The sequence below is a fragment of the Streptomyces sp. AV19 genome (assembly GCF_015999245.1).
GTDB lineage: Bacteria > Actinomycetota > Actinomycetes > Streptomycetales > Streptomycetaceae > Streptomyces.
In genome coordinates this window covers 297,883-355,553 of sequence record NZ_JAEAMR010000007.1, presented here as the reverse complement: position 1 = coordinate 355,553, position 57,671 = coordinate 297,883, and the positions used below count along the sequence as shown (strand labels likewise).

The 57,671-nt window shown below is 73.9% G+C and carries 44 protein-coding genes, 2 tRNA genes and 1 other RNA gene (1 of these 47 running past the window's edge); 30 read left to right on the top strand and 17 right to left on the bottom strand.

The genetic code is table 11. The annotated features are described in order from the left end of the window. Both I5Q34_RS11180 and ffs read right to left on the bottom strand, forming a co-directional pair. On the bottom strand, positions 1–1,982 hold the 5' portion of the coding sequence (locus I5Q34_RS11180; protein ID WP_199892044.1) for a DNA polymerase III subunit gamma and tau. 259 nt of this gene lie to the left of the window's left edge; only the first 1,982 of its 2,241 coding nucleotides appear in the window; its start codon is at positions 1,980–1,982; the stop codon falls past the left edge of the window. Between the two features lie 87 nt (positions 1,983–2,069). Further along, an RNA gene (gene ffs, locus I5Q34_RS11175) (signal recognition particle sRNA small type) lies at positions 2,070–2,164 on the bottom strand. 99 nt (positions 2,165–2,263) lie between these two features. Here ffs and I5Q34_RS11170 point away from each other — a divergent pair. Next, positions 2,264–2,351: transfer RNA gene (locus I5Q34_RS11170), tRNA-Ser, on the top strand. 202 nt (positions 2,352–2,553) lie between these two features. On the opposite strand, the gene I5Q34_RS11165 is transcribed toward I5Q34_RS11170, so the two are convergent. Further along, the gene (locus I5Q34_RS11165) at positions 2,554–3,855 is read right to left on the bottom strand and encodes a DUF2254 domain-containing protein (RefSeq protein ID WP_199892043.1); all 1,302 of its coding nucleotides are present in this window, start codon (positions 3,853–3,855) and stop codon (positions 2,554–2,556) included. Positions 3,856–4,029: 174 nt separating this feature from the next. On the opposite strand from I5Q34_RS11165, the gene I5Q34_RS11160 reads away from it, so the two are divergent. The 3 genes from I5Q34_RS11160 (at position 4,030) to I5Q34_RS11150 (ending at position 7,645) form a co-directional block, all read left to right on the top strand. Beyond that, complete coding sequence (locus I5Q34_RS11160; RefSeq protein WP_374192999.1) at positions 4,030–5,130, top strand: PP2C family protein-serine/threonine phosphatase; 1,101 nt, start codon at positions 4,030–4,032, stop codon at positions 5,128–5,130. A gap of 828 nt (positions 5,131–5,958) precedes the next feature. Then, a complete protein-coding gene (locus I5Q34_RS11155) occupies positions 5,959–6,585 on the top strand; it encodes a response regulator transcription factor (protein ID WP_199892042.1) in 627 nt (208 codons plus the stop codon). After that, on the top strand, positions 6,578–7,645 hold the full coding sequence (locus tag I5Q34_RS11150) for a sensor histidine kinase (RefSeq protein WP_199892041.1): 1,068 nt from the start codon (positions 6,578–6,580) through the stop codon (positions 7,643–7,645). The genes I5Q34_RS11155 and I5Q34_RS11150 overlap by 8 nt, the downstream gene beginning before the upstream one ends. A gap of 474 nt (positions 7,646–8,119) precedes the next feature. Here the strand turns inward: I5Q34_RS11150 and I5Q34_RS11145 are convergent, their stop codons facing one another. The 4 genes from I5Q34_RS11145 to I5Q34_RS11130 all read right to left on the bottom strand — a co-directional run bounded on the left by I5Q34_RS11145 (position 8,120) and on the right by I5Q34_RS11130 (position 12,081). After that, the gene (locus tag I5Q34_RS11145; protein WP_199892040.1) at positions 8,120–9,361 is read right to left on the bottom strand and encodes an MFS transporter; all 1,242 of its coding nucleotides are present in this window, start codon (positions 9,359–9,361) and stop codon (positions 8,120–8,122) included. Then, positions 9,358–10,491, bottom strand: a complete 1,134-nt coding sequence (locus I5Q34_RS11140) for a PLP-dependent cysteine synthase family protein (protein WP_199892900.1) — start codon at positions 10,489–10,491, stop codon at positions 9,358–9,360. Before I5Q34_RS11140 ends, I5Q34_RS11145 begins: the two co-directional genes overlap by 4 nt. 179 nt (positions 10,492–10,670) lie before the next feature. After that, the gene (locus I5Q34_RS11135; protein WP_199892039.1) at positions 10,671–11,066 is read right to left on the bottom strand and encodes a hypothetical protein; all 396 of its coding nucleotides are present in this window, start codon (positions 11,064–11,066) and stop codon (positions 10,671–10,673) included. Positions 11,067–11,115: 49 nt separating this feature from the next. Beyond that, on the bottom strand, positions 11,116–12,081 hold the full coding sequence (locus I5Q34_RS11130; protein WP_199892038.1) for a LysR family transcriptional regulator: 966 nt from the start codon (positions 12,079–12,081) through the stop codon (positions 11,116–11,118). A 385-nt stretch (positions 12,082–12,466) separates the two neighbouring features. Between I5Q34_RS11130 and I5Q34_RS11125 the strand changes: the two genes are divergently transcribed. From I5Q34_RS11125 to I5Q34_RS11075, 10 genes are all read left to right on the top strand, one after another. After that, the gene (locus I5Q34_RS11125; RefSeq protein ID WP_199892037.1) at positions 12,467–14,026 is read left to right on the top strand and encodes an asparagine synthetase B; all 1,560 of its coding nucleotides are present in this window, start codon (positions 12,467–12,469) and stop codon (positions 14,024–14,026) included. Positions 14,027–14,253: 227 nt separating this feature from the next. Then, positions 14,254–16,026, top strand: coding sequence for an acyl-CoA dehydrogenase family protein (locus I5Q34_RS11120; RefSeq protein WP_199892036.1), 1,773 nt, complete (start codon positions 14,254–14,256; stop codon positions 16,024–16,026). Continuing rightward, positions 16,023–25,685 carry a non-ribosomal peptide synthetase gene (locus I5Q34_RS34615; RefSeq protein ID WP_234428717.1) on the top strand — a complete coding sequence of 3,221 codons (9,663 nt, stop codon included), beginning with the start codon at positions 16,023–16,025 and terminating at the stop codon, positions 25,683–25,685. Before I5Q34_RS11120 ends, I5Q34_RS34615 begins: the two co-directional genes overlap by 4 nt. 1 nt (position 25,686) lies before the next feature. Then, complete coding sequence (locus tag I5Q34_RS11105) at positions 25,687–26,925, top strand: MFS transporter (RefSeq protein ID WP_199892035.1); 1,239 nt, start codon at positions 25,687–25,689, stop codon at positions 26,923–26,925. 46 nt (positions 26,926–26,971) lie between these two features. Then, positions 26,972–29,953, top strand: a complete 2,982-nt coding sequence (locus I5Q34_RS11100; RefSeq protein ID WP_199892034.1) for a type I polyketide synthase — start codon at positions 26,972–26,974, stop codon at positions 29,951–29,953. After that, positions 29,950–30,690: a thioesterase II family protein gene (locus tag I5Q34_RS11095; RefSeq protein WP_199892033.1), complete on the top strand. Its 741-nt coding sequence runs from the start codon at positions 29,950–29,952 to the stop codon at positions 30,688–30,690. Before I5Q34_RS11100 ends, I5Q34_RS11095 begins: the two co-directional genes overlap by 4 nt. 156 nt (positions 30,691–30,846) lie before the next feature. Beyond that, positions 30,847–31,074, top strand: a complete 228-nt coding sequence (locus I5Q34_RS11090; RefSeq protein ID WP_199892032.1) for a heavy-metal-associated domain-containing protein — start codon at positions 30,847–30,849, stop codon at positions 31,072–31,074. Positions 31,075–31,158: 84 nt separating this feature from the next. Next, positions 31,159–33,417: a cation-translocating P-type ATPase gene (locus I5Q34_RS11085; protein ID WP_199892031.1), complete on the top strand. Its 2,259-nt coding sequence runs from the start codon at positions 31,159–31,161 to the stop codon at positions 33,415–33,417. A 107-nt stretch (positions 33,418–33,524) separates the two neighbouring features. After that, the gene (locus tag I5Q34_RS11080) at positions 33,525–33,854 is read left to right on the top strand and encodes a hypothetical protein (protein ID WP_199892030.1); all 330 of its coding nucleotides are present in this window, start codon (positions 33,525–33,527) and stop codon (positions 33,852–33,854) included. Between the two features lie 166 nt (positions 33,855–34,020). Then, on the top strand, positions 34,021–34,503 hold the full coding sequence (locus I5Q34_RS11075; protein ID WP_199892029.1) for a hypothetical protein: 483 nt from the start codon (positions 34,021–34,023) through the stop codon (positions 34,501–34,503). A gap of 66 nt (positions 34,504–34,569) precedes the next feature. On the opposite strand, the gene I5Q34_RS11070 is transcribed toward I5Q34_RS11075, so the two are convergent. After that, the gene (locus I5Q34_RS11070; protein WP_199892028.1) at positions 34,570–36,603 is read right to left on the bottom strand and encodes a M6 family metalloprotease domain-containing protein; all 2,034 of its coding nucleotides are present in this window, start codon (positions 36,601–36,603) and stop codon (positions 34,570–34,572) included. 253 nt (positions 36,604–36,856) lie between these two features. On the opposite strand from I5Q34_RS11070, the gene I5Q34_RS11065 reads away from it, so the two are divergent. Further along, positions 36,857–37,555 (top strand): hypothetical protein, encoded by a 699-nt coding sequence (locus I5Q34_RS11065; RefSeq protein ID WP_199892991.1) that lies wholly within the window; start codon positions 36,857–36,859, stop codon positions 37,553–37,555. 96 nt (positions 37,556–37,651) lie between these two features. Here the strand turns inward: I5Q34_RS11065 and I5Q34_RS11060 are convergent, their stop codons facing one another. Beyond that, complete coding sequence (locus I5Q34_RS11060) at positions 37,652–38,233, bottom strand: hypothetical protein (protein ID WP_199892027.1); 582 nt, start codon at positions 38,231–38,233, stop codon at positions 37,652–37,654. Positions 38,234–38,537: 304 nt separating this feature from the next. Here I5Q34_RS11060 and I5Q34_RS11055 point away from each other — a divergent pair, with 304 nt between their 5' ends. Then, the gene (locus I5Q34_RS11055; RefSeq protein ID WP_199892026.1) at positions 38,538–40,763 is read left to right on the top strand and encodes an ATP-binding domain-containing protein; all 2,226 of its coding nucleotides are present in this window, start codon (positions 38,538–38,540) and stop codon (positions 40,761–40,763) included. Between the two features lie 89 nt (positions 40,764–40,852). Here the strand turns inward: I5Q34_RS11055 and I5Q34_RS11050 are convergent, their stop codons facing one another. After that, on the bottom strand, positions 40,853–41,725 hold the full coding sequence (locus I5Q34_RS11050; RefSeq protein WP_199892025.1) for an alpha/beta fold hydrolase: 873 nt from the start codon (positions 41,723–41,725) through the stop codon (positions 40,853–40,855). A gap of 169 nt (positions 41,726–41,894) precedes the next feature. Between I5Q34_RS11050 and I5Q34_RS11045 the strand changes: the two genes are divergently transcribed. From I5Q34_RS11045 to I5Q34_RS11030, 4 genes are all read left to right on the top strand, one after another. Next, complete coding sequence (locus I5Q34_RS11045) at positions 41,895–42,647, top strand: SDR family oxidoreductase (RefSeq protein WP_199892024.1); 753 nt, start codon at positions 41,895–41,897, stop codon at positions 42,645–42,647. A gap of 37 nt (positions 42,648–42,684) precedes the next feature. Continuing rightward, positions 42,685–43,278, top strand: coding sequence for an HhH-GPD-type base excision DNA repair protein (locus I5Q34_RS11040; protein ID WP_199892023.1), 594 nt, complete (start codon positions 42,685–42,687; stop codon positions 43,276–43,278). A gap of 137 nt (positions 43,279–43,415) precedes the next feature. After that, entirely contained in the window at positions 43,416–43,712 is a 297-nt protein-coding gene (locus I5Q34_RS11035; RefSeq protein ID WP_004943146.1) for a type II toxin-antitoxin system VapB family antitoxin, read from the top strand. 136 nt (positions 43,713–43,848) lie between these two features. Beyond that, positions 43,849–44,514 carry a LytR C-terminal domain-containing protein gene (locus I5Q34_RS11030; RefSeq protein WP_199892022.1) on the top strand — a complete coding sequence of 222 codons (666 nt, stop codon included), beginning with the start codon at positions 43,849–43,851 and terminating at the stop codon, positions 44,512–44,514. A gap of 4 nt (positions 44,515–44,518) precedes the next feature. Here the strand turns inward: I5Q34_RS11030 and upp are convergent, their stop codons facing one another. After that, positions 44,519–45,154 (bottom strand): uracil phosphoribosyltransferase, encoded by a 636-nt coding sequence (gene upp, locus I5Q34_RS11025; RefSeq protein WP_199892021.1) that lies wholly within the window; start codon positions 45,152–45,154, stop codon positions 44,519–44,521. Between the two features lie 138 nt (positions 45,155–45,292). Here upp and I5Q34_RS11020 point away from each other — a divergent pair, with 138 nt between their 5' ends. From I5Q34_RS11020 to I5Q34_RS11005, 4 genes are all read left to right on the top strand, one after another. Then, positions 45,293–45,505 carry a hypothetical protein gene (locus tag I5Q34_RS11020; protein ID WP_199892020.1) on the top strand — a complete coding sequence of 71 codons (213 nt, stop codon included), beginning with the start codon at positions 45,293–45,295 and terminating at the stop codon, positions 45,503–45,505. Positions 45,506–45,692: 187 nt separating this feature from the next. Continuing rightward, on the top strand, positions 45,693–46,217 hold the full coding sequence (locus tag I5Q34_RS11015) for a hypothetical protein (protein ID WP_199892898.1): 525 nt from the start codon (positions 45,693–45,695) through the stop codon (positions 46,215–46,217). A 34-nt stretch (positions 46,218–46,251) separates the two neighbouring features. After that, entirely contained in the window at positions 46,252–46,734 is a 483-nt protein-coding gene (gene tadA / locus I5Q34_RS11010) for a tRNA adenosine(34) deaminase TadA (protein WP_199892019.1), read from the top strand. A gap of 69 nt (positions 46,735–46,803) precedes the next feature. Beyond that, positions 46,804–46,891 (top strand) — tRNA-Ser (locus tag I5Q34_RS11005). A 235-nt stretch (positions 46,892–47,126) separates the two neighbouring features. Here I5Q34_RS11005 and I5Q34_RS11000 read toward each other — a convergent pair. Further along, positions 47,127–47,507, bottom strand: a complete 381-nt coding sequence (locus tag I5Q34_RS11000) for an STAS domain-containing protein (RefSeq protein WP_199892018.1) — start codon at positions 47,505–47,507, stop codon at positions 47,127–47,129. Between the two features lie 639 nt (positions 47,508–48,146). Between I5Q34_RS11000 and I5Q34_RS10995 the strand changes: the two genes are divergently transcribed. From I5Q34_RS10995 to I5Q34_RS10980, 4 genes are all read left to right on the top strand, one after another. Then, positions 48,147–48,311 (top strand): hypothetical protein, encoded by a 165-nt coding sequence (locus I5Q34_RS10995; RefSeq protein ID WP_199892017.1) that lies wholly within the window; start codon positions 48,147–48,149, stop codon positions 48,309–48,311. 28 nt (positions 48,312–48,339) lie between these two features. Further along, positions 48,340–48,633, top strand: coding sequence for a Dabb family protein (locus I5Q34_RS10990; protein ID WP_199892016.1), 294 nt, complete (start codon positions 48,340–48,342; stop codon positions 48,631–48,633). Between the two features lie 158 nt (positions 48,634–48,791). Continuing rightward, positions 48,792–49,688 carry an RNA polymerase sigma factor SigF gene (locus tag I5Q34_RS10985; RefSeq protein WP_234428715.1) on the top strand — a complete coding sequence of 299 codons (897 nt, stop codon included), beginning with the start codon at positions 48,792–48,794 and terminating at the stop codon, positions 49,686–49,688. A gap of 212 nt (positions 49,689–49,900) precedes the next feature. Next, on the top strand, positions 49,901–50,737 hold the full coding sequence (locus tag I5Q34_RS10980; RefSeq protein ID WP_199892015.1) for an RNA polymerase sigma factor SigF: 837 nt from the start codon (positions 49,901–49,903) through the stop codon (positions 50,735–50,737). 313 nt (positions 50,738–51,050) lie between these two features. Here I5Q34_RS10980 and I5Q34_RS10975 read toward each other — a convergent pair whose 3' ends face one another. Then, on the bottom strand, positions 51,051–51,269 hold the full coding sequence (locus tag I5Q34_RS10975; RefSeq protein ID WP_199892014.1) for a hypothetical protein: 219 nt from the start codon (positions 51,267–51,269) through the stop codon (positions 51,051–51,053). 174 nt (positions 51,270–51,443) lie between these two features. Here I5Q34_RS10975 and I5Q34_RS10970 point away from each other — a divergent pair, with 174 nt between their 5' ends. Beyond that, positions 51,444–51,920 (top strand): MarR family winged helix-turn-helix transcriptional regulator, encoded by a 477-nt coding sequence (locus I5Q34_RS10970; RefSeq protein WP_199892013.1) that lies wholly within the window; start codon positions 51,444–51,446, stop codon positions 51,918–51,920. Positions 51,921–51,949: 29 nt separating this feature from the next. Then, positions 51,950–53,590 carry an MDR family MFS transporter gene (locus tag I5Q34_RS10965; RefSeq protein WP_199892012.1) on the top strand — a complete coding sequence of 547 codons (1,641 nt, stop codon included), beginning with the start codon at positions 51,950–51,952 and terminating at the stop codon, positions 53,588–53,590. Between the two features lie 156 nt (positions 53,591–53,746). On the opposite strand, the gene I5Q34_RS10960 is transcribed toward I5Q34_RS10965, so the two are convergent. The 4 genes from I5Q34_RS10960 to I5Q34_RS10945 form a co-directional block, all read right to left on the bottom strand. Then, a complete protein-coding gene (locus tag I5Q34_RS10960) occupies positions 53,747–54,538 on the bottom strand; it encodes a TetR/AcrR family transcriptional regulator (RefSeq protein ID WP_199892011.1) in 792 nt (263 codons plus the stop codon). A 38-nt stretch (positions 54,539–54,576) separates the two neighbouring features. After that, positions 54,577–56,112 (bottom strand): MFS transporter, encoded by a 1,536-nt coding sequence (locus I5Q34_RS10955; protein ID WP_199892010.1) that lies wholly within the window; start codon positions 56,110–56,112, stop codon positions 54,577–54,579. Between the two features lie 143 nt (positions 56,113–56,255). Beyond that, complete coding sequence (locus I5Q34_RS10950) at positions 56,256–56,621, bottom strand: winged helix-turn-helix domain-containing protein (RefSeq protein WP_199892009.1); 366 nt, start codon at positions 56,619–56,621, stop codon at positions 56,256–56,258. A 41-nt stretch (positions 56,622–56,662) separates the two neighbouring features. Continuing rightward, positions 56,663–57,559 carry an amidohydrolase family protein gene (locus tag I5Q34_RS10945; RefSeq protein WP_277965225.1) on the bottom strand — a complete coding sequence of 299 codons (897 nt, stop codon included), beginning with the start codon at positions 57,557–57,559 and terminating at the stop codon, positions 56,663–56,665. Positions 57,560–57,671: the final 112 nt, after the last annotated feature.

The window sequence follows — 57,671 nt, the reverse complement described above, 5'->3', positions numbered from 1 at the left end:
GCGGGCGGAGCGACGGGCGCGAAGCCGCCGCCACCGCCCGGACCGGCGCCGAAGCCACCGCCCGGACCACCCGCGGTGCCGCCGCCGGCGTCCACGACGAGCTCGACCTTCCACTGCACGCCGAAGGCGTCCTGGAGCGCCTGGCGCAGGACGTCCTCGCTGCCGCTGTTGGCGAAGCTGTCGCGGGCGCCCGCGTTGGAGAAACCGACCTGCAGGGTCGCTCCGTCGAACCCGGTGACCTGGGCGTTCTGGCTGAGCAGGATCCAGGTGAAGCGGCGGCGGTTCTTGACCGCCTCCAGGACCTGGGGCCACATCTGACGGGCCTGGGTCACGTCGCCGCTGCCGCCCGCGGCGGGCGCGGGGGCCGGGGCCGGAGCAGGGGTGGACGCGGGCGCGGGGGCGGCCGGCTGCGGAGCCTGGGCGCCGTTCGGCCAGGAGCCCGGCTGGCCCGGCTGGCCCGGCTGGGCGGCCGTGGGCCAGGAGCCCGGCTGCGCCGCGGGTGCCGCGGTGCCGACGGCACCCTGACCCGGCGCGGCGGCGGACGGCCAGGCACCGGGCCGCGCGGCGGGCGCCGGAGCAGGCGCGGGGGCGGCCTGCGCGGGCGCCGGGGGCTGCTGCGGCTGAGGCGCGGGGGGCGCCGGAGGAGTCTGGGGCGCCTGCGGCGCCTCCTGCGCCGGGGACGAAACCGCCGCGCGGGCCGCCGCCGGCCCGGAGAGGCCGGGCGTCATGGCCGGGTCGTGCCCCTGCGGCCCGGGCACGTACCCCGCGGACGGCCCGGGCGGCGGCGCCGCGACGAACCCGCCCGCGGCGGGCCCCCCGCCGAGCCCCTGACGCTCCAGCCGGTCGAGCCGGGCCCGCACGGACCGCTCGTCGTCGAAGGCGCCGGGCAGCAGCACGCGGGCGCAGATCAGCTCCAGCTGGAGCCGGGGCGAGGTGGCACCCCGCATCTCCGTCAACCCCTCGTTGACCAGGTCCGCGGCGCGGCTGAGCTCGGCGGCGCCGAAGACGGACGCCTGCGCCTGCATCCGCTCGACGACGTCGGCGGGGGCGTCGATCAGCCCCTTCTCGGCGGCGTCCGGCACGGCGGCCAGGATCACCAGGTCGCGCAGCCGCTCCAGCAGGTCGGCGACGAAGCGGCGGGGGTCGTTCCCGCCCTCGATGACGCGGTCGACGACCTCGAAGGCGGCGCCCCCGTCCCCGGCGGCGAACGCGTCCACCACGCTGTCGAGCAGGGACCCTTCCGTGTACCCCAGCAGCGACGTGGCCATGGCATACGTCACACCGGCCTCACCGGCGCCGGCGAGAAGCTGGTCCATCACGGACATCGAGTCACGGACGGACCCGGCGCCCGCGCGCACGACGAGCGGCAGCACGCCGTCCTCGACGGGGATCTTCTCCTGCTCGCACACCTGGCCCAGGTAGTCGCGGAGCGTCCCCGGCGGGACGAGCCGGAACGGGTAGTGGTGCGTACGCGACCGGATCGTCCCGATGACCTTCTCGGGCTCGGTCGTCGCGAAGATGAACTTGAGGTGCTCCGGCGGCTCCTCGACCACCTTCAGCAGGGCGTTGAAGCCCGCCGAGGTGACCATGTGCGCCTCGTCGATGATGTAGATCTTGTACCGGCTGGAGGCCGGGCCGAAGAAGGCCTTCTCCCGCAGCTCACGGGCGTCGTCCACACCACCGTGCGAGGCGGCGTCGATCTCGATCACGTCAATCGATCCGCGCCCGTTGCGCGCGAGGTCGAGGCAGGACTGGCACTCGCCGCAGGGGGTCGGCGTGGGCCCCTGCTCGCAGTTCAGACAGCGCGCGAGGATGCGCGCGCTGGTCGTCTTGCCGCAGCCGCGCGGCCCGCTGAACAGGTACGCGTGATTGACCCGGTTGTTCCGCAGCGCCTGCTGCAGCGGGTCGGTGACATGCTCCTGCCCGATGACCTCGGCGAAGGATTCGGGACGGTAGCGGCGGTAGAGCGCGAGGGACGACACGCCTACGACGATATCGGGCCCCACTGACAAGTGGCCTCGATCACAGTTTCCCCCGGGGTCCCACAGGCCTCGAACACCCCTGAAAACACAAGGGCCCCCCACGCACCCGCCAGAGCCCACTTACCCTTGCTGCCTTCCGGCCCTGGGGGAGTTGGGTGAGATAGCGCCACGTGAGGGGCTTGCCCCCAGCCTAGCGCACCCGCACCCCCCTCCGGACCCCCCGCCCTTCCCCCCGGAAGCGGGTTCGCGAGCACTGCTCCGCGTCTTGTATTGTTTGCGGCGGAGGATTCGCCTAGAGGCCTAGGGCGCACGCTTGGAAAGCGTGTTGGGGGCAACCCCTCACGAGTTCGAATCTCGTATCCTCCGCCACGGCTCACCAGCCGAAGCGAAGCCCCCGACCGGATCTCCGGTCGGGGGCTTCGTCGTTGTGCGGTTGCCCGTACGTGTACGAGCCGTGCGGCCGGGATCCCGGCGGCGGCGCCCCCGCGCCTCCGGGACAGGCGGTCACGCGAGGCAACGGCCGTGGTCCGGCGGGGGAATGGCCGCGGCGTTCCCCGGCCGGGGAGGGCGGTCAGGTGCCGGGCGACATGAGCCGGGTGCCGAGTGCGCGGACCGCGAGGCGGTCGGCGGGGCGGGCGATGCGGGATTCGGCGTCGGCCAGGACGAGCCGGATCTGGTCGGCGACCGCGGTCCGGCGGCCCGCGTCGGTGGTGGAGGCGGCGGCCGTGGCCAGGAGGCGCAGCAGTGCCAGGCACACGGCGGGTTCGCCGGCGCCGTAGCGGCGGATCTGGCCGCACGCGAGGTCGAGGTGGTCGGCGAAGGCGGGGCCGGTGACGGCGACCCTGGTCACGCCTGTCGCGTCCGTCCTGGTGTCGTCGCCGAGGGTGCGTCCGCCCAGCATGGCGATGAGCACCGAGAGCCGGTCGAGCGCCTGGACGCCGGTGTACGGGTCGTTGATCGCGGGCGACAGGGCGCGCAGCGCGATGTCGACGAGCTGGCGCAGGCCGAACAGCACGTCCTGCTGCAGGGTGCGCTCCGGGCCGATCTGCACGGCGTGGTGCAGGGCGCGGGTCAGCGCGGGGGCGTTCCGCGGGGGTCCGCCCCCGCGCGTCCAGGCGAGGGCCAGCGGTGCCGTCCCGGCCACGACGTGGTCGCCCACCCTGGGGACGATCGAGACCACGGCGTCCTGGGCCGCCGCGGCCTCCAGCAGTGGTGCGGGGTGGACGGCCTGGACGTAGCCGGAGCGGGTGGTGGGCAGGGCGAGCGCTTCCGGGGGCGGGACCGGGCCCGTGCGGTCGATGCCGGGGGCCTCGGGGGTGTAGGTCCGTACGGCGCGGGCGGCGGTCTCCGCGACCGAGTTCATCACCGTGTCGATCTTGATCGAGTGCACGATGTGGTGCACGAAGAACACGAGCATCCCGAGGCTGAGGAAGATCAGCGCGACCGCCCCGGAGACCGCGAGCCGGGGGAAATCCTCACCGCCGGTGGCGCGGACGGTGTAGAGCCCGGCGGTGCTGTAGGCGAACGTGGCGACGAAGGTGGCGAGCACCACCTGGTTGGGGCGGTCGCGCAGGAAGTTGCGCAGCAGCCGGGGGGAGAACTGGGTCGAGGCCAGCTGGAGGGTGACGATCGTCAGGCCGAGGACCAGCGCGATCACGGTCACGATGGTCGAGGCGATCGTGATCAGCGCCTGGCGGGCGTCGTCCGCGGTGCCGGCGAACGCGAACGGCTGCAGCACCGAGTCCGGCGGGATCCGCACCTGGGAGAGGAGGCCGCCGGCCACCAGGGCCAGCGCCGCGGCCGTCCCCGGCAGGACCCACAGGGCGCCGTGCAGGTACTCCCCGAGTGCCGCGCTTCGGGCCCCCTGTCGCACCGCCCGCATGTTCGCCTCCCGCCAGCCGGCCGCCGCTCCTGCCGCCAGGCTTCCCCCGCGCGGCGGCCGCGCGCGCCCGTCTCGGCCGGATGGCCCAGCGACGGACGGTGTGGCTCACCAGGGCTGCCGCCCACCGGAAAGACGCGCCTACATTGTCTGGATATGCTATGAAATGTGATCACGCCTGGACGGCTGCGGCTCCGTCGTCACCACGGCCGGGGGCCGCTCACCCTGCTGTCACCGGTGATCCTGACCGTGGTCATCGCCGGCCTGGCGTACGCCACTCCCCCGGACATGGCCTTCAGCCGCATCCTGCCGGCGGCGCCCGCGCTCGCCGCCGCCATGTGGCCCGTGCTCCCCACCGTCCTGCTGGGGACGGTCTGCCTGTTCCTCATGATCGGCCTCGGGATCGTCTTCCCCGACCTGGGGACGGGGTACACGGCGGCGGGGATCGTCGCGGTCACCGTGGCGGCCGCGTACGGAAGTCACGTGCGGCTCCAGCGGGAGCGGACGCTCTTCCAGGTGCGGCTCGTCGCCGACGCGGCGCAGCAGGTGGTCCTGGGGCCGATGCCGCGCCGCTTCGGGGACGTCGAGGTCGAGTCGCTGTACGTCGCGGCCGCGGCGGAGGCGCGCATCGGCGGCGACTTCTACGAGGCGGTCGACACGGAGTACGGGGTCCGGCTGCTCATCGGTGACGTGCGGGGCAAGGGCCTGCCGGCGGTGGGGCAGGCCGCGGCGATGGTCAACTGCTTCCGGGAGGCGGCCCACGACGAGGCCGAACTGGGCCGCGTGGCGCGCCGTCTGGAGGCCAGCAGCACCCGCTACAGCGCCGCGTATCCGCCCGGGGACCTGGCGGAGAGCTTCGCCACCGCCCTCCTGGCCGAGATCCCGCACGGGGGCGGCGGCATCGCGATCCTCAACTGCGGACATCCCCCGCCGCTGCTCCTGGGCCGCGGGGAGCTCCGCGTCCTGGAGCCCTCCGATCCGTCGCCGCTGCTCAACCTCGCGGCGCTGATCGGCGACCACTACACCATCGACACCTTCGGCTTCGCCCCCGGCGACCACCTGCTGCTCTACACCGACGGCGTCACCGAGGCCCGCGACCGCGACGGCGTGTTCTTCCCGCTGGAGGACTGGATGCGGCGGCAGCGCCCGGCACGGCCCCGCGAGCTGCTCGACGGGCTCCACCGCGACCTGCTCCACTACAGCGGCCACGGACTCGACGACGACATCGCCGCCCTGGCGGTGCGGGCGGACGCCCCGGAACGCGCCTGAGCCCGTCGGCCACCTGCCAGTTGACCGACGGGCTCAGGTGTCACCGGTGCGGAGTCAGGAATCCGGAACCGGTGACGAACCGAGGAAATGTGGGGGGGTTGAGCCGGGACCCGGAGCCGGGGGAGCGCCCGAGGGGGGAAGAAACCGCGCTCCGTCCGGCGACCGATCGGTCCCCGAGGGGGAGACTCAGCCGAGGAACCACTTGGCCACGGTGCCGAACACGTTCAGCGCGATGTCGATGAAATTCATTTTCGTGAGCCTCCTTTCCTGCACTGTGGGGGGATGTGGGGGGATTCACAGGGAGTGGTCCCTCCGGCATGAGGGGCCACCCCCTGACAAGGGGGTTCGTGTTCTCCGGGCGCGAGGGTGGGGGGCGGGTCCGGAGTGTTCGAGTTCTTAGCTCAGGAACCACTTGATCGCGTCGGTCGCCAGCGTCTGAGCCAGCTGGAGGAGGGACGAAACCATTCTTGAACACCTGCTTTCCTGGTGATCACCGGTCGTTGCCCTGCGGCGCCGCTTCCGGTGCGTTCCTGCGAACGACTCGATCTTCACGGCCCGTTCGGGGCTGCGGCATCCGCATGAGTCCGCAAGATTTCTGCGGGTTGACCGCAGCCCGTTGAACCCTGAACATCCGGCGCGCGGAACGGCCGGAGGATTCGGCAATTCCTCCAAACCGCCATGCGCATGCCCCTATTCGTCTGGGGGCAGTTGACAAAGGTGCCCCTTACATCGGAGGGTGAATCCGCGTCCGATGCCGGCGCATTCTGAGTTTCCACGAGGGGCTTCGGGCATTGCCATTCCCGAGGCCCCCGGAGTACGAGGCTGACGATGGACGACGCCGTCCGACTGGTCCTGGTAGACGACCATCCGACCGTACGCGCCGGGACCCGGGCATTTCTGGAACCGGAAGGTTTCGCCGTGGTCGGCGAGGCCTCGTGCGAACGCGAGGCCATCGGCGTCGCGGCCGAACTCCGGCCGGAACTGCTGATGCTGGACATGAAGCTGGAGTCCGGCTCGGCCCTCCGCGCCATCCCCCGGCTGCTGCTGGCCGCGCCGGGCATGCGGATCCTGGTGCACAGCATGTACGAGGACCCCGCGCTCGTCCGCGGCGCGCTGACCGCCGGCGCCTCGGGCTACCTGCTGAAGAACAGCTCCGTGGCCGAACTCGTCCTGGCCGCGCGGACGGTGGCGTCCGGACGGCGCTACGTACAGCCCTCGCTCGGCGCCTGCCTGGCGCAGACGCTGCGCGGCGAGGCCGAACTGCCCCCGCGCGAACGGCAGGTGCTGGAGCTGCTGGCCGACGGGTACACCAACCGCGAGGTGGCCGCGCGGCTGACCGTCAGCGTCCGCACCGTGGAGAGCGTCCGGGCCGCCCTGCGCACCCGGCTGGGCCTGGTCACCCGGGCCGACCTGGTCGCCTACGCCCGGCGGCGCCGCGACACGGCCCATGCGTAGCGGAACCGAGGCGCGGTCGGTGTACCGGCGGTCCGCCGTGCTGAGCCTCGTCGGCGGCGTGTGCGTGGCGATGTCCCTGATCGGCTCCGCGTCGTACGCGGCCAACATCGTCGCCGACGACCGGCTGCCGGCCCGGACGGTGGCGGCGCCGGCCGTCGCCCTGTCCACCGGCGTCCTCGCGGTCCTGGCCGGCCAACGGTGGCGGGCCCGCTGCCTGTTGACCATGCTCTCCCTCGGCTTCGGGCTCCTCGGCGCGGGCCATTCGCTGTCCGCCCCGCAGCTGACCCAGGTGGCCCTGGGGTTATTGACGGTGGCCATGGTGTACGCCGTACCGGCCTGGAACGAGGCGAAGATCGTGATCCGCCAGGGGTCCTCCTGGTCGCTGGTGGAGCGCCAGGAGCACCACGCCGGTCTGATCGCCGGCGAACTGCACGACGAGGTGCTCCAGTTCCTCGCGCTGGCCCGGCGCCGGCTCGACGTCGCCCGCGCCGAGGCGGACCCCCGCAGGCTCCGCGCGGCCATGGAGGAGGCGTCCCGCACGCTCGACGAACAGACCGCCGTGCTGCGCGGCATCATCGCCACCGTGAGCCCCGTCGCCCTGCGCGAGCTGAGCCTGGCGGAGATGGTCACGTCCCGCGCCGAACGCGTCGCCGCCGAGAACGGGCTGATCGTCGACGTGCACGTCCAGGACGACCGGTTCCACGCGTCCACCGCGGAGAGCGGCGTCAACCTGGCCGTCTACCGCGTCGTCCAGGAGTCCCTCACCAACATCGTCAAGCACGCCGACGCCCGGCACGTCCACGTCTCCCTGACCTGCCGCAACGACCGCATCACCGTCACCGTCACCGACGACGGGCGCGGCCTGGCACAGCCCGCGCGGCGGGCCGAGGGCTACGGGATGAAGGGCATGCGCTGGCGGTGCGAGGCGTACGGCGGGACGTTCCGCGCCACCTCCGCCGACACCGGCGGCACGACGGTCCGGGCGGACTTCCCGCTGCGCTGCTGCCGCCGGGCCGCGCGGCACCGGGCGCCTGCCGCGGGCCAGGGCGTGCCTGGCTGAGCGCACGCCCCCTCCCGGCTCAGGCCGGGACCGGACGGGGCGCCGCCCCCAGCCGCCCCGTGCGGGCCGGCCCCAGCACCGCCGCCGCACAGCCGAGGCCCGTCGTCGCGAGGACCGTCCACCGGACGCCTGCCGCGGGCCAGGACACGTCCGACGAGCCGGTGCGGGAGCGCCTCCCGGCGGGGGCCGGGGGAGCGTCCGCCGCGTCGGGTCCGCCCCGGGGCGTGTCCGGACGGGCCGGTGACCCGCGCCGGTCCGTCGGACAGGGCCCGCGCCCGTCCCCCGAACTGGTCCCCCGCCCTTCCCGGTTCAGACCGCGACCGGCCGGGCCGTCACCCCCAGCCGCCCCGTACGCGCCAGCCCCAGCACCGCCGCCGCGCAGCCGAGGCCCCTCGCCACAGGGGCCTGGACCGGTCCGCGCGCGCCCTCCCCCGGTCGGGCCGGGACCGGGCGGCCGGGCCCCGCGCTCCCCGGTCAGGCCGCGACCGGCCGGGCCGTCACCCCCAGCCGACCCGTACGCGCCAGCCCCAGCACCGCCGCCGCGCAGCCGAGGCCCGTCGTCGCGAGGACCGTCCATACGAGCCAGGGCGCGTGGTGACGGAGGGCCGCGTCCCACAGGGCGCCCGTGGCGAGGTTGCCGAGGGTGATGCCCAGGCCGGAGACGGTGTTGTAGAGGCCGTAGTGGGTGGCGACCAGGCGGTCGCCGGAGAGGGAGACCACGGTGTCCATCTCGAACGGGTAGACCACCGCGCCCCCGGCGCCGAGCAGGACGACGGTCAGGAGCAGGGCACCGAGTACCAGGGGGCCGGAACCGGACGGGACGAGGGCCGGGGGCACGAACGCCAGGCCCATCACGGCCAGTCCCCGGACCAGGGCCTGGTCCCCCCGCCAGCGGCGGCCCGCCCAGCCCGTCAGCCGCAGCTGGCCGAGCACGGCGACCGCCGCCGAGACGACGAACAGTCCGCCGACCGCCCCCGCCCCCTCCGCGCCCAGGGCCCTGCCCGCGGCCAGCGGCAGCGCCAGGTACACCTGGAAGGTCAGGACGTACGAACCGATCATGGCGACCGAGAACAGCACGAACGGGCGGTTGGTGACGACCGTCCGCCACTGCGCCAGCACCTCGCCCCGGCGCCCGGCGGCGGGCGGGCCGGCCGGCATGCGCCGGATCTGGAGGACGGTGAGCGCGGCGAAGACGGCGGCGGCGACGGTGCACACCAGGCGGAAGTCGGCGGCCAGCAGGGCGAGTCCGACGAGCGGGCCGAGCAGCATCCCGCCCTGGTAGTAGACGTTGAAGGCGGCGAACGCCTCGACGCGCCGGCCGCCCGCCTCCGCCGCCAGGCAGGCGCGCACGGCCGGGTTGAACAGGGCCCCGGCGAAGCCGGTGGCGGCCGAGGCCGCGACGAGGGCGGGCAGCGTGTCCACCCAGCCCAGCACCGCGAAGCCGGCCGTGCGCAGCAGGCATCCGGCGATGATCGGGACCTTGGGGCCGTAGCGGTCGGCGAGCGTCCCGCCGATCAGGAACATGCCCTGCTGCGAGAGGTTCCGCACGCCCAGCACCAAGCCGACGGCCCACGCGGCCAGCCCGAGGTCGTCGGCCAGGTGGACGGCCAGGTAGGGCATGAGCATGTAGAAGGCCAGGTTGATCGCGAACTGGTTGGCCATCAACAGCCGGACCACGGGCGGGAACGAGCGCGTGGTGCGCCACAGGCCCTTCACCGGGCCGCCAGCGGGTCGACGACGACGGGGCAGCGCGTCCAGCGGGTGACCGTCCGGTCGCCGGGGTGGTCCAGCTCGTCGGGCGCGTCGGCCGGGACGTGCCCGAGGAGCCGGTGCTCGCGGCAGTACGCGTCGTCGAAGACGGTGCCCACGTAGCGCTGCGGGCCGTCGGGGAAGACGGCGGCTATCCGGGTCTCGGCCGGGAGGGACGCGGCCAGGTGGCGGGCGACCAGGGCGACCGCGCCGACGCTCCAGCCGCCGGTGGCGTACTGGTTCCTGGCCAGGGCGCGGCAGGCCCAGACGGCCTCCGGGGCGGCGACCCAGTGGACCTCGTCGAAGAGCGAATAGTCCACGTTGCGGGGGTAGATGCTGCTGCCCAGCCCGCGCATGAGGCGGCCGGCCGCGGGCTGGCCGAAGATCGTGGAGCCCGTGGCGTCCACGCCCACCACGCGCAGCCGGGGCAGGAAGCCGCGCAGGACGGAGGCGACGCCGGCCGAGTGCCCGCCGGTGCCGACGCTGGCCACCAGCACGTCGATGCGGCCCAGTTGGGCGATCAGCTCGTGGGCCAGCCCGCTGTAGGCGGTGACGTTGTCGGGGTTGTTGTACTGGTCCGGGCACCAGGCGTCGGGGACGGCCATGAGGAGCTCGTCCACCCGCTCGCGTCTGGCCTGCTGCCAGCCGCCGGTGGGGTGCGGTGCGCGCACGACGTCGACCTCGGCCCCGTGGGCCCGCAGCAGGCCGCGCATCAGCGGCTCCATGCCGGGGTCGGTGACCACGGTCACGGGGTGGCCGTGGGTGACGCCGGCCAGGGCGAGGCCCAGGCCCAGGGTGCCGGAGGTCGACTCGACGATTCGCGCCCCGGGCAGCAGGTCGCCCCGCTCGCGGGCGCGGGCGGTCATGTACAGGGCGGTGCGGTCCTTGATGCCGCCCGGGTTGCGGCCCTCCAGCTTGGCCCAGAAGCCGCGGCCGGGGGCGGTGAAGGGGGCGCCGATCCACAGCACGGGGGTGTCGCCCACCAGCCCGGCCGGGGTCTGCGCGGGGCGGACGGCGGCGGTGAGCACCTGGGCCGGCGACAGCGGGGCGGAAGGGGCGGAGGACGCCGAAGGGACGGAGGACGCGGAAAGGGGCATGACGGAAGAGTTCATCGCGCAGGTCTCCTGCGCACCTCACCCGGGACCTGGCACGGGGACGGCGAAGTGCCGGGCGGGAGCGCGGTGTCGGGGGAGGAACACCGGGATTCGGGACGCGGTGCCACGACGGCGGCCGCAGCCGCCCTGGCGGCGGCAGCGTGCCGTACGGGCGGGCCCGGTCAGGCCCGCCAGACCCCCAGCGCCGCGCGGGCGCGCGCGTGGTCGACGCCGTGTCCCGGCGTCCGTTCCGGCCCGGGCGGGGCACCGTCCGCGCGGGAGCCGCCCACGGGCGCGCACACCGGCGTACCGGCGTGGTCGGGGCGGTGCGGCGCGACCGAACGCGCGGTCGCCGGGCCGGACTCGGGCTCTCCCTCGCAGTGGTGCGCGTGGACGCCGTGGCCGTGGGAATCCAGGACGGCGGACGCGGCGGAGACGGGGACGGGGGCCGACTGCTGCGCGGACGTCTGACCGTGGACGCAGCAGAGCACGTACATCAGCCCGGTCAGCACCACGGCCAGGAGGACCCGGCCGTACGGCGCGGACCGGGGCGCAAGCGGAACGGCCCCTGATGCCACACCGGTCACGGTAACCGATCAACCGCGCGCTGGATACGGGTGTGCCGGATCAGCTCACCACGTTCCCCATCCGTTGGAGCGGAATTTCCACGACGTTCCCCAACGTGCCCTCCTGCGCGGGGAGATGGGGCGGGACGAGGCTGGCGTGCCGGGTGAGGGTGTCGATGAAGGAGGCCGTCAGGGCGTCCGGGTGGCTGCGGGTGTAGGCGCCGAGCACGCGGTGCACCGGCGGGTCGGGGATGCGGACGCGGGGGGTGAGGCCGGCGGGGACGATGTTCGCGGGGAAAAGGGTGGGCCCCAGGCCGGCGGTGGACAGTTGCAGGGCCGTGGCGGTCTGCTGGGTCTGGACGGCCACGCGCGGCTGGAAACCGGCGTTGGCGCAGGCGCAGTCGAGGATCCGCGCCAGGCCGTTCGGCGCGGTGTAGTGGAGCCATTCGTGCCCGGCGAGCTCGGTGAGGCGGATGTGCGGGCCGGGGCGCCGCAGCAGCGGGTCGTCCGCCCCGAGGACGACGACGAACTCCTCGCTGCCCAGGGGGAAGACGGGCCCCTGCCAGTCGGACGGCGGCGGGCCGACGGCGACGTCCGCCTCCCCGGTCGTCATGGCCTCCTGGAGGTCGCCCACGTGCAGCTGCTCGGTGAGCGACAGCAGCGTGTCGGGGCGTTCGCGCCGCCACGCGGCGAGGGCCGGGGGCAGCACGCCGAAGCTGACCGAGTACAGCGTGGCCACCCGCAGCTCCAGGCGCTGGTTGCCGGAGACCCGCTGGGCGGCCGAGTTGGCCCGGTCCACCTCGGCCAGGGTCGCGCGGGCGTGGGGCAGCACCGCCCGGCCCAGCGGGGTGAGGAGGACCGGCCGGGAGCCGCGCTCGACCAGCGGGCCGCCGCAGGTGCGCTCCAGGCTCTGCAACTGCCGTGAGAGCGCGGGCTGGGAGACGTGCAGCCGCTCGGCGGCGCGGGTGAAGGAACCCGAGTCGACGATCGTCACCAGGTACTGGAGCTGCCTCAGAGTCATTGCCATAACCTGAGGTTATGCGGTCCTTGTTGAAGATGTCTTGGACAGGTTCATGTGCCACCGGCCATAGTCAAGGAGTCGGTGCCGCACGCGATTTCACACCGCGCGGGCTCTGGCCCGGCGCTTGCCTTCCGAGTTATTCGCCACGTCAAGTTTCACAAAGTGGCAACATATTCGCGCGGTATGAATGTCGAGGTTTATCGTGGCCGGTATCGCCGGTTGGCTGGACCAAGAGCGTGATCTGAGAGGCCGTCAGCTCACCGTGGCGGAGTTAGGCGCGGGCGTCGCCGCTCGCGGACGGAAAGGTGCCGGCTCCTGGCTGGGTGAGCACATCGCCCTGGTACAGCGCACACACGACCCCGACCCTTCGCAGTCGCAACCTGCTACGACCGTGGGTCCCGACGGCTCCGCGCTGGTGGTCGCGGTCGGCGACGGCACCTCCGCGGCTACGGTGCTCCGCGCCTGGGAGCGCTGGGGGGAATCCCTCGCGGAGCATCTCGACGGCGCCTTCGCCTTTGCGCTGTGGGACGAGCGGAAAAAGGCGCTAGTCCTCGGCAGGGACCGGTTCGGAATCAAGCCGCTCAGCTATTTCCCCACGCCCGGCGGCGTCGTCTTCGCCTCGGAGACCGCGGCCGTCGCCGCGCATCCCCTGGTGACCCCGGAAATAGACGCCACGGGAATAGGCGCCGTTCTCTCCCAGATACGCAGCCCCGGCACCGGTGTGCTGCGCGGAATGCTGGAGGTGCCCCCCGGCCACACGGTCACCTTCACCCCGCGGGGCCGGACCGTCCGCCGCTACTGGGCTCTTCGAGCCCGTCCCCACGAGCTGGACCGCGCCGCCACGATCGCCCGCGTGCGGGAACTCCTGGAGGACTCCATCGGCCGCGAGGCCGACGGCACCGACCCCGCCGTCCTGCTCTCCGGCGGCCTGGACTCCAGCGTGCTCACCGGCCTGGTCGCCGCGAGCACCGGCCGGGCCCCGCGGACCTTCACCGTCCTGTTCGGCGACACCGCCGCGGCCGTGCCCGACCGGCCGTACGCCGAGGAGGTGGTCCGCATGTGGCACTGCGACCACCGCGAAATCACCGTACGGCCGGGCGAGTTGCTGGACCCCGTCACCCTCGCCGAGGTACTCGCGGCCAAGGACCAGCCCACCCCGTTCGGCGACAAGAACACCACCCCGTACCTGTTCAGCGGGTACGTCGCCCGGCACGTCCCGGTGGTGCTCAGCGGCGAGGCCGCGGACGCGCTGTTCGGCGGGCACGACGGCGCCGTCGAGGAGGGCCGCGTCCTCACGTCCTTCCCGTGGATCGAGCGGTCCCGCCGGTTCGGCATGCCGTACGGCATCGGCACCGGCCTCATCGACCCGGCGCTGCTGCGCGCCGTCGACATCGAGGGCCACCTGGAGCGGACCTTCCGCGAGGCCCTGGACGAGGTGCCGCACCTGCCCGGCGACAAGCCCGTGGACCGGCTCGCCCGCCAGATCGACCACCTCCACATGACCCGGCTCCTGGAGCAGGCCGTCCCCCACTCCGAACGGCTGGGCGCCGCCGCGGGGCTGGACATCCGCTTCCCCTTCGCCGACCACCGGCTGTACGACCTGCTCTACAACGTCCCCGCCGCGGAGAAGTCCTTCGAGGGGCGCGAGAAGAGCCTGCTGCGCGCGGTCGGCCGGGACCTCGTCCCGGCCTCCGTCCTCACCCGCGCCAAGGTGCCCTACCCGATCACCTACGACCCGGAGTACAAGGCCGGGCTGGTCCGCAGGCTGCGCGACCTCCTGGCCGACGGCTCCGCCCCGGTGCGCCCGCTCGTCGACCTGGCCGGCGTCCGGCGCGTGATCGACGACCCGGCGTCCCTCGACCGCGGCGGCTGGCTGGGCCGCGCGGACGCCGAGATGATCCTCCAGCTCGACGCCTGGCTGCGCAGACTGCGCGTCCACGTCCGGCTGTGAACCGGCCGGGGCCGCCGCGGTGCCACCACCCCCCACACCGCGCGGCCCCGGCCTCACCTCTCGCTTTTCTTCGGACAGTTCTTCTTCGGACAGCTCTCCTTCCGGCAGTTCTCCTTCCGGCAGTTCTTCTTCAGGCAGTTCCCCCGTCGCGGGTGCCCGCACCACCGTGCCGCCGCCCGCGTCCGCGTCAACGACCCCGAAAACACGCGCTCTTACGAGGAACACCCGTGTCACAGACCACACGCAACGCCGCCAGTGATCCCGACCGCCCCAGCTTCCTGGAGGAGCTCTACCAGGGCCGCTTCCGCTGGGACCTCCTGCGGGACTTCCCCGTGCAGGACCCCGGGGACGCGCGGGCCGGCGACCGCCTCGTCGAGGAGCTGGCCGACCTGCTGCGCGAGCGGGTGGACCCCGACGAGCTGGACGCCCGCCGCGCCATGCCCGAGGGGCTGCCCGAAGAGCTGGGCGCGCGCGGGTACTTCGCCCTCCAGGCCGGCCCCGGGACCGGCGGGCGCGGCGCCTCGCACTACAACACCTTCCGCGCGGTCGAGGCCGCCGCGCGGGTCTCCACCCCGGTGGCGCTCTCCCTGGCCATCGAGAACGCCCTGGGCGCGAGCGCCTTCCTCCCCGTCGTGCCCGAGGGGCCCCTGCGCGAGCTGCTCGCCGGCGTCGTCCGGCGCGGCGGGCGGTCCGCCAGCGCGGACAGCGAGCCCGAGGGCGCCGCCAACCAGCGCCGCACCACCACCGCCACCCGCATCGAGGGCACCGACGACTACCTGCTCAACGGGCGCAAGGTCTTCGTCGGGCACGCCCCCGTCGCCGAGGTGGTCAGCGTGACCGCCACCGTGCGCGAGGACGACGCCGAACGGGTCCGGATCTTCTTCGTCCGCACCGACAGCCCCGGGGTCACCAGCGGCGCCTGGCACGAGTACATGGGCATCAAGGGATTCCCCAACGGCCGGCTGGAGTTCGACGACGTCCGCGTGCCCGGCTCCCAGATGCTGGTCGAGGCGGACAGCGGGCACGTGATCCGCCAGACCCCGGCCACCGCCCGGCTGGTCACCCGCGGCCGGCTCCACCTGATCGCCGCCCCGGCGCTGGCCGTCGCCCGGCTCTGCGCCGGCTGGTCCCGCGACTTCGCGGAGCGAAGGATCGTCGACGGCCGGCCCCTGTCGGACTACGAGGAGGTCCAGCGGCAGCTCGCCGACACCCTCGCCGAGACGTTCGCGATCGAGAGCCTCGCCCAGTGGTGCCTGCTCCCCGACGACCAGGACCGCGGCCTCAACCTCCGCTACGAGCAGACCGCCGCCAAGAACGCGGCCTCCCTGCTCGGCTGGGCCATCGCCGACCGGACCACGTCCCTGCTCGCCGCCGAGGGCTACGAGACCGCCGCCAGCAAGCGCGACCGCGGCGCGCCCCCCATCCCCCTCGAACGGTTCGTCCGGGACCTGCGCAACCTGCGGATCTCCGGCGGGGTCGACTTCCAGATCGACAACTGGATCGGCCGCCTGTCGATCCTCTCCTACTACTACCCCGAGCCGGACCACGCCGCCGAACTGCTCACCGACGGGCCCGCCCCCCTCGACACCGACGGCACCGTCCTCAGCCCCCGCAACCTCGGCCACCTGCGCACCGTCGCCGCCGAGGTGCACCGCTTCGGCCGCACCTGCCTGGAGCTCTCCCGCAGCCACCCGGTGAAGGACGAACTCCTCGCCAAGGAGCGGACCTTGGTGCTGCTCGCCGGGATCGCCCGGGAGCTGCTGTGCGCGTCCGTGGTCCTCGCCCGCGCCTCGGCCCTCTCGGCGGCCGGGGACGACGGCGGACAGGCCCTCGCCGACGTCTTCTGCGTCTCCGCCCTGCAGCGCGCGGACGACCTCCGCCGCCGGCTGCACGCCGCGCCCGGCCCGGACTTCGCCGCCGTCAGCGACGCGTGGACCAGCGGCGCGGGCTTCACGTTCCTCGACCCCCACACCGTCCGAGCCGAAGAGAGCCACGCATGAGCACCGCCGCCGCACCGGAGCAGCCGGAGCACGTCCCCCTGTCCGTCGGACAGGAGGCCATGTGGATCGCGTGGAAGCTCGACCCCGCCCAGACGATCCACATCATCCCCCTCCCGTTCGCCGTGGAGGGCGGCGTCGACCCCGCGCGGCTGCGGCGGGCCGTGGCCGCGCTCGGCGACGCCTTCCCGCAGCTGCGGGCCCGGGTCGCCGGCGGGCCCGGCGGCACCGTCCTCGACTGGTCCGGCGCCCCCGCCATCCCCGTCCGCGAGACCACCACGGCCCTGGACCGCGACACCGCCGTCCGCGACGCCTGGCGGACCCCCTTCGACCTGCTCACCGGGCCGCTGGCCCGGGTCGACCTGATCCACGGGCCCGACTGGACGGTGCTCCTGCTCGCCGTCCACCACCTCGTCCACGACGGCGCCTCCGTCCTGCTGCTCCTCGACGCCTTCCGCACCGCCTACGCGGGCGACGAGGTCCCGCGCCGCGACCACGCGCCCGCCCTCGCCGCCTTCGCCGCGCACTCCCGCGCGCTCGCCGACGGGCCCGAGGGCGAGGAGCACCGCACCCACTGGAAGGGCGCGCTCGGCGCCGGGGCGCCCGGCTTCGCCCTGCCGGCGGGCCCCGAGGCCCCCGCGTACACCGTGCACGGCGAGGACCTGCCGCCGGACCTCGCGGCCGCGCTCCGCGCCCGCGCCGACGAGCTGGGGCTCTCGTACGTCACCGTGCTGCTCGGCGGCTACTACGCGCTGCTCCGCCGGTACAGCGGCTCGCCGGACGTGCTGTCGTTCCTGCCGTACCACGGCCGCTGCCTGCCGGAACTCGCCGACCACGTCGGCTACTTCGTCAACGCCCTGCCCGTCCTCGCCCGCGTCGAGGACGACGACCGGTACACCGACCTCTTCGCCCGGGTCCGCACCCGGGTCAAGGAGGCGCTGCGCCACGGCGACCTGCCGCTGCCCTCGATCATGCGCGCGGCCGGGCTGACCGGGCCGGACGAACGGCGCCGCACCCACCAGACGGTCTTCCAGTACTGGCACGCGGGCCTGCGCGACGGACTCGACGTGCACGACCTGCGGCTGACCGGGGACACGAGGCTGCGCCTGCTCCCCATGGAGAGCGTCGCGGGCTTCTCCCTCGCCCTCATGGTCCGCGAGGACGGCGGCGGCACGCACCTGCTGTGGAAGGACCCGGCCGGGGCGGTCGGCCCCACGGTCGTCAGGGCGATGGCCGCCGACTACCTGCGCGTCCTGCGGACGATCGCGGACGACCCGGAGGCGCGGGTGATCGGCGTCGCCGGTGCCCCGGCCGGCGGGGCGCACGACGACCGCGCGGAGACCGCCGGGACGGCGGCGGTGGCACGGCTCGACGACATGGCCGCCGTGTGGCAGGAGATCCTCGGCAGCGGCCCCGTCGGCCCCCAGGACTCCTTCTTCGAACTCGGCGGACACTCACTCCTCGCCGAAGCCCTCGTCGCGGCCGTCACCAAACGCCTCGGCGGCGAGGCGACCATCCGCATGCTCTTCGACCACCCCCGCCTCGCCGACTTCACCGCCCGCGCACTCCCCGCCGAGGAGACACCGGCGACCGACCCGGCGGACGTACGGCTCGGCGAGATGGCCACCCTGTGGCAGGAGATCCTCGGCAGCGGCCCCGTCGGCCCCCAGGACTCCTTCTTCGAACTCGGCGGACACTCACTCCTCGCCGAAGCCCTCGTCGCGGCCGTCACCAAACGCCTCGGCGGCGAGGCGACCATCCGCATGCTCTTCGACCATCCGAGGCTCGCCGACTTCACGGCCCACGCGCTGCCCGCCACCGTTTCACCGGCCGCCATCGGCACGGCCGGTTCCGCGGACGAGCCGGGCACGCGGGCCGCGCCGGAGGAGTTCCCCGCCTCCAGCTTCCAGCAACGCGTCTGGCTCTCCGGGCGGTTCGCCGGCGCCCCCGCCGCGTACAACGTCCCCCTCGCCTGGCGCGCCGGTCCCCCGCTCGACGCCGACGCGTTCCGGCGGGCCCTGGCCGCCACCGTGGCCCGCCACGAGATCCTGCGGACGTCCTTCCACGAGCGCGACGGCGAGCTGACGCAGGCCGTCCACGCGCCCTGGACGCCGGACGTCGCCCGCGTCGACCTCTCCGGCCGCCCCGACCCCGACGCCGCCCTGCACGACTGGCTGCGGACCGCCTCCCACGAGCCCTTCGACCTCGCCTCGGGCCGGCTGCTGCGCGCCGCCCTCGTCGAACTCGGCCCCGGCGAACAGGTGGTGTTCGTCTGCGTCCACCACCTGCTCTGGGACGGCGCGTGCGAGGCGCTGCTGCTCCAGGACCTCGACGCGCACTACACCGCACCCACCGCACCAGCCACGGAGCACGCCCTGCACCCCGCGTCCGCCCACCAGGAACGCATGTGGTTCGTCGACGAGTTCGAGACCGGCACGGTCTACACCGGCTCGCCGACCTACCACAACCTCCCCTTCCACCTGCGGCTCGACCGGCTGCCGGAGGCACGGGCGCTGACGGGGGCCGTCGCCGCGGTCGTACGGGCCCACGAGGCGCTGCGCACCGACCTCGTCACGGCGGACGGCCGCGTCGCACAGCGCGTCCGGGACGAACTCACCGTCACCCCGCGGTGGTTGCCCGCCGCGCCCGCCCCGGCGGGCGGCGGCGTGCCGCGCGCCCTCACCGACTGGGCGGCCGAACCGTTCGCCCTCGGGGACGGCCCGTTGCTGCGCGTCGCGGTGCTGCCGGACGCGGACGGCGACGGCGGCTGGCTCGCGCTCTGCGGGCACCAGGCCGTGGTCGACCGCGCCTCGCTGCGGCTCGTCGGCGAGCAGCTGTTCACCGCGCTGAACGGCACCGCGCCCCGCCCGAGCGGCTTCGCCGGCTGGCTGGCGGCCGCCGACCCCGAGGCGCGCGAGCGCGACCTGGCGGCCCGCGCCGCCGTGCTCACGCCGCCCGCCGACCCCGTGCGGCTGCCCGAGCGGCACGCCCGCGACGCCGTCCACGTCTACGAGGAGCGGACGGTCGCGTTCGGCCTCCCCGACGGTCTGCCGCTGCGGGAGACCGCCGACCGGCTGGGCGTCGGCGTGCCGGACCTCGCGCTGGCCGCGTTCGCCGCGCTGCTGCACTGGTACACCGGCCAGGAGGACATGGTCCTCGGCCTCTCCCACCCGGGCCGGGGCGACGCCGACCGCGACGTCGTCGGCCCGCTCGCCAACTTCCTTCCCGTACGCCTGCGTCCGGCCTCCGGCCGTCCCTTCGCGGAGCTCGCCGCGGCCACGGCCGCCGAGACCGCGCACGCGCGCCGGCACGACCGGGCGCCGTTCGACGAGCTGGTGCGGCGGGTGGACCCGTCGAAGGACATGAGCCGCACCGCGCTCTTCGACGTGCTCTTCAGCTACGCCGACGCCGCCGCCGCGTTCACCGGCCCGGACGGCTCCGTCGCCGCCCAGGTGGAGACCGCCGGCGGGCACGGCAAGTACGACCTGCACCTCTTCCTCCAGCCGGGCGGCGACGGCCACGACGCGCTTCTGGTCCACAACGGCCGCTACTTCGACCACGACCAGATCACCGCCATGGCCGGCCACTACCGCACGCTGCTGCGGCAGTTGACCGACCGGCCGGAGCGGGCGGTGGGCGACACCGACCCGCTGGGCGAGGACGAGCGGCACACCCAGCTCGTCACCTGGAACGCGACGGACGCGGCGTACGACGGGACGCCCGTCCACGAGGTCATCCGGCGCCGGGCCCTCGCCCGCCCCGAGGCCGTGGCCCTCACCGACGGCACCACGCACATCACCTACGGCGCGCTGCTGGCCGACGCCGAGGCCGTCGCCCGCGGGCTGCTCGACGCCGGGGTCCGCCCGGGCGAGCTGGTGGCGCTGCTGTTCCCGCGCGGCGCCGACCAGGTCCGGGCCGTCCTGGGCACGCTCCTCGCGGGCGCCGCGTACCTGCCGATCGACCCGGCCGTGCCCGCCGAGCGCAAGGAGTTCATCCTCACGGACTCGGCGGCGCGGCTCGCGATCGCACCGTCCGCCGGTGACGAGGCGTTCCAGGGCCGAACCCTTTCCCTGGACGGCCTGTTGACGCGCCGCGGCGACGTGCCGTTGCCGGACGTCCCGACGGACTCCCCCGCGTACTGCATCTACACCTCCGGCACCACGGGCCGCCCCAAGGGCGTCGTGCTCACCCACCGCAACCTCGCGCGGCTGCTGGACAACGACCGGACGCCGTTCGCCTTCGGGCCGTCCGACGTGTGGACGATGTTCCACTCGTACGCCTTCGACTTCTCCGTCTGGGAGCTGTTCGGCGGCCTCGCCCACGGCGGCCGCGTCGTCCTGGTCCCGGAGGACGAGACGCGGGACCCCGCGCTCTTCTGGGACCTGCTCCAGCGCGAGCGCGTCACCGTCCTCAACCAGACGCCGAGCGCGTTCCGCCGGCTGCTGAAGCTGGAGCCGGCGACGCCCGACGGGCTCGGCGCCCTGCGGTACGTGATCTTCGGCGGGGAGGCGCTGCGGCCGGCGATGCTCGGCGCGTGGGCGGACCGCTTCCCGCACGTGCGGCTGGTCAACATGTACGGCATCACCGAGACGACGGTCCACGCCAGCGTCCGGACGGTGACCCGGGGCGACATGGACACCGACACCAGCGTGGTGGGCACGCCGATCCCCACGACGCGGCTGCTGCTCCTCGACCGGCACACCGGGCGCAGGCTGCTGCCCGTCGGGGCCGTGGGCGAGATCCACGTCGGCGGCGACGGGGTGGCCGGCGGCTACCTCGGGCGCCCCGAGCTGACCGCCGAGCGCTTCGTCCCCGACCCCTTCGGCGGGGGCACCCTCTTCCGCAGCGGCGACCTCGCCGCGTACCGGCCGGACGGCACCCTGCGGTTCATCGGGCGCGCCGACTCCCAGGTGCAGCTGCGGGGTTACCGCGTCGAGCTGGGCGAGGTGCAGTCCTGCCTGGGCGAGCACCCCGACGTGTCGGACGCGGTGGTCCTCGCGGACGACGACCGGCTGATCGCCGTCGTCCAGAGCGCGAAGCCGCTGACGGCGGGCGAACTGCGTAGCCTGCTGGCCCGGAAGCTGCCCTCGTACATGGTCCCGTCGCTCTTCCACGTCGTGCGGGAGATCCCGCTGACCGTCAACGGCAAGGTGGACACGGCCGCGCTGCGCGCCGCGGCGACCACGCCGGCCACGGGCGCGGCGCCCGCGGCCCCGCGCTCGGCGACGGCCGTCGAACTGGCCGGTGTCTGGGGCGAGATCCTCGGGGTGCCGTCCGTCGGGGACGGCGACTCGTTCTTCGCGCTGGGCGGGCACTCGATGCAGGCGGTGCGCCTGGTCGGGGTGATCGCGGAACGGTTCGGCGTCACGCTGCCGATCAAGACGCTGTTCGAGACGCCGGTGCTGGGGGATCTGGCGGGGATCGTGGACGCGAGGCGGGGCCTCGGCGCGGCGGGCGCGACGGAGGCGCCTGGCGCGGCGGCAGCGGGCGCGGCGTCCGTCCGGTCCGCCCGTGCGACGGACGCGGCCGACGCGGCGACCGCCCCGCACGCCGGGGTGACGACCGCGACGCCCGGCCGGCCCGCCACATCCGCCCGGAGTACGGACACGACACCGGCGCCGGGCACACCGGTCACGGCGCCCGCCCCGCACCCCGGGGTGACGACCGCGGCGCCCGCGCCGGGCGCACCGGTCACGGCGCCGTCCGCAGCCCCCGCCGAACCGGCCGGCACCGACGCGACCCCCTTCCAGCAACGCCTCTGGCTCGCCGAGCAGGCCGCCGACGGCGCCCGGAACAACGTCTTCCTCGCCTGGCGCGTCGACGGGCGCCTCGACGCCCGCGTGCTGGAGGACGCCCTCGCCCGGCTCGTCGAGGGCCACGAGATCCTGCGCACCGCCTTCCGCCCGGAGGGCGACCGCGTCCGGCAGGTCGTCCTCGCGCCCTGGCGGCCCGTCCTGGAGGCGCCCGCCGGTGACGCGCCCGAGGACGCCGCCACCGCGTGGCTGGACGCCGCCGCCCGCGACCCGTTCGACCTCGGCTCGGGACGGCTCCTGCGCGCCGCCCTGGCCGACGGCCCGCACGGGCAGGCGCTGGCGCTCTTCCTGCACCACCTCGTCGTGGACGGCGAGTCCGTGCCCGTCCTGCTGCGCGAGCTGGAGCGCTGCTACCGCGACGCCCTCGCCGGCGTCCCCTCCGCCCCGCCCGCGCTCCAGTACCGCGACCGCAGCGAGGGTCGACCCGCCGCCGCGGACCTGGACTTCTGGCAGGAGCGGCTGGCCGGAGCACCGGCGTACACCGACTTCCCGGCCCCCGCCCGGCCCGGCCCGGACGGCGCCGTCCGCGTACCGCTGCCCGCGGACCTGCCGGCGCGGCTGCGTCCGGTGACGGACGCGCACGGCGCCTCCTGGTTCATGGCCTTCGGCGCCGCCCTGTCCGTCGCGCTGCACCGCTGGACGGGACGGCCGTCGCTCACCCTCGGCGTGCCGGTCAGCACGCGCGGGCCAAAGTTCGCCGGACTTCTCGGCCCCTGCCTCAACACCGTGGTCCTGCGCTCGGACCACGCCGCCGGCGCCACCGTCCTGGACGCGCTGCGCGCGATGCGCGCCGAGGTGCTGGACGCGTTCGAGCACGGCCGCGCGCCCTTCGACGAGGTGCTGTCCCGGCTGCGGCCCGAGCGCGTCCCGGGCCGCACCCCGTACGCGGACGTGGCCCTCAACATGAACCTGCGCAGCGACCGCCGGGCGGTGCTCGGGGACGCCGAGCTGCGGCCGCTGACGGCCGACTCGCTGTGGGCGCACGAGGCCAAGTTCGGCCTGACGCTGACCGTGGCCGAGCAGGACGGCGCCCTGGAGGCGATGCTCTCCTACCAGGGCGACCGCGTGGCCCCCGCCGACGCCACGGCCCTGGCCGCGTCGGTCGCGGAGCTGCTCGGCGAACTCGCGGGCGGGCAGCGGGAGATACCGACCGCGACGCCGTACCGGGCGTTCGTCGAGGCCCAGCGGGCCGCCCGCGGCGGCGCCGCGCACGAGGCCGGGCTCGCCCACTGGCAGGAGCGGCTGGCCGGAGCGCCGGCGTACACCGACTTCCCGGCCCCGCCGCCCGGCGCGCCGCACGGCATCGTCGCGGCCGCCTTCACCGCCGGGCTGGGCGAGCGGCTGCGCACCCTCCAGGAGCGGCACGGCTTCTCGCCGTTCATGGCCGTGACGGCGGGCCTCGCGATCCTGCTGAACCGGCGCACCGGGCGGGACGACGTGGTGATCAGCAGCCCGATGACCAACCGCGACCGCCCGGGCCTCGCCGACGTCCTCGGCCCCTGCCTCAACACCGTTGCCCTGCGCACCCGTTTCGGCCCCGGCACGACGGTCCGCGAGGCGCTGGAGGCGGCGCGCACGGAGGTGCTGGGCGCCTTCGAGCACGCGGACGTGCCGTTCGAGGACGTCGTCGACCGCCTCAACCCGCCGCGCAGGCCCGGCCGTACGCCCTACGCCGACGTCTCGCTCGCCTTCGGCACCGCGCCCGGCCGCCGGTCCGTCGGCGGCAGCACCCTGCGTCCGGTCGCGCTCGACGGCGAGGGCGCCTCGTACACCGGCAAGCTCGGCCTGACGGTGGCGCTCACCCTGGACGGCGACCGGCTGGACGGCCGGCTGGCCTACGACGGCGGCCGGTTCCGCCGCGCCGACGTGGAGGGGATCGCGGAGGGCCTGGGCGCGGTCCTGGACCTGCTCCCCGACAGCCTCGACGTGCCCGTCGCCGGCCTGGACCTGACCACGGCAAAGGAGACGGACCGGATCCGGCGGTGGGAGCGGGGCCCCGAGCCCGGCCCGCTGACGACCGTGCCCGAACTGGTCCTGGAACAGGCGGGAATCCGGCCGGACGCACCGGCGGTGGAGACCGCCGACGGCACGACGGACTACCGCGCGCTGGTCGAGCGGGCCCGCGCCCTGGCCGGGGCGCTGCGGCCGCACCTGCCCGCCGACGGCGGCGGCACCGTGGCCCTGCTGCTGGAGCGCGGCGCGGACTACCCGGCCGGGATGCTGGCCGCCTGGTTCGCGGGGGCCGCCTTCTGCCCGGTCGACCCGTCGTGGCCCGCCGCGCGCCAGGAGTTCGTCCTGGGCGACGTCCGCGCCGACGTGCTCGTGACGAGCCCCGCGGGCCCGCGTCCCGCCGCGTTCACCGGCCCGGTCGTCGAGGTGACGAAGACCGGGGTGACGAAGACCGAGGTGACGAAGACCGGAGACCCGGCCTCCCTCCCGGACACCTGGTCCCCCGACGCCCCGGCCTACGTGATCTACACCTCGGGCACCACGGGCACCCCCAAGGGCGCCGTCATCCGCCACGGCGGCCTGGCGGACCTCGTCCGCTGGAGCGCGGACGCCTTCGGCATCGTCCCCGGCGACCGCTGCTCCCACCTGCTCAGCGTCAGCTTCGACAGCTCGCAGCAGGAGGTCTGGCAGGCCCTGGCCAACGGCGCCTGCCTGGTGCCGCACGAGGAGCGGGTCGTCCCCGCCGCGCTCGGCGGCTGGCTCGACGGGCGCCGGGTGGACGTGGCGTTCCTCGCCACCGCCCTGGCGGAGGCGGTGTGGAGCACCGGCGGCGGCCCGCGCGGCCTGCGCTGGATGGCCTTCGGCGGCGCCGCGCTGTCCCAGCGCCCGCCCCGCGGCCTGCCGTACCGGCTGATGAACAGCTACGGCCCCACCGAGAACACCGTCGCCTCCACCGAGCACGAGGTGGACGCCGCCGGGGACGCGCCGCTCAACTGCGTCGGCCGCCCGCTCCCGGGCACCCGGCTGCTCGTCCTCGACGACGGCGGACGCCGCTGCCCGGCCGGCACCACCGGCGAGATCCACCTGGCCGGACGCGGACTGGCGGTCGAGTACCTCGGCCGGCCCGAACTCACGGCGGAGAGGTTCCGCACGGTCGAGCCCGACGGCGAGCCGCTGCGCGTCTACCGCACCGGCGACCTCGGCCGCTGGCTGGCCGACGGCACCGTCGAGTACCTCGGCCGCGCCGACCGGCAGCTCAAGATCCGCGGCTACCGGGTCGAGCCCGGCGAGATCGAGCACTTCCTGCTGCGGCAGCCCGAGGTCGCGCACGCGGCCGTCACCGGGGACCCGCACCGCACCCCGGCCCTGGTCGGATACGTCACGGCGCGGAACGGCCGGACCCCCGACACCGACGCACTGCTGCGCAGGGCACGGGCCGAACTCCCCGAGTTCATGGTGCCCGAGGCGCTCGTCGTCCTGCCCGCGCTCCCGCTCACCACCAGCGGCAAGGTCGACCACGCCGCCCTCCCGGCGCCGGAGCGGGCCGACCTGGTCGGCACCGGCGGCTACGTGTCGCCCGGCACCGGCACGGAACGGCGCGTCGCCGCGCTGTGGTCCGGCGTCCTGGGCCTGGAACGGGTCGGCGCGCACGACAACTTCTTCGACCTGGGCGGCAATTCACTGGCCCTGGCCAAGCTGCACGGCCGCCTGGCCACGGAGTTCGGCCGCGAGCTGCCGATCACCGCGCTGTTCGAGCACACCACGGTCGCGGCGCTCGCCCGGCTCCTGGACGCGGACGGCACGACGGGGCACGACGACACGTCGCCCCGCCGTCCCGTCCGCTCCGGCCGGCGCAGCCGCCGCAACCGCCACCGCTCCACCGCGACGGAAGGCGAGTGACATGACCACCGAAGCCGCCCCCGCCACCGGGACCGTGGCCATCCGCCGGCACCCCACGCTGCGCGTGCTCCTGGCCGCCGAGACGATCTCCATGCTGGGCACCCAGCTCAGCGCGGTCGCCATGCCCTGGCTGGCGCTCCAGCTCACCGGTTCCACCACGGACATGGGCCTGGTCATGGCCGCCCAGATCGCCGCCATCGCCGTCTTCGGCTTCTTCGGCGCCTCCTGGACGGGCCGCATCGGCCCCCGCCGCATCATGATCGTCGGCGATACGGTCCGCGGCCCGCTCGTGGCCCTGCTGCCGCTGCTGTACTGGCTCGGCTGGCTCGGCACGCCCGCGTTCGTCGCCGTGATGTTCGCGATGGGTGCCTTCTTCGCCCCCTACACGGCCAGCCAGCAGTCCATCCTGCCCACCGTGGTCGGCGAGGACGAGCAGCTGCTCAGCCGGGCCAACGCGGCCCTGCAGAGCGCCACCCGGCTCAGCGTGCTGCTCGGCCCGGTCCTCGGCGGCGCGCTCATCTCGCTGTTCGACGCGCCCGTCGTCCTCCTGCTGGACGCGGTCAGCTTCGCCGCCTCGGCGGTCCTGCTGCGGCTGTGCCTGCCGCACGCCTCCGGGCCGCCGGCCGCGGCGGCCCGCCGCTCCCCCGCGTCCGGGCTGCGCACCCTGCTCGCGGACCGGCTGGTCAGCAGCTGGTCCGCGGGGCTGGCGCTCGGCGAGATGGCCTGGCAGGCGCTGTTCGCCCTGATGCCCGTCATCGCCGTGACCAGGGAGGACGGCTCCTCCGTGGTGGCCGGCGTACTGCTGACCTCCTTCGGCGGCGGGGCGCTGCTGGGCACCCTGCTGGTCGGCCGGCTGCTGAAGCGGCTGCCCGCCCGCACCCTGGCGGTCGGCGGGCGCGTCGCCCTGGGCGCGGCCTTCGCCGGGCTCCTGCTCCCGCTCGGCACCGCGGGCCTGGCCGGGCTCCTGGTGCTCGTCGGCTTCCTCAACGGCGCCTCCAGCGCGCCCGTCGCCGCCGTCCGCGTCCTGCGGATCCCGGCCGGCCGGCGCACCGAGGCACTCACCGTGGCGACCGCGATCGCGCTGGTCGGCGGGACGGCGGGCTGGCTGCTGGCCGGCACGACGGTCCAGCGGACCGGGCTGTCCACGACGTTCGCCTGCCTCGCGGCCCTGCAGGCCGCGGCGGCCGTCCTGTTCGTGATCGGCGCCGCCGCGGGCCGCGACAAGAAGGCGGAGGACTGACGATGCGTCACCTCACGCCGCAGACACACCACCTGGAGGATGCGCGATGACCCCCGAGGAACGCGCGGAGTACGAGGACCACGTCGCCGTCATCGGCATGGCCGGCCGGTTCCCCGGCGCCCCGGACGTGGAGCGCTTCTGGGAGAACCTCCTTCAGGCCCGGGAGACCGTCTCCGTCCTCGACGACCGGCGGGACCCCGCCCGGCCCGAATTCACCCCGGCCTACGGGGTGCTGGACGGCGCGGGCGACTTCGACGCGGGCTTCTTCGGCCTCTCGCCCAACGACGCCCTGATCACCGACCCGCAGCAGCGGCTCCTGCTGGAGTGCGCGCACGAGGCCCTCGAACGCGCCGGGCACGGCGCCGAGGACCGGCCGGTGACCGGCGTCTTCGTCGGCGCCTCCGCCAACGGCTACGCCGAGGCCGTCCGGGCCCGCCTCGACCGGCTGCCCTTCCTCGACGAATGGCAGCTGCGCCAGGCCAACGCGACGGACTTCCTCGCCACCCGCATCGCCTACCACCTGGACCTCACCGGCCCCGCCCTGGCCGTGCAGACCGCCTGCTCCACCTCGCTGGTCGCCGTCCACGTCGCCGTCCAGGCCCTGCTCAACGGCGAGTGCGACATGGCGCTGGCGGGCGGCGCGAGCGTCCTGCCGCACCTCCCCAGGCCGCGCTACACGCCGGGCGGCATCGTCTCCCCCGACGGGCACTGCCGGACCTTCGACGCCGACAGCGCCGGGACGGTCGGTGCCAGCGCCGTCGGGCTGGTCGTGCTGCGCCCGCTGATCGAGGCGCTGGAGGACGGCGACCACGTGCACGCCGTGATCCGCGGGTCCGCGGTGAACAACGACGGCCGACACAAGGCCGGTTTCACCGCCCCCGGCGTGGCCGGGCAGGCCGAGGTCGTCCGCGCCGCGCACCTCGCGGCGGGCGTGGACGCCGGGGACGTGGGGTACGTGGAGGCGCACGGCACCGCCACCGCCCTCGGCGACCCCATCGAAGTGACCGCGCTGACCCGGGCGTTCCGCGAGAGCACCGACCGGCGCGGGCACTGCCGCATCGGCTCGGTGAAGACCAACGTCGGCCACGCCGACGCGGCGGCCGGCGTCGTCGGCCTGATCAAGACGGTGCTCAGCGTGGAGCACGGCGTGCTCCCCGCCAGCCTGCATTTCCGACGGCCCAACCCCGCCATCGACTTCGCCTCCTCGCCGTTCGAGGTGAACGCCGCCACCCGGCCCTGGGAGTCCGCCGGTCCCCGGATCGCGGGAGTCAACGCGCTCGGCGTCGGCGGCACCAACGCCCACGTCGTCGTGGCGGAGCCCCCGGCCCGCCCCGCCTCCCCGCCCGGCCGCCGCCACCAGCTCGTGGTGGTCTCCGGGAGGACGGCGACGGCCGCGGACGAGGCGGCGCGGCGGCTCGCCGGCCACCTGCGCTCCCGGCCCGGCACCCACCTCGCCGACGCGGCGTGGACGCTCCAGACCGGCCGGACGCACCACCCGCACCGCCGGTTCGTCGTGGCCCGGGACGCGGGCGGGGCCGCGGCGGCCCTGCCCGCGGTCACCGGCGGGGGCGCCGCGTCCGGCGCGGAACCGGTGTTCCTCTTCGCCGGGCAGGGCGGCCAGCACCTCGGGATGGCGTCCGAACTGTACGCGGACGAACCGGAGTTCCGCCGCCACCTGGACGAAGCCGCCGAGTGGGCGGCCGGGCCGCTGGGGCTGGACCTGCGCGAGACGCTCTTCCCGGCGGACGAGGGCGGACGGCCCGCCGCGGCCGCCCGGCTGGCCACGATCGCCCTGTCCCAGCCGGCTGTCTTCGCCGTGCAGTACGCGACCGCGCGGCTGCTGGAGTCCTGGGGGATCCGGCCGGCCGCCGTGACCGGCCACAGCCTCGGCGCGTACGCCGCGGCCTGCGTGGCCGGGGTGTTCGCGCCGCGCGACGCGATGCGGCTCGTCGTCGAGCGCGGCCGGCTGCTCGGCACGGTGCCCGCCGGGGCCATGGCGGCCGTGAAGCTGCCCGAGGACCGGCTCGCCCCGCAGCTGCCGCCGGAACTGTCCGTCGGGGCGGTGAACGGGCCCGGCCAGTGCACCGTCACGGGACCGGCCAAGTCCGTCGCCCGGTTCGCCGAGGAGCTCGTCGGCCGGGGCGTCGAGGCGCGGCTGCTGCGGATCGACACGGCCGGGCACTCGCCGCTGGTCGAGCCGATCAGCGGGCGATTCGCCGAATTCGTCGGGTCGTTGGAGCGCGGCCTGCCCGTGCTGCCCGTCCTCTCGGACACCACCGGGCAGTGGGCCGATCCGGAGGAGGTCCGCTCCGTCGCGTACTGGACCCGGCACCTGCGCGAGCCCGTCCGGTTCGGCGAGGCGCTCACCACGCTCTTCGGCAGCCCCGTGCAGGCCCTGGTCGACATCGGCCCGGGCCGGACCCTGTCCACGCTGGCCCGCCAGCACCCCGGGTACGAGCCGAAGCAGGCCGTCGTCCACCTCACCCCGCACCCCGCCGAGGACGCCTCCCAGGCGGCCACGCTGCTGTCCGGCGTCGGCGAACTGTGGGCCCGGGGCGCGGAGTTGGACTTCGCGGCGCTGCACGGGGGCGAGGAGCGGCGGCGGGTGGTGCTCCCCTCGTACCCGTTCGAGCGGCGCACCTACCTGGTGCCGCCGCTGGAGCCGACGGCTGCGACGGCGGCCGTCGCGGACGGCGGGACGCCGGACTCCTGGATCGGCCCGACGGCCGGGACGACTGCCGGGACGCCCACGACGGCGGAGCCCGGCGACGCGGCCGAGGCCGTCACCCCCGTCCTGGCGGCGGTCCTCACCGCCTTCGGGCAGGCCCTCGGCATCCCCGGCATCGAGCCCGACGACAGCCTCTTCGACCTGGGCGGCGATTCCCTGACCGCCGTCAAGCTCGCGTCCTGGGCCGCCGAGGAGTTCGCGGCGCCCGTCACCGCCGCCGACGTGCTGCGCGGCCAGGACGCCCGGACCCTCGCCACGCTCCTGGAGGAGCGCGGGGCGGGAGCGAGGAGCGCGGCATGACGGTCCCGGTCACGAGGAATCGCAGCCCCTGGCTGGTGGGGAAGCCGCAGGCCGCCCCGGCCGGCCGCCTGTACTGCTTCCCCCACTCCGGCGGGCTGGCGAGCGAATACGTCCGCTGGGGGCGGGACCTGCCGGGCGTCGAGGTGTCCGGCGTCTGCCCGCCCGGCCGGGGCGGGCGGGCCGCCGAGGAACCGCTCACCGCCATGGCCGACTGGGTCGGCGCGCTGCTCGACAGCACCGGGTTCACCCCGCCGTACACGCTCTTCGGGCACAGCCTGGGCGCGCTGACCGCCTTCGAGACGGTCCGCGGGCTCGCCGCGCGCGGCCGGCCGCTGCCGGAGCGGCTGATCGTCTCCGCCTACCCGGCGCCCCACCTCGTCCGGACCGCCCCGCGGCTGCACGACCTCCCGGACGCCGAGCTGGTCGCCGCCGTCGGCGGCCGGTACGGCGGCATCCCCCCGGAGATCGCCGCCGACCCCGACCTCGTGGCGCTGCTGCTGCCCGCGTTCCGCGCGGACTTCACGCTGCTGGAGACCCACCGGCACCGGACCGGCGCCCCGCTGCCCGTCCCCCTGCACGTGTTCGGGGGCGACGCGGACACGGTCACGCCCGGGCAGCTGGAGGCGTGGCGCGAGCACACGAGCGCGGAGTTCCACGTGCACCGCTTCGAAGGGGGTCACTTCTATTTCCGGGAGGACCCGGCCGCGCTGCGGGACACCTTGACCGCACTGCTCTGACGCCCGTCCGTCGTGAAGCGGGTGGTCGCCCTCGGGGGCGGCCACCCGCTTCGGCGTTCCCGCCCCGCCCTTTGCAGATACCCCTGGGGGGTATACCTTGGTCGTAACGAGAGACACCGCGCGCTCCCGAGCGCGGCACGACCCGAGGAAGCAGCCATGACTTCTCAGCCCGGCACCACCACCGTCTACAAGGTCACCGGCATGACCTGCGGCCACTGCGAGGGCGCGGTCACCGAGGAGGTCTCCGCGCTCGCGGGCGTCACCTCCGTCCGCGCCGTGGCCGCCGACGGGCTCGTCACCGTCGTCTCCGCCGCCCCGCTGGACGACGAGGCCGTCCGCGCCGCCGTGGACGAGGCGGGCTACGAGCTCGTCGGCCGCGCCTGACGCACCCCCGCACCCGCGCCGGGCCGTACCGCCCCACTGATATGGCCGCCGTACGGCCCCGGCCCTCCTCCCGGGAGAACCCCCATGACCAGCACCGACCTCGACACACCCGCCGGTCCGGCCACCGGCGTGGAGCTCGCCATCGGCGGCATGACCTGCGCCTCGTGCGCGGCCCGCGTCGAGAAGAAGCTCAACCGCATGGCCGGCGTGAGCGCCACCGTCAACTTCGCCACCGAGAAGGCCAAGGTCACCTACGACGCGGACGTCACCGTCGCCGACCTGATCGCCACCGTGGAGAAGACCGGCTACACCGCCCGGGAACCGGCCCCGCCCACGGCGCCGGAGCCGGCCGCGGCCGAGGCCGCCGGAGGCGGGGACGAGACCGACGGCCTGCGGCAGCGGCTGTGGATGTCCTTCGCGCTGTCGCTGCCGGTGGTACTGATGGCCATGGTCCCGGCGCTGCAGTTCGACAACTGGCAGTGGCTCTCCCTGACGCTGGCCGCACCGGTCGTCGCCTGGGGCGCGTTCCCCTTCCACAAGGCCGCCTGGACCAACGCCCGGCACGGCGCCGCCACCATGGACACCCTGGTCTCGATCGGCACGCTCGCCGCGCTCGGCTGGTCGCTGTGGGCCCTGTTCCTCGGCCACGCGGGCATGCCCGGCATGCGCCACGGCTTCGACTTCACGGTCTCCCGCACCGACGGTTCGTCCTCCATCTACCTGGAGGCCGCGGCGGGCGTGACCACCTTCCTCCTCGCCGGCCGCTACCTGGAGGCCCGCTCCAAGCGGAAGGCCGGCGCCGCCCTGCACGCCCTGCTGGAGCTGGGCGCCAAGGACGTGGCCGTGCTGCGCGGCGGGCGCGAAGTGCGCGTGCCCGTCTCGGAGTTGACGGTCGGCGACCGGTTCGTCGTGCGCCCCGGCGAGAAGATCGCCACCGACGGCACCGTGGCCGAGGGCGGTTCGGCCGTGGACGCGTCCATGCTCACCGGCGAGTCCGTCCCCGTCGACGTGACCGTGGGCGACACCGTCACCGGCGCCACCGTCAACACCTCGGGCCGCCTGGTGGTGGAGGCCACCCGGGTCGGCTCCGACACCCAACTCGCCCGCATGGCCCGGCTGGTGGAGGACGCGCAGAACGGCAAGGCCGCCGTGCAGCGCCTGGCCGACCGCATCTCCGGGATCTTCGTCCCCGTCGTCCTGCTGATAGCCCTGGGCACCCTGGCCGTCTGGCTGCTGACCACCGGCGACACCGCCGCCGCGTTCACCGCCGCCGTGGCCGTCCTGATCATCGCCTGCCCCTGCGCGCTGGGCCTGGCCACCCCGACCGCGCTGATGGTCGGCACCGGGCGCGGCGCCCAGCTCGGCATCCTGATCAAGGGCCCCGAGGTGCTGGAGTCCACCCGCCGCGTGGACACCGTCGTCCTCGACAAGACCGGAACCGTCACCACGGGCCGCATGACCCTCCGGGACGTCGTCACCGCCCCCGGCACGGACGGGACCGAACTGCTCCGGCTGGCGGGCGCGCTGGAGCACGCCTCCGAGCACCCCGTCGCCCGGGCGATCGCCGACGGAGCGGCGGAGCGCGCCGGTGAACTCCCCGCGCCGGAGAGCTTCGAGAACGTCGCCGGACTCGGCGTCCAGGGCGTCGTCGACGGCCACGCGGTCCTGGTCGGCCGGGAGAGGCTGCTCGCCGACTGGTCCATCGTGCTCCCCGACGGACTCGCCGCCGCGAAGGCCGCCGCCGAGGCCGAGGGCCGCACCGCGGTCGCCGTCGCCTGGGACGGCGCGGCGCGCGGCGTCCTCACGGTCGCCGACGCGGTCAAGGACACCAGCGCCCGGGCCGTCGCCGAACTGCGCCGCCTCGGCCTGACCCCCATCCTGCTCACCGGCGACAACCGGGCCGTCGCCGAGTCCGTCGCCCGCGAGGTCGGCATCGACGAGGTGATCGCCGAGGTCCTCCCCCAGGACAAGGCCGACGTCGTCCGGCGCCTGCAGGGCGAGGGCCGCACGGTCGCGATGGTCGGCGACGGCGTCAACGACGCGGCCGCCCTCGCCACCGCCGACCTCGGCCTCGCCATGGGCACCGGCACCGACGCCGCCATAGAGGCGAGCGACCTCACGCTCGTCCGCGGCGACCTCCTCGTGGCCGCCGACGCGATCCGCCTCTCCCGCCGCACCCTCGGCACCATCAAGGGCAACCTCTTCTGGGCCTTCGGCTACAACGTCGCCGCGCTCCCGCTGGCGGCCCTCGGCCTGCTCAACCCGATGATCGCGGGTGCGGCGATGGCGTTCTCGTCGGTGTTCGTGGTCACCAACAGCCTGCGGCTGCGGGCCTTCAAGTAGCCGCGCCCCCGAACTCCGCCGAACTCCATCACCCGTTCAGGTCATTGGTGGTCGGGCCCGACCGGCGCTGTGCTCTTCACAGACGCGAATCCCTGTGGAGGCACCCCATGAAGCTCGCCCGCCTCGCCCTCGCCCTGACCACCGCTCTGGCGGTGCCCGCCGGTGTGCTCCTCCCGGCCGGCACCGCCGCCGCGCAGGTGCCCGTCGTCGCCCAGGAGACGTTCAACGACCCGGCGGACGAGGCGGCGACCCACACCGTCCTCTGCACCAACGGCCGGCACGCCACCGGCGGCGGGGCGTCGATCAGCAACAACGAGGACAACTACATCTCCGAATCGTTCCCCGCCCCCAACGCGACCGGCTGGACCGTGACCACCGCGCCCATCAACGCCATTCACGACCCGCGCGTCACCACCGTCTACGTCGTTTGCAGTTGACACCTGCGCCGCTTCCCTGCCGCACCCGTCACATCATCCGGACGGAGGAACGCGGCCCCGAATTCCCCCAACTACCCATCCGCCCCACCAAGATGCCTGCGTACCGAGAACACGGCTTCCGCGCACACGGATTCACCCGCCGGAAGCCCTGAGCCAGGAGAAGCTCATGTCTCACGCAGGAATGCGGCGCGCCGCCATGGTCGCCGCCTCGGCGGCTCTGCTGACCGGAGCCGCCGCGGCCGCCGGGAGCGCGGCCTCCGCCGACGCGCCCCACCCCGCCCACGGTGTCGTCTCCCACCTGCACAAGGCCGCCGGAGACCACGGCAAGCAGGCGGGCAACCAGGTCAAGGGCACGACGGGCAAGGTCCAGGGAGCGGTCAAGTCCGCCGGGGGCGCGCTGAAGAGCACCAGCGCCAAGACCCAGGGCGCGGCGAAGACCACCGCCGGCAAGACCCGGAGCGCCGTCAAGGCCACCACCGGCAAGGTCCAGGGCACCGCGAAGGACGCGGCAGGCAAGGTCCAGGGCGGGATCAAGCCCCCGGCCGACACCCCTGCCAAGACCCCTGCCAAGGGCAAGACCCCGGCCAAGCCGGCCGCCAAGCCCGCCGCCAAGACCCCGTCCAAGTCCCCGTCCAAGCAAGCCGGCTGAGACGAGGACGCCACCGATCAGGCGCATCGTGCCGTCGGCCCGGCACCCCGGACCGACGGCACTCCCTCACCCGGCCGTCGCGCGCAGCGAGCACGTGGCCCGCGCCGTACGACCGGGGTCGCTCTCCGAGCGCGCGGTGAGCGTCACCTTCCCCTGCCGGTCGGCACCCCGCTTCGCCGCCACGGCGACGTCGACCGGGACCGAGGCCCCCGCCCGCGCCGTGGCCAGCCGGTTGGGCAGCCACGCGGACCAGCCCCGCCCGGAGGCCGTGGCCGACAGCCGGTAGACGTCGGATCCGGTGTACGGGCCGGTGCCCGCGTCCCGTCCCGTGTTGGCGAGGCCGAAGGTGCACACGGCCCGCCCGTCGGCCGGCCGCCCCTTCGGCGTCCCGCCCCGCAGGGCGACGCCACGGGCCTGCGGCCCAGCACCGTCAAGGGACTTGACGCCCACGCCGTACGACAGGATCCCCGACGCGTCGCGCTTCACGTCGAGGACGTAGAAGTGGAGCCGGTTGGCCTTGTCCTCGTACTCGTACGAGCTGCCGGAGTCCGCCCCCGCGTGGAACAGCGCGTCGCTGAGCTGCCGGTAGTCCCCCATGGTGATCTTCTGCGGGGTCCCGTCCGGGCGGACGAAGTCCGTCAGCCCGATGTCCTCGGGGTGCGCGTCGACCACCCAGGCGAACGGGGCCCGGTCCGCGTTCTTGGTCTTGCTCAGCAGGACGCCGTTGTCGGGCGTGAACGAGTCCATGCCCATCCGGTCGACGACCTCGACGGTGTAGTTGTCGTAGCCGCCGCCGTCGCACAGCGGGTCCTTCGTGCGGTCGCAGACCGGGGAAAGATCGCGGCCCATGCTGATGCTGACGCCGGACAGCCCCTTTTCACCCGGCGGCGCGGACCGCGCGGTGACCCGGGCGACGGCCATGCCGGAATTCTTGAGCGCGTCGCGGTCGAGCCGCAGCACCTTCCTGTCGTCGACGATGCCGAGCTTCATCTTGTCGCGGAGCACGTGCTGGGCACCCATCGAGCCGCCCGCCGTGGCGGGGATCATCCACCGGGTGTGCGGACCGCCGGGACCGTTGAACGAACCGCGCGAGAGCATGCCCCAGATTCCGGTGTAACTCCGGCTCAAGGGCGTGCCGTAGGGATTGTTGTAGTTGTCGCCTATGCCCAGGATATGGCTGAGCTCATGGGCGAAGGTGGCCATCCCGGAACTCTCCGCCTGCGTGGACGAGCCGCTCTCCGCGTTGGGCCAGATCCGGGCGGCCGCCTGCCAGGACGTCCACGGCACGTACCGCGTCGCGGCCGCGTTGCCGCCGGAGGCGAGCGGCGACGGCGGCCCCCAGGCGGCCGGCACGTCCTTCGCCGAGCCGAACTTCATCCGGCCGAACTCCTGCCAGGCGGACGACTCGTCCACCCCCGCGGTGAGGTAGAAGACGAAGTCGAACTGCTTGGTCTTGTCCACTCCCACATCGGCGGTCCAGGCGCGCTTGCCGTCGGCCCGGATGTCCTTCCCGCAGCTGTCGCCGACGGGACAGGCCCCCGGGTTCATCCCCGGCTCGATGCCGTACTGGTGGGACTTCCACGGCATCCGGTACACGCCGAAGGCGGTGAGATCGACCCCGACGCGTCCTCCGGAGTCCTCCATCCAGTACTCGTTGATGGTGTGACCGTGGTTGAGCGCCCCCGGTTTGTTGAGGAAGTCCCGGTAGAAACCGGGCACTTGACCCCTCGGGATATTGGACGCGGCGGGCTGCGGGTTGCCGAACTTCCCGGCCCCCGGCGGCTTGCTGACCGAGAACTCCTCGTCCGGGTAGTCCAGGAGCACCAGGGCTCCCTTGAACATCCGCTTCGTGGGCTTGACCGCCGGGTCGGCCCAGCGGGTCCCGGGCACCGAGCGGTACTCGGCCCAGGTCATGTCGTCGGGGTTGCGCCAGTTCTGCGGGTCGATGGGCCGGACGAGGGGCTGCCGGGGCCGGGCGGCCGCGTCGCCGTCCGTCGCCAGCGCGGGCCCGGTGGCCGCGGCGGCCGTGATGCCGAGGAGTCCCAGGACGACGCGTATTCGCCGTAACCGGCCGGGTCTCCAGTGACGTTGGGGGAACAAGACTCACCTCTGGTCGGATGGGGGACGTGGCAAGCCGTTCGGTGGGAGCGCCCACCGCGGTCACGGTAGGGCGAGGGACTGGCGGGGCGCCAGGGGGTGCGCGGGCCCGGCCGGCGCGGACCGGCGCACGCGTCAACGCCCGGCGGTGACGCGACGCCCGCCCGTTCCGCCCATCGGGGGAATCACCGCCCGAACGCGGCTGGACCCGCCGCCCGTTGTACAGGCTGTCCACGTGCGGGGACGGGTGGGGGAAGTGCTGCGTGCGGGGTGGCTGGCCGGGGTGGCCGCCGCCGCTCTGCTGGGTCCGGTGCCGGAGGCGGCGGCCGGGGACCCGGACGGACGCACCGTGCCCCGCGCGACCTCGACGGGCACGGCCGTCGTCCGCACCACACCCCCGTACGCCGTCGGCACCGCGGGGCGCGGGCAGCTGTGCGCGCACGGCCGACTCGGCGTCGCGTCCCACGCGGCCGCCCAGGCCCTGGAGTTGTGGATCCACTGCCCCACGCCCCGGCCGCCGGCGACCACCCCGCCGCCGCCCACCCGAAAGCCACCCCGGAAGCCGAAGCCACCCGCCCGTCCGGCACCGCCTCCGCGCCGGATCCCGCCACGTCCGGCACCTCCGGCGCCCCCCGCTCCCGCACCGCCCGCCCCGGCACCGTCGACGCGCGCCCCGCACCCCGTACGTCCCGCCTCCGCCCCGCCCGTCACCCTGCCCCCACAGCCCCCGCCGACCCCGGCACCACCGCCGCCACCGTCGCCCGTACCGACGGCACCCCCGCCACCGTCACCACGCCCGACCCACCACTACCGCACCAACGCGGTCACCGCACACCCCCGACCCCCGGTCCGCCACACCTCCTTGGTCACCCTCACCCTCCTGCTGATGACGCCGGCGGTCCTGGGCGTCGCGCTGCTCCGGCCCCGCTCGGGCGGCGGCCGGCGCGGCGGCTGACCCGCCGGGCGGGAAGGGACACGGGAAAGGACACGGAAAAGCCGCGGCCGGTGGAAACGGCCGCGGCTCGGGTTCTGCGGGAGGGGTGCGCCGGGATCAGCGCGGGATGTGGGCGCTGAACTGCCCGTCGGCGGTCAGCACGATGTACATGCCGTTCGCGTCGAGGCCCGCGTCGTGCCCGTTCGCGTCCAGCCTGGCGAGCACGTGGCCACCGCTGGTGATCTCCATCCGGGAGTGAAGGCCCTTCATCCGCGTGACCTCGGCCTTGCTGCCGTCGGGCAGGAGGTAGGTGCCGTTGCCGTGGCGCCAGCCGCCCGTCCAGGAGTCGATCTGTCCGCCCGGGGTCAGGACGATGCCCACACCATTGGCGTCGAGACCCCCGTCGCGACCGTTCGCCTCGACCGAGCCGAGTACCTGCCGGCCGTCGACGATGTCGAGGCGGTGATGGCGGGCGCCGGCCTTGTAGAGCTCGCCCTTCCAGCCGCCGGCCAGCTTCACGTCACGGACGAACTCACCCTTCTTCGCCTTCTGCGCCGGGGACTTGGCGACGGCCTGCACCGCGACGGGCGCACCGGCGGGGGCGGCGAGGGCGCCGGCGGCCGGGGCGAGGAGGAGCGCGGCCAGGGTGGCGGTGACGGCGGCGCGGGCGGCGGTGCGGCGGCGGACGGACGTGGACACGTGTGGCTCCCGGTCGGTTCGTGGCGGAGGCGGCTCGACCCTGCGTTCGTCGGCCGCAACAACGAATCTACGGAGGCCGGTTGGCGGATCGGTCCGCTCCACGTCACAGCCGCGTGACAGGAGTGACGGGTGTTGCCGCACACCGGATCCACACAAACAAATACCCCGGACATATTGACGTCCGGGGTATTTCCCTGCATATATTGAGTGTTTCTGTGTGCACAACACAAAGCACACAGAGAAGCTTTATTAAGGCCATGATATCGGGGCGGGAGTCACCTTGTCAAATACTTCGGATCAGGAATTGCGCCGGGAACAGGAATTCGTCGACGGCCTCCACGCACGCCTCGAAGAGCTCATCGCGCGGACCGGAAGCGGGGTGACGGACGCGCTCGCCGCGACCGGCGGCACCTTCCAGGCCAGGCTGGAACGCGACATCCTGGTCGCCGAGCGCTCCGGGCTGCTCGCCGCCTTCGAGGCCGGGGAGCACGGGCTCTGCTTCGGCCGGCTGGCCTTCCGGGACGGGCGCGATCACCACATCGGCCGCATCGGAATCCGGCGCGACGACGCCGAGCGCACCCCGCTGGTGATCGACTGGCGGGCCGACGTGGCCCGGCCGTTCTACCTCGCCACCGGCCACACCCCGATGGGGCTGCGCCGCAGGCGTCACATCAGCACCCAGGGGCGCCGCGTCACCGCCCTGCACGACGAGATCCTCGACCTCACCGACACCGAACGCACGGGTCACGAGGGCAGCGACGCCGACGCCGTGCTGCTGTCCTCCCTGGACGCGGCGCGCACCGGCCGGATGCACGACATCGTGCAGACCATCCAGGCCGAGCAGGACCGGATCATCCGCGCCCCGCACCGCGGCGTCCTGGTCGTCGAGGGCGGTCCCGGCACGGGCAAGACCGTCGTCGCCCTGCACCGCGCCGCCTACCTCCTCTACGCGCACCGCGAGCAACTCGCCCGCCGCGCCGTGCTGATCGTCGGCCCCAACCCGGCCTTCCTCGGCTACATCGGCGAGGTCCTCCCCTCCCTCGGCGAGACCGGCGTCCTGCTGGCCACCCCCGGCGAGCTCTTCCCCGGCGTGACCGCGACCGGGACCGACACCCCGCGGGCGGCCGCCGCCAAGGGCGGTGCCGCGATGGCGGACGCGCTGGCCGCGTACCTGCGCGACCGGCAGACGCCGCCCGGCCCGGCGCTGGAGATCCCGCACGACGACGGCGGCCTGCTGCTGGACGCGGACATCGCGCGCGAGGCCCGACGGCGGGCGCGCGCGACCGCGCTGCCGCACAACCTCGCCCGCGCCACCTTCGCGTTCTCGGTGATCGACGCGCTCACCGCGCAGCTGGCCGACCGGCTGGGCGCCGACCCGTTCGGCGGCCCCAACCTCCTCGGCCCCGACGACATCGCCCAGCTCGGCAAGGCCATCGCCGCCAGCCCCGAGGTGCACGCCGCGATCGCCGAACTGTGGCCCCCGCTCACCCCGCAGCAGCTGGTGGCGGACTTCCTCACCGACCCCGTCCACCTCCCCGAGGCCGACGCCGACGCGATCCGCCGGGCCGACGGGCCGTGGACCCCCGCCGACGTCCCGCTGCTCGACGAGGCCGCCGAGCTCCTCGGCGAGGACGACTCGGCAGCCCTCGCCGCCGCCGAGGCCGAGCGGCAGCGGCGCATCGCGTACGCGCAGGGGGTGCTCGACCTCTCGTACGGTTCGCGCACCCAGGAGTTCGAGGACCGCGAGGACGAGGACTCGGAGGTGCTCGCCGCCCACGACCTCGTCGACGCCGAACGCCTCGCCGACCGGCACGAGGAGGCCGACCACCGCAGCGCCGCCGAACGCGCCGCGGCCGACCGCACCTGGGCCTTCGGCCACATCATCGTGGACGAGGCCCAGGAACTGTCCCCGATGGCCTGGCGGTTGCTGATGCGGCGCTGCCCGACCCGCTCGATGACCCTGGTCGGCGACCCGGCCCAGACGGCGGAGCCGGGCGGCTGCGGAACGTGGGAGGAGGCCCTCGCGCCGCACGTCGGTGACCGGTGGGAACACGTCCGCCTGGGCGTCAACTACCGCACGCCGTCGGAGGTGATGGAGGTCGCGGCGGAGGTCCTCCGGGCCGCGGGGAATCCTTCCTTCCACCCGCCGCGCTCGATCCGTTCCACCGGGGTGCGCCCGTGGGCCCGCCGGGCCGACGACGTGCCGGCAGCGGTGGCGGAGGCCGTGACGGAGCACGCGGACGAGGCCGGCCGCACGGCCGTCATCGCGCCGTCCCGCCACCACGCGGCGCTGTCCGCCGCACTGCCGGAGGCGTCCGGCGGGCCGGCGCCCGACCTCACGCGCCCGGTGGTGCTGCTGGATCCGCGACAGGCGAAGGGCCTGGAGTTCGACACGGTGATCGTGGTGGAGCCGGGGGAGCTGGGACTGAGCGACCTGTACGTGGCCCTGACGAGGGCGACGCAGCGGGTGGGCCTGGTGCACGGCCCGACCGACCTGCCGGAGGGACTGCGCGGGGCGCTGACGCGCTGAGAGCCACGAATCCAGCCCGTCCGGAGGTCCAGGGGCGAAGCCCCGGCTTCCGCCCGAAGGGCGGACGGGGCCGGGGCCCCTGCCGGAGCTCACTTCCCGAGGAAGTCCAGGATGCGCCGGTTCACCTCCTCCGGCGCCTCCACCAGCGGGAAGTGGCCGACGCCCGGGAGCAGGACGCCGTCCGAGCCCTCGGGCAAGGCGGCGACGATGTCCGCGAGGATCTCCTCGTCGACGACCGGGTCCTCGCCGCCGTGCAGGTACAGGGTCGGCTGCGTGGGCAGTTCGGCGAGCAGCCGGCCCATCTCCCAGTTCTCCGTGCCGAATTCGGCGGCGGGGAAGTTCTGCCGGTAGAGGCCCAGCCCCGCCCGGAGGTTGGCCTGCCCGCGCAGGGCCTCCTTGCCCGCGCGGATGTCCTCGGCCGGGTCGTAGCCGGGGACGCTGCCGCTCCAGTGGCGCCACAGCCAGTCGAGGTAGCCGAAGTCGTTCGCCGGCACGAGCTGGTCGGCCACGCCCATCTGGAAGAAGGAGAAGTGGCTGTTCTTGTGGATCTGCTCGGGCACGGCCGCCCGGCGCTCGTAGAAGCGCACCGGCGGGACGTCCGCCACCACGACCTTCGACCAGCGTTCGGGGGCGAGGGCCGCGGCGCCCCAGGTGGTGAAGCCGCCCCAGTCGTGGCCGACGATGACCGCGTCGCCGTCCCCGCCCAGCGCCTCGTGCAGCGCGTTGGCGTCCGCGATCAGGTCCTTCACCAGCATGCTGCCGTCCGGCGGCACCTGACTGGGGGCGAAGCCCCGCATGTACGGGGCGACGGCCCGGTACCCGGCGGCCGCGAGGACCGGCATCAGGTGCCGGAACATCCCCGGGGTCTCCGGGAACCCGTGCAGCAGCAGGGCGAGCGGCCCCTCCCCCTGCTCGACGCAGGCGAGCTCGACGCCGTTGACGGCGATGCGCCTGGTCTCCATGGTTTCTCCCCCAACAGCCCTGTAGCGAACGTTCTACTCAGACCGTAGCACGCACTGGACCGAACGCTCTACACAATCTCGCACCAGGGCGCCGTCATCCGGGCGAAGCCCGTGACCTCCCCGCTCCCGCCGGGTACCACTGCAGGCACCGACATCCCAGGAGCCCCCCATGCGCGTCCAGAACGCCGTCGTCCTCGTCACCGGCGCCAACCGCGGCATCGGCAGCGCCCTCGTCACCGCCTTCCTGGAACGCGGCGCGGCACGGGTCCACGCGGGCGCGCGGGACCCCGGGACGCTGGCGGCGGTGACCGCCCGGGACCCGGAGCGGATCCGCCCGCTCGCCCTGGACATCACCGACCCCACCTCCGTCACCTCCGCCGCCCTGACCGCCCCCGACGTGACGCTCCTGGTCAACAACGCGGGCGTGCACGTGATGGGCCACCTGCTGGAGATGGACCTCAGGGACGTCGAGACGGTCATGAACACCAACTGGCTGGGGACGCTGCGCGTCCTGCGCGCCTTCGCGCCCGTCGTCGAGCGCAACGGCGGCGGCGCCGTGGTCAACGTCATCAGCGTCGGCGCCTTCGGCGGGACGCCGTCCATGGGCGGCTACCCCGCCTCGAAGGCCGCGCTCAACGCGCTGACGCAGGCCGTCCGGCCGGACCTCGCCCCGCGCGGCATCGCCGTGCACGCGGTCTACCCCGGCCCGGTCGACACCGACATGCTGCGGCTGGCCGCGAACGCCCTCCCCCGCATGGCCGAGTTCCCCCGCGCGACCACCGCCGACGTGGCCCGGGCCATCATCGAGGGCGTCGAGGCCGACACGCAGGAGATCTTCCCCGACCCCTTCGCCGAACAGCTCGGGGAGGAGTGGCGCCGCGACCCCAAGGCCGTGGAGCGGCGGCTCACCGACCTGGCGTGACGTGCGGCGGAACCGGCCCGGAGGGATCATCGGTGCCATGGACGTCACCGCGCACCCCCTGCGGCTCGCCCAGCAGCCCGAGGCCGACGCGCTGCTCTCGCGCAGCCCGCTGGCGGCGCTGACCGGGATGCTGCTGGACCAGCAGATCCCCATGGAGTGGGCCTTCACCGGCCCGTACACCATCGCGCGGCGCCTCGGCCGCGACGACCTGGACGCCCACGAGATCGCCGCCCACGACCCCGAGGCGTTCGAGGAGTTGTGCGCGCGGAAGCCCGCCGTGCACCGCTACCCGGCGGCCATGGCCAAGCGGGTGCAGTTGCTGTGCCGGTACCTCGTCGAGCACTACGACGGCGACGTCACCGCGCTGTGGCAGGACGCCGGCACCGGCCGGGAGCTGCTGGCCCGGCTGGAGGACCTGCCCGGATTCGGCAAGCAGAAGGCCCGGATCTTCCTGGCCCTCCTGGGCAAGCAGCTCGGGGTGCGGCCGGAGGGCTGGCGCGCCGCGGCGGGCCCGTACGGCGAGGAGGGCAGCCGCCGTTCGGTCGCCGACATCACCGGACCCGACTCGCTGGCCGAGGTGCGCGCGTACAAGCAGGAGGCGAAACGGGCGGCCAAGGCGAAGAAGGGCTGACGGCCACAGGCCGCCGGTCCACAGCCTGTGCACAACCGCCCCCGCCGCCGGCCGGCTCCCGGTTTGCGGCCGATTGTCGCCTTCCGACTACCGCGCCATGGCTGCGCCGGGAGCCGCGGGCCCGGTAGGCTTTCCGTGTGATCTTCAAGCGCATCGGAAACGGTCGGCCGTACCCCGACCACGGCCGGGAAAGCACCCGCCAGTGGGCGGACGTCGCCCCGCGCCCGGTACGCCTGGACCAGCTGGTGACCACCAAGCAGCAGCTCGACCTCGAAACGCTGCTCGCGGAGGACTCGACCTTCTACGGCGACCTCTTCGCCCACGTCGTGAAGTGGCAGGGCGACCTCTATCTGGAGGACGGCCTGCACCGCGCGGTCCGCGCCGCGCTCCAGCAGCGCCAGGTCCTGCACGCACGCGTGCTCGAACTGGACTGACCAGCGGGCCCGTCCATGGCCCCACGTCCCTGACATCACGGCGGTTTACGGCTGGTATTGGCCCTTTTGGGTTGGGGTCCGCGCAACCGTTGATCATCTAGTAGGCACCGGCCCCCGCCCGCACTACGCTGCGCCCATGAGCATGCTCACCCCTCCTGGCATGGGCGGAAAGTATCGCGTCACGGGCCGTCGCTTCCCGCACATGCGCCGGCCGAGGAGCCCGAAAAGGATCGTGCTCGCCGCCGTTGCCGCGGTGGCCGTCCTGGGGCTGGGTGGCTGGGGGACGCTCCAGCTCGTCGATGCCTTCTCGGGCGGCGGCGGGGGCTCCCCGCAGGCGGCCCGGAAGAACGGCGACTGCGGCAAGGCCGCCCACGGCGACCAGACCGACGCACGGGCGGCCAGCCACGGCGCCCCGCGCGAGCAGCTCCCCGGGCCCGCCGACATCACCGTCAACGTCTACAACGCCACGCCGCGCAGCGGCCTCGCCAAGACCACCGCGGACGAGCTCAAGCAGCGCGGCTTCCGCATCGGCAAGGTGGGCAACGCCCCGGCGCCCTACGACAAGAACGTGAACGGCGCGGCGCTGCTGCTGGGCGCCCCGGAGGACACCGACACGGCGATGCGCGTGCTCCAGGAACAGGTGGAGGGCGCGGAGGTCAAGAGCGACGTCCGCAAGGGCGAGGAGATCGACCTGATCATCGGCGCCGGGTTCAAGGAGCTCGCACCCCGGAAGGGCACGAGCCCCCGGCCGGCGGCCACCCCGCCGGCGTCCACGCCCTCCGGGGGTGCCGCCAAGTGCTGACGGGTCAGCCTGCCGTCCCGTACATGCGGTCGCCCGCGTCGCCGAGACCCGGGACGATGTAGCCGTCCTCGTTGAGGCGCTCGTCCACCGAGGCGGTGACCACGGTCACCGGCGCGCCCGCCAGCTCGCGCTCCATGACCTCGACGCCCTCCGGGGCGGCGAGCAGGCAGATCGCCGTGACGTCGTCCGCGCCGCGGGTGATCAGCTCGTTGATCGCCGCGACGAGGGTGCCGCCGGTGGCCAGCATCGGGTCGAGGACGTACACCTGGCGGCCGGAGAGGTCGTCCGGCATGCGCGTCGCGTAGGTCTCCGCCTTGAGGGTCTCCTCGTTGCGGATCATGCCCAGGAAGCCGACCTCGGCCGTGGGCAGCAGGCGGACCATGCCGTCGAGCATGCCCAGGCCCGCCCGCAGGATCGGCACGACCAGCGGCCGCGGGTGCGACAGCTTGACGCCGGTGGTCGCGGTGACCGGCGACTCGATGTCGACCTGCTCGGTCCGCACATCACGCGTCGCCTCGTAGGCGAGCAGGGTGACCAGCTCGTCGGCGAGCCGCCGGAACGTGGGGGAATCGGTGCGCTTGTCGCGCAGCGTGGTGAGTTTGTGCGCCACCAGCGGGTGGTCGACGACGTGGATCCGCATGACAACGACATTAACCGAGCTTTCGGACACCGGCTCCCGGCCGCACGGTGGCATCAAACCACCACTTAGGGGGAAAGTGGGCACGTACGCCCGGTGCGCCCCGCCGGGCGAGGACCTCGGCACGAGGTGGTGCTGCCCATGGCCGACCGTGACGGACGAGACGCGGAGCCCCCCGAGGGCTCCGGCGGGCCGGAGGCGCCCGTGGACGGCGACGCGGAGCGACGGCGCAGGCGCGCGCAGTTCCTCCGTGAGCTGAACGAGGCACGCGAGCTGCGCGACCGGGTGCAGCCGCGCAGGGCGAGAGCCGCCCGGATGCGCCAGCAGATGCGGATGCGTACGTTCCGGTGGTGACGGGCCCGTCCCGGCGGGCGCCCGGATGGCTGCGGCCCGGCCGCCGGGTGAGCCACATCTCTCGGACTACTGCACGACGCAGCGCGGAAGACCTCTCGCAACGGCCGGGTTTCTGCCACGATTCCGAGTGGGCGGGGTGCTGTCCCCGTCCGGCCCGGCACCGCCTATGACCAGTGGGAGAGTCACGGTGTACTTCGCCGCATTGCTCGCGCGCTCCGACGACGGGTGGCAAGCGAGCGACACAGACCTCGACAATGTGGAGACCCTGACCGATCTCGCCGACCTGGCCCGCGAGGCCGCGGTCGACGACAACCCGGTCCTGGTGCTCATCGAGCAGGAGGACGCCTGGTTCGGCATCATCCGGGTGGACGGCGACGAGGACCCCCGCGTCTTCATCTCGGACGCCACCTCCGCCGCCCGCAGCTCCTACGGCGCCCTGCTCGTCGACGAGCTGCTCGGCCGGGACAAGGGCGAGGACGACGACCTCGACACCCTCGACCTCGACGGCACGGAGGACGGCGAGCCCGAGGCCGAGGAGCGCGAGGAGGAGCCCGAGGCCGAGGAAGCGGTGCCGAGCGGCCCGCTGGGCGACTCCCGCCTCCTCGACGACGTCGGGGTGGGCGAGAGGCAGCTCCTCGCCCTGGACGGGGACGCCCTGGGCGAGATCGCCGACGCGCTGGGCTGCACCGAGGTCCTGGAGGCCGTCCGCTGACCGCCCCCGGGGCCGCCTCGCCCACACTGGTCCCATGAACGACGCCAACCCCGGCCCCGACCCCGTCCGCGCCCCCTGGCAGGCGCCCATGCGCGCCGCCCTGGAGGAGGCCGAGCGGGCCCCCGCCACCGGCGACGTCCCGGTCGGGGCCGTCGTCCTGGCCCCGGACGGCACCGTCATCGGCCGGGGCCGCAACGAACGCGAGGCCACCGGCGACCCGACCGGGCACGCGGAGGTGCTCGCCATCCGCGAGGCCGCCCGCGCCGTCGGCGAGTGGCGGCTGTCCGGCTGCACCCTGGTGGTCACCCTGGAGCCGTGCACCATGTGCGCGGGGGCCATCGTCCTCTCCCGCCTGGACCGTGTCGTCTACGGCGCGGTCGACGAGAAGGCCGGGGCGGCCGGCTCGCTGTGGGACGTCGTGCGTGACCGGCGTCTCAACCACCGCCCCGAGGTGGTCTCCGGGGTCCTCGCGGACGAGTGCTCCGCGCTCCTCACCCGCTTCTTCCGCGACCGCTGACCACCCCTCGGCCCCCTCTTCCGGGAACCGATTTCGGAGCACGGCCCATCGTCCGCTAAGCTTCCTCTCGGTAGCGTGTCCGAGCGGCCGAAGGAGCTCGCCTCGAAAGCGAGTGTGGGGCAACACCTCACCGAGGGTTCAAATCCCTCCGCTACCGCTCTTCACCCGAGGGCCCGACCTGAACCAGGTCGGGCCCTCGGCCGTTTCCCGGACGCCCGGTGCCCGGACGGCTGACGGTGCTTCGGCGGGTCCGCCGGGCGCCGCCGCGGCGGTGAGGGCGAGCGCGCGCACAGGTGACCGAGCAGGGCGAGGAGACCTCCGGCCGCGAGCCACTTGGCGAGGCCGGCGCCGGGCGGGCCGGTGGCAGCCCGTCCGACGTGTGAAGGGCGCGCCTACGCCGGCACGCTCCCGTCCCGCGGGCCGCACGCCACATCGGCGCCCGGCGGCACGTCCAGCCAGCTGAACGCGGTCTCCAGCCGGACGATCCGGATCACCTTGGCGACCCGGGGCCCGCCCCGCACCACGCGCAGCCGGCCGCCGCCGCGCACCGCCCGGTTCCGCGCCCGGAGCAGCAGGCGCAGTCCGCTCGCGTCCAGAAACGTCACTCCTCGCAGGTCGATGACGAGGTCGGCGCGGCGCCGGCCGGCCAACGCCTCGATGCGCGGAGCCAGTTCCTGCTCCGCCATGATGTCGATCTCTCCCACCAGTTCAATGGTGATCGCTCCCCCCGCCACACGCTCCCGCATGGTGAAGGCGAGCTCGTACCCGCCCATGCGAACCTCACCGTTCTCCCTCACTGATCCGCCGCCCCGGGACACAGGTCTGCCCCACGGGGGCCGCTCGCACGCACCGGGACGGCCGGCCCCGGAAGCCGGGGGAACGCCTCGGGCCGTGTGCCTTTCTGGTGCCCCGGGCATGGGCGCTTCTCACCTCAACAGACCCAGAGTTCATCGGAGTTAGGGAAATCGCGGGCCGGAACGGGGCCACCGGAAAAGCACGGAGCCCCGACTCCGAACCAAGTGCGCGAAACGGTTCGGAGCCGGGGCTCCGGCTGACGCAGGAGGGGGGAAGCGGCATCGGGGGGACAAGCCGCTTCCCCCCATGCGGACACGGCCTCCGAGTTCGGGCCGCAGTCAGGGGGGAAGCGCGCGGCCCGGACCCCGCAGAGAGGATCCATGTCCCCGCCCTTCGAATTCCTGCCAGATCCGAACGGGCGTTCCTCCATCCTCCGCCCCCGAATACCGCGGACCGGCGGGCGAAGGGCCCGCTTTGCAGGGCCTTAGGTCCTTAAAGACGGCGTGAGTACGGGCCGCGATCGAGCATGATCGCTCGTCCATGCGTGCGGTTAGACTCTCGCGAGCGCTCCGGGGGACGGGCGACGGGACGACGACGGACGGGGAGGCGGTTACGTCATGGCGCAGGCCAAGAAGGTCACATTCTGGGTCCTCGTCGTATTCGTGGGATACACGATCATCCACTCCCCCGCCCGGGCCGCCGAACTCGTGCAGCTAGGCTTCGAGGGGATCTCGGACGCCGCCAAGAGCATCGGCGAGTTCATGACCCAGCTCATCAATTGAGTCCCGCGGCCCGGAAGGCGGCAGAACAGTGATCCGTCACCTCGTCCTGTTCAAGCTCAACGAGGGAGTCGAGCGCGACGACCCCCGGGTGCTCGCCGGTGTGGAGGCGTTCGGGAAGCTGGGCGACGCCGTCCCCGAGCTCCGCTTCTGGGAATGCGCCTGGAACGTGTCGGACCGGCCGATCGCCTACGACTTCGCCATCAACTCCGCCGTCGAGGACGCCGAGGCCCTCCAGCGTTATCTGGACCACCCGGCGCACCGGGCGGCCGGCGCCCTGTGGCGGGAGTTCGCCACGTGGGTGATCGCGGACTACCCGTTCTGAGCCGCGGCTCCCCTCCTCCGTTCCGCAACGGCCCCTTGCCCCATGGCAAGGGGCCGTTGCGCGTGCCGCTCGGCACCCCACCCCCACGCTCAACACGGAGTAATGCGGTGCTTGCACACAGTGGACATGTCTTGTGATGCTATGACCGCTTTTGACGGATGAGTGCCCTGGAGCTGACCGCGAAGGGTGGTGTGACCGTGCCGGCCCGTACAGCGTCAGAGGAGACAGCACCAGGGGAGACGGCGTCAGGAGAGAACCCCCCGCAGGCCCCGGGGACGCCGACCCGGGAGAGCCGGGGCGCGGACGCCAGGGCGCTGACCCAGGTGCTCTTCAAGGAGTTCTCCCGACTGGAGCCGGGCACCCCCGAACACGCCCGCGTGCGCGCCGCCCTGATCGAGGCCAACCTCCCGCTCGTGCGCTACGCGGCGGCGCGTTTTCGCAGCCGCAACGAGCCGATGGAGGACGTGATCCAGGTCGGCACCATCGGACTCATCAACGCGATCGACCGGTTCGACCCCGACCGGGGCGTCCAGTTCCCGACTTTCGCGATGCCGACCGTCGTCGGCGAGATCAAGCGTTACTTCCGCGACAACGTGCGCACGGTGCACGTGCCGCGCCGGCTGCACGAACTGTGGGTGCAGGTCAACGGCGCCACCGAGGACCTCACGGTGCTGCACGGACGCTCGCCGACCACCGCCGAGATCGCCGAGCGGCTGAAGATCGGCGAGGACGAGGTGCTCGCCTGCATCGAGGCGGGACGCTCGTACCACGCGACCTCGCTGGAAGCCGCGCAGGAGGGCGACGGGCTGCCCGGCCTGCTGGACCGCATCGGCTACGAGGACCCGGCGCTCGCCGGCGTGGAGCACCGCGACCTCGTGCGCCACCTGCTCGTCCAGCTGCCGGAGCGCGAGCAGCGCATCCTGCTGCTGCGCTACTACAGCAATCTGACCCAGTCACAGATCAGCGCGGAGCTGGGGGTGTCCCAGATGCACGTGTCGCGGCTGCTCTCCCGCAGCTTCGCCCGGCTGCGCTCCGCAAATCGAATCGACGCCTAACCCTTGTGGGGGATAGGCCCCTTGACGCCCCTTGGGGTCGTGCGGCAGATATGTCGACTTGACGCTACAGCGTGTTGCCGACATGTGACATTCTGCTGGAACTGCGTTTGCCACAGCGCAGCCTCCGGTATTCAGGTGGGGGCTGAACCCCTCGTGCCGTACCCATGACCGGGGGTCCCGCTGTGATCCGTCCGCGACCTCAAGGGGGTGGCATGTCCGTAGACCTGGGCAGCGCGAAGGTGCTCGCCACTGACGACGCACCGCACGCCGTGCCGGCCGACTGCGAAGCCATCGACACCCGCACCCTCTCCCGCTCCCTGTTCCTGCGCCTGGCGGCCCTGGACCGGGACAGCGCCGAGCGTACGTACGTCCGTGACACCCTCATCGAGCTGAACCTCCCCCTGGTGCGGTACGCGGCCGCGCGCTTCCGGAGCCGCAACGAGCCGATGGAGGACATCGTCCAGGTCGGCACCATCGGACTGATCAAGGCCATCGACCGGTTCGACTGCGAACGGGGCGTGGAATTCCCGACGTTCGCGATGCCCACCGTGGTCGGTGAGATCAAACGCTTCTTCCGGGACACCAGCTGGTCGGTCCGGGTGCCGCGGCGGCTCCAGGAGCTGCGGCTCGCGCTGACGAAGGCCAGCGACGAGCTCGCGCAGAAGCTGGACCGCTCGCCGACGGTGCCCGAACTGGCCCTGTGCCTGGGCGTCTCCGAGGAGGACGTGGTCGACGGCCTCGCGGTCGGCAACGCCTACACGGCCAGCTCGCTGGACTCCCCCTCGCCCGAGGACGACGGCGGCGAGGGCTCGCTGGCCGACCGGCTGGGCTACGAGGACACGGCGCTGGAGGGCGTGGAGTACCGGGAGTCGCTCAAGCCCCTGCTGGCCAAACTGCCGCCGCGGGAGCGCCAGATCATCATGCTCCGGTTCTTCGCGAACATGACGCAGTCCCAGATCGGCGAGGAGGTCGGCATCTCCCAGATGCATGTCTCGCGGCTGCTGACGAGGACGCTCTCCCAGCTGCGCGAGGGCCTGATCGCCGACTGACGGGCGCAGCACGGCGTCTGACGCGCCTTCATCCGACAGACTCCGCCACACGCCCCCCCGGACTCGGCAGCGGCGGCCGCGAGCACAGTCGCGGCGGGGGCCGCCGGGCCGTCCGGCCGTACGCGCACCACCCGGGTCGCCGTCGCCCGCACCCAGGGACGGCCGCAGGCCCGCGCCCCGTCGCCGACGGACACCCCGTCCGCGCCAGGAGGCGCCCCGTCGCGACCGAGCCCGCCCGTCGCCGGGCAGGCCGAAGCGGCGCACCGCCCGAGCGGCCGTGCGCCGGGGATCCGCGGCGCCCGCGGGCGCCGCGTCAGGCGATCGCCAGCCAGGCCACCGTCGCCACGACCACGATCGCGACGAGCACACCGACGATCAGGCCCACGCGGGGGCCGGGGGAGCGCCGTCCCCGGGAGGACGGAGCGGCCGCCTGCCGGCCGGTCGCGCCCTCGTCGACGAAGGCGCGGAACATCTGGGTGCTGCCCGCCGGGTCCTGGTTGCCCTCGGGCTGGTACTGATGGGGGTTGGCCATGGCCAGGACCCTAGCGAAGACGGGCTCCGGACCGCGCGCGGGGCCGGGATTTTCCGGCCGCTCCCCCGCCCACTCCTTGATCATTGAACTTTGACCGGCCCTTTACCGCTTTTCGTTTGCCTTCAGCAACCAAACTTCTTATGGTTGCCCTAAGCAACTTAACGGGAGGGTCGGTTGGCCGCGCACGAGCAGTACCACGAGCTCGCCCAGCAGCTCGGCGCCATCGGCGTCATCAAGCGCGGCCTCGCCCGGGTCCTCCCCCCCGACTGCCCGCCCACCTCCGTCATCGTGCTCGAACTGCTCAAGCGGTACGGCGAGATGCGCATGAGCAAGCTCGCCGAGCTGCTGGTCGTCGACATGTCGGTGACCAGCCGGCATGTCGCGTACGCGGCCGAGCGCGGCTGGCTCGAGCGCCGGCCGGACCACCTGGACAAGCGCTCGCGCCTGCTGAGCCTCACGCCCGGCGGCGCGGCCCTGCTCGACGAGGTGAGCACCCGTTACACCGAGGCGCTGGCGCACTGCCTGAGCGACTGGAGCGACGCCGACGTCGCCCACGTCATCGGGCTGCTCGCCCGGCTCCGCGAGAGCTTCGGCGAGTGCCGTCCGCACCTCTCGTGCCGGGAACAACTCGCGGCCCGTGCCGCCCCGTGACCGCCCGAAGCTTTACGAAAAGGAAGTCCATGGCCAAGACCACACCGTCAGGTGTGCGGGAGAGCCACACCGAACCCTCCGGCCCCGAGTCCGCCGGCGCCATGACGCACAGCCAGATCATGCGGGCGCTGTCCGGGCTGCTGCTCGGGATGTTCGTGGCGATCCTCTCCTCGACGATCGTCTCCAACGCCCTGCCGAAGATCATGCACGATCTGCACGGCAGCCAGTCCGCCTACACCTGGACCGTGACGGCCTCCCTGCTGGCCATGACCGCCACCACTCCCCTGTGGGGCAAGCTCTCCGACCTCTTCAGCAAGAAGCTGCTGGTCCAGGCGGCCCTCGTGGTCTATGTGGCCGGCTCCGCGCTGGCCGGTCTGTCGCAGAGCACCGGCATGCTGATCACCTGCCGCGTCGTGCAGGGCATCGGCGTCGGCGGCCTGTCGGCCCTGGCGCAGATCGTCATGGCGGCGATGATCTCCCCGCGCGAGCGCGGCCGTTACAGCGGCTACCTCGGCGCGACCTTCGCCGTCGCCACCGTCGGCGGCCCGCTGCTCGGCGGCGTCATCACCGACACCAGCTGGCTCGGCTGGCGCTGGTGCTTCTACGTCGGCGTGCCCTTCGCCGTGATCGCGCTGATCGTGCTCCAGCGCACCCTCCACCTCCCCGTGGTCAAGCGGCGGGTGAAGGTCGACTGGCTCGGCGCCTTCTTCATATCCGCCGCGGCCACGCTGCTGCTGGTGTGGGTGACCCTGGCCGGCAAGAACTACGACTGGCTGTCCTGGCAGACCGCCGTGATGGTGGCCGGCTCCGTGCTGCTCGGCGCGATCTTCGTGCTCGTCGAGTCCAAGGCGGCCGAACCGATCATTCCGCTGCGGCTGTTCCGCAACAAGACGATCACCCTGACCTCCGCGGCGAGCCTGTTCGTCGGTGTGGCGATGTTCGCCAGCACCGTCTTCCTCTCGCAGTACTTCCAGCTCTCGCGGGGCGAGACGCCGACCATGTCGGGCGTCATGACCATCCCGCTGATCGCCGGCCTGTTCGTCTCCTCGACGGTCTCCGGCAACATCATCACCAAGAACGGCCGTTGGAAGGCGTGGCTGCTCGCCGGCGGCGTCCTGCTCACCGCGGGCATCGGACTGCTGGGCAGCATCCGCCACGACACCCCGTACTGGCAGCTCGCCTGCTACATGGCGCTCATGGGCCTCGGCCTCGGCATGATGATGCAGAACCTGGTGCTCGCCGCGCAGAACCAGGTGGCCCCCCGGGACCTGGGCGCCGCCAGCTCGGTCGTGACCTTCTTCCGCTCCCTGGGCGGTGCGGTCGGCGTCTCGGCGCTGGGCGCCGTGATGGCCAACCGGGTCAAGGACTACGTCGTGGACGGCCTGACCGCCCTCGGCCCCAAGGGCGCCGCGCTGGCGCAGCAGGGCGGTGGCGGCGGCAGCATCCCCGAGGTCAAGAAGCTGCCCGAGCCGCTCCGTTCGATCATGGAGGACGCCTACGGGCACGGCGTCGGCGACGTCTTCGCCTACGCGGCGCCGACCGCGCTGGTCGCCTTCCTGCTGACCCTCTTCATCAAGGAAGTGGCCCTCAAGGGCCGCCCCGGCGCCCCGGCGGACACGAACGCCCCGGCGGCCGAGGCGGCCGGGACCACGCCGGCCAAGGCCGGCTGACGGACCCCGGCCGCGCCTCCACGAGCGGGGAGGCCGGCCGGCGGCCCGGGAGCGGAACGGCATGACCGGCTCCCGGGCGAACGGCCCCGGTGACGGTGCGCGCGACAACGGCAGGGGACGGCCGGCGCGCACCGCCCGGGGCCGCTGTTTCTCCCGCTACTTCTCCCGCAGCCGGTCCCGCATCGCCTCGATGCCCGCGATCACCGTGTCCAGCCCGACCGCGAAGTCCTCCTCCCACATGCGCTCGAGGTCGCCCTCCACGCGCGCCTGCGTGAGCTCGACCGAGGCGCTGTGCCGGTCCATGAAGTCCTTGTTCTGCGCGACGGCGGCGATGACCCGGCTCAGGTACTCGTTCTGGTCCAGGCCCGAGGCCCGGCAGCGCTCCCGGTAGAGCGCCTCGACCGTGGCGAAGCCGTAGACGAACTGGAAGAGCGAGCCCATCGACCCGGCGACCCGGTCCGGCGCGACCCCGCTGCGCCGCATGACGGACAGCGTCGTGTCCGAGAAGCGCATCGCGCGCGGGCCGATGTTCAGGTAGCGGCCCACCAGGCCGGCCACCCACTCGTGGCCGACGAGGAGCCGGCGGTAGCCGATGGCGAGCTGCCGCAGCTGGTCCCGCCAGTCCGCGTCCTCGTCGCCGGGGTCGGGGAGCGGCATCTCCCCGACCGCCGCGTCCAGCGCCAGCTCCAGGAGGTCGTCCTTGTTGTCGACGTACCAGTAGACCGACATCGCGGTCACCCCGAGCTCGGCGGCGAGGCGGCGCATCGAGAACCCGGCCAGCCCCTCGGCGTCCAGCAGCCGGACGGTGGTGGCGACGATCTTCTCCCGGTCGAGCCCGCCCGCCTGTTCACGGGCCCGCTCCGCGTCCGCGCGGCGGCGCGGTGAGGCCTTCTCCCCGGTCAGCCAGACACTGATCCTGGGATCTCTCGCGCCCCTGCTGCTCGCCATGCCCGTCTCTCCGCCCTGCCGGTGATCTGCGTCCGATGCTAGGCCCTGGCCTGCGCGGATTCCTCCGCACCGGCGGTCCGTTCCGCCCGGCGCAGCAGCACCGCGGAGACCAGGCCGCCCGCCAGCACCGCGGCCGCGCCGACCAGCTGCCCCGCCTGCACACCGGAGGCGAACGCGTCCTGGACCGCCGAACGGTCGGCTTCGGTACGGGACTTGGCCAGCGCCGCGGGCAGCGAGCCCGCACCGGCCGCGACCGCCGGGAGCAGCGCGGCGAAGCGGGAGTTGAGCACGGCACCGAGGACGGCGACGCCCAGACCGCTGCCGAACTCGTTGAGGGTGCCGTTGACCCCGGCGCCGACGCCCGCCTTCTCCTGCGGGATCGCGGACATGATCGCGTTCGCCATCGCGGGCGCCGCCAGCGCGAGGCCGGTGCCCATCAGCACCAGGCCGGCGAACATCCCGCCGTAGCCGTGCGAGCCGAACACCGCGATCGAGGCGAGTCCGACGGCCAGCAGCGCCATGCCGCCGGCGATGGAGAGCGGCCCGCCGATCTTCGTCATCAGCCGCGCGCCGACGCCGGCGAGGTTGAGGACGACGATCATCAGCGCCAGGGGCGTCATCCGCAGGCCCGTCTCCAGCGGCCCGTAGTGCAGCACGAGTTGCAGGTGCTGGGTGAGCAGGAACAGCGAACCGCCCATGCCGAAGGCCACGAGGATGCCGCCCATCACCGCGGCCACGAACCGCTCCTGGCGGAAGAAGTGCATGTCGAGCATGGGGTACGGAATGCGCAGCTCCCACAGGACGAAGAGCGCGAGGACCACGATCCCCACCGCGCCGGAGACCAGCACGCGGGCCGAGGTCCAGCCGTGGTCCGGGCCGGAGATGATCGCGAAGACGGCGCCGGTCATGCCGATGGTGGAGAGCACCGCGCCGAGCGGATCGGGCCGCTCACCGGCCGGGTTCTTCGACTCGGGCACCAGCTTGAGGACGGCGACCAGCGCGAGCACGGCGACCGGGACGTTGATCAGGAAGATCGATCCCCACCAGAAGTGGTCCAGCAGCACACCGCCGATCAGCGGCCCGCAGGCGAAGCCCAGCGAACTCACCGCGCCCCACAACCCGATGGCCCTGGTGCGCTCCTCGGCGTCGAAGACCTGGACGACGACAGCGAGCGTGGTGGTCATCAGCAGCGCGCCGCCGATGCCCATGCCGGCGCGGGCCGCGATGAGCTGCCCGGTGGACTGCGCCAGCCCGGCGGCGAGCGAGCCGATGCCGAACAGGGCGAGTCCGGTGGCCAGCATCTTCTTGCGCCCGTAGCGGTCGGCGACGTTGCCCGCCGTCAGCAGCAGCCCGGACTGCACCAGCGAGTACGCGCTGATCATCCACTGGATGTCCGAGGTCGTCGCGTCCATCTCCTCGGTGAGGGACGGGATGGCCACGTTGAGGACGGTGTTGTCGAGCAGCACGGTGAGCTGCGCGAGGCATATGACGCCCAGGATCAGCCACCGGGTGGGCAGCCGTTGCGGACCTGATGACGCCGAGGGGATCTGGGAATCGGTGGCGGGCGCCGACATGGGTGCTCCTTGCACGGTGACCGGACATCGCACGGTGACCGGAAATCAGTGGGCCGACGAGATCGGGCTACACCGTACAGGGGGCTCTTATACGCCGTACATCGGTTTTTCGGCGGACTCGGGCTCCGCCTTCCGGACGGCCGCTACGCGGCGGGCTTGAGCACGTACCCCATGCCGCGCCGCGTGTGGATCATCGGGGGCCGGCCGGCGTCGATCTTCTTGCGCAGGTACGAGATGTAGAGCTCGACGAGGTTGCCGCGGTCGCCCGGACCGAAGGCGGGGGCCCAGACCCGGTCCAGCAGCAGCGCCTTGCTGAGCACCCGGCCCGGATTGCTCATCAGCTGGCGCAGGAGGGCGCATTCGGTAGCGGTCAGCCGGATCTCCGCGCCGCCGCGGTACGCCACGCGGTTCGCCGCGTCGAGGACCAGGTCCCCTACGGCCAGCGGGCGCACGGCACTTGGGGCGCCCGGGGCCGGACGGGTGCGTGCTTCGGAGGATGCGGTGGTCATGACGGCGATGCTCGGCACGGCCCGTGAGAACCGCCTTGCCCTCACCTGGGAATCGTCTGAGAATCCTCCGGCAGCCCGAACAGCCGTGCCGCGTTGTCGTGACAGACCCCGCGCAGCCAGGCGTCGTCCTGGCCGAGCCGGGTGAGGGCCGCCAGCGCGTGCCCGTACGCGTAGGGGATGTTGGGGAAGTCGCTGCCGAAGAGGATCCGGTCGCCGAACTCCGCCAGGCGGGGCCGCTCGCCGGCCGGGAACGGCGCCACGGCCTCGATGAAGTCGGTGAAGGCCATGGTCGTGTCCAGGTGGACGCCCGGGTACCGCTCGGCCAGGCCGAGGAAGGCGCCGTACTCGGGCACTCCCATGTGCGCGACCACCAGCCGCAGGGACGGATGCCGGGCCAGCACCTCCCCCACCGGACCCGGCCCGGTGAACGCGCCCGGCACCGGACCCGAACCGCAGTGCGCCACCACCGGCGTCCCCGCCTCGGCCAGCAGCCCCCACACGCCGTCCAGCAGCGGGTCGCGCGGGTCGTAGCCGCCCACCTGGAGGTGCGACTTGAAGACCCGCGCGCCGGATCCGAGCGCCTCCCGGACGTAGCGGACGGCGTCCGGCTCGGGGAAGAACGTGGCGGTGTGCAGACAGTCCGGCGTACGGGCCGCGAAGTCCGCCGCCCAGCCGTTGAGCCAGCGCGCCATGTCCGGCTTGTGCGGATAGATCATCGAAGTGAAGGCACGCACCCCGAAGCCGCGCAGCACGGCCAGCCGCTCGCCCTCGGCCCGTCGGTAGGTGATCGGCCAGGGCCTGCCGAGCAGCGGCCCCGCCGCGTCGAAATGAGCCCAGACCTTCGTCATGACCCGCTCGGGCATGAAGTGCGTATGGACGTCGATCAGGCCCGTCAGCCCCAGGCTCCGCCGGAAACCGGATATCTCCTCGTCGCGCACCGCACCCTCCCGGGAAACGCCGCAGGCCCGGTACATGAGTACCGGGCCTGCGATCGTAGTAGCGGGGACAGGATTTGAACCTGCGACCTCTGGGTTATGAGCCCAGCGAGCT

Bases quoted from the DNA above. Each gene is read 5' to 3' on its own strand.
- I5Q34_RS11155 (WP_199892042.1), top strand. From the start codon at position 5,959: ATGGACGACGCCGTCCGACTGGTCCTGGTAGACGACCATCCGACCGTA.
- I5Q34_RS11075 (WP_199892029.1), top strand. From the start codon at position 34,021: ATGTCTCACGCAGGAATGCGGCGCGCCGCCATGGTCGCCGCCTCGGCG.
- tadA (WP_199892019.1), top strand. From the start codon at position 46,252: ATGAACGACGCCAACCCCGGCCCCGACCCCGTCCGCGCCCCCTGGCAG.
- I5Q34_RS10995 (WP_199892017.1), top strand. From the start codon at position 48,147: ATGGCGCAGGCCAAGAAGGTCACATTCTGGGTCCTCGTCGTATTCGTG.
- I5Q34_RS11140 (WP_199892900.1), bottom strand. From the start codon at position 10,491: ATGCCCCTTTCCGCGTCCTCCGTCCCTTCGGCGTCCTCCGCCCCTTCC.
- I5Q34_RS11130 (WP_199892038.1), bottom strand. From the start codon at position 12,081: ATGGCAATGACTCTGAGGCAGCTCCAGTACCTGGTGACGATCGTCGAC.
- I5Q34_RS10950 (WP_199892009.1), bottom strand. From the start codon at position 56,621: ATGACCACCGCATCCTCCGAAGCACGCACCCGTCCGGCCCCGGGCGCC.
- I5Q34_RS10960 (WP_199892011.1), bottom strand. From the start codon at position 54,538: ATGGCGAGCAGCAGGGGCGCGAGAGATCCCAGGATCAGTGTCTGGCTG.
- I5Q34_RS11100 (WP_199892034.1), top strand. From the start codon at position 26,972: ATGACCCCCGAGGAACGCGCGGAGTACGAGGACCACGTCGCCGTCATC.
- I5Q34_RS10975 (WP_199892014.1), bottom strand. From the start codon at position 51,269: ATGGCCAACCCCCATCAGTACCAGCCCGAGGGCAACCAGGACCCGGCG.
- I5Q34_RS11020 (WP_199892020.1), top strand. From the start codon at position 45,293: ATGGCCGACCGTGACGGACGAGACGCGGAGCCCCCCGAGGGCTCCGGC.
- I5Q34_RS11085 (WP_199892031.1), top strand. From the start codon at position 31,159: ATGACCAGCACCGACCTCGACACACCCGCCGGTCCGGCCACCGGCGTG.
- I5Q34_RS10985 (WP_234428715.1), top strand. From the start codon at position 48,792: ATGAGTGCCCTGGAGCTGACCGCGAAGGGTGGTGTGACCGTGCCGGCC.
- I5Q34_RS11090 (WP_199892032.1), top strand. From the start codon at position 30,847: ATGACTTCTCAGCCCGGCACCACCACCGTCTACAAGGTCACCGGCATG.
- I5Q34_RS10965 (WP_199892012.1), top strand. From the start codon at position 51,950: ATGGCCAAGACCACACCGTCAGGTGTGCGGGAGAGCCACACCGAACCC.
- I5Q34_RS11150 (WP_199892041.1), top strand. From the start codon at position 6,578: ATGCGTAGCGGAACCGAGGCGCGGTCGGTGTACCGGCGGTCCGCCGTG.
- I5Q34_RS11000 (WP_199892018.1), bottom strand. From the start codon at position 47,507: ATGGGCGGGTACGAGCTCGCCTTCACCATGCGGGAGCGTGTGGCGGGG.
- I5Q34_RS11095 (WP_199892033.1), top strand. From the start codon at position 29,950: ATGACGGTCCCGGTCACGAGGAATCGCAGCCCCTGGCTGGTGGGGAAG.
- upp (WP_199892021.1), bottom strand. From the start codon at position 45,154: ATGCGGATCCACGTCGTCGACCACCCGCTGGTGGCGCACAAACTCACC.
- I5Q34_RS11050 (WP_199892025.1), bottom strand. From the start codon at position 41,725: ATGGAGACCAGGCGCATCGCCGTCAACGGCGTCGAGCTCGCCTGCGTC.
- I5Q34_RS10955 (WP_199892010.1), bottom strand. From the start codon at position 56,112: ATGTCGGCGCCCGCCACCGATTCCCAGATCCCCTCGGCGTCATCAGGT.
- I5Q34_RS11045 (WP_199892024.1), top strand. From the start codon at position 41,895: ATGCGCGTCCAGAACGCCGTCGTCCTCGTCACCGGCGCCAACCGCGGC.
- I5Q34_RS11030 (WP_199892022.1), top strand. From the start codon at position 43,849: ATGAGCATGCTCACCCCTCCTGGCATGGGCGGAAAGTATCGCGTCACG.
- I5Q34_RS11105 (WP_199892035.1), top strand. From the start codon at position 25,687: ATGACCACCGAAGCCGCCCCCGCCACCGGGACCGTGGCCATCCGCCGG.
- I5Q34_RS34615 (WP_234428717.1), top strand. From the start codon at position 16,023: ATGAGCACCGCCGCCGCACCGGAGCAGCCGGAGCACGTCCCCCTGTCC.
- I5Q34_RS11040 (WP_199892023.1), top strand. From the start codon at position 42,685: ATGGACGTCACCGCGCACCCCCTGCGGCTCGCCCAGCAGCCCGAGGCC.
- I5Q34_RS11080 (WP_199892030.1), top strand. From the start codon at position 33,525: ATGAAGCTCGCCCGCCTCGCCCTCGCCCTGACCACCGCTCTGGCGGTG.
- I5Q34_RS10980 (WP_199892015.1), top strand. From the start codon at position 49,901: ATGTCCGTAGACCTGGGCAGCGCGAAGGTGCTCGCCACTGACGACGCA.